General features: G+C 58.9%; 51 protein-coding genes (2 of these 51 running past the window's edge). 34 read left to right on the forward strand and 17 right to left on the reverse strand.

What is annotated here, in order from left to right; genetic code table 11:
- From ACR0FE_RS16140 to ACR0FE_RS16170, 7 genes are all read left to right on the forward strand, one after another.
- Positions 1-84 carry the 3' end of a bile acid:sodium symporter family protein gene (locus ACR0FE_RS16140; protein ID WP_480913878.1) on the forward strand. Its footprint begins 819 nt before the window's first position, so 84 of the gene's 903 nt are visible here — the last part of the coding sequence; its start codon lies beyond the left edge, outside the window; its stop codon occupies positions 82-84.
- On the forward strand, positions 81-1,013 hold the full coding sequence (locus ACR0FE_RS16145) for an SDR family oxidoreductase (protein ID WP_480913880.1): 933 nt from the start codon (positions 81-83) through the stop codon (positions 1,011-1,013). The genes ACR0FE_RS16140 and ACR0FE_RS16145 overlap by 4 nt, the downstream gene beginning before the upstream one ends.
- Positions 1,010-1,768 carry an SDR family NAD(P)-dependent oxidoreductase gene (locus ACR0FE_RS16150; protein WP_480913882.1) on the forward strand — a complete coding sequence of 253 codons (759 nt, stop codon included), beginning with the start codon at positions 1,010-1,012 and terminating at the stop codon, positions 1,766-1,768. The genes ACR0FE_RS16145 and ACR0FE_RS16150 overlap by 4 nt, the downstream gene beginning before the upstream one ends.
- Before the next feature lie 88 nt (positions 1,769-1,856).
- Positions 1,857-4,337, forward strand: a complete 2,481-nt coding sequence (locus ACR0FE_RS16155; protein WP_480913884.1) for a heavy metal translocating P-type ATPase — start codon at positions 1,857-1,859, stop codon at positions 4,335-4,337.
- The gene (cueR, locus tag ACR0FE_RS16160; RefSeq protein ID WP_480913886.1) at positions 4,334-4,723 is read left to right on the forward strand and encodes a Cu(I)-responsive transcriptional regulator; all 390 of its coding nucleotides are present in this window, start codon (positions 4,334-4,336) and stop codon (positions 4,721-4,723) included. The genes ACR0FE_RS16155 and cueR overlap by 4 nt, the downstream gene beginning before the upstream one ends.
- Positions 4,724-4,823: 100 nt before the next feature.
- On the forward strand, positions 4,824-5,696 hold the full coding sequence (locus tag ACR0FE_RS16165) for an NAD(P)-dependent oxidoreductase (RefSeq protein WP_480913888.1): 873 nt from the start codon (positions 4,824-4,826) through the stop codon (positions 5,694-5,696).
- Between the two features lie 99 nt (positions 5,697-5,795).
- On the forward strand, positions 5,796-8,858 hold the full coding sequence (locus ACR0FE_RS16170) for an aminotransferase class III-fold pyridoxal phosphate-dependent enzyme (RefSeq protein WP_480913890.1): 3,063 nt from the start codon (positions 5,796-5,798) through the stop codon (positions 8,856-8,858).
- 53 nt (positions 8,859-8,911) lie between these two features.
- On the opposite strand, the gene ACR0FE_RS16175 is transcribed toward ACR0FE_RS16170, so the two are convergent.
- Both ACR0FE_RS16175 and hemP read right to left on the reverse strand, forming a co-directional pair.
- The gene (locus tag ACR0FE_RS16175; RefSeq protein ID WP_170615876.1) at positions 8,912-9,388 is read right to left on the reverse strand and encodes a hypothetical protein; all 477 of its coding nucleotides are present in this window, start codon (positions 9,386-9,388) and stop codon (positions 8,912-8,914) included.
- Positions 9,385-9,552: a hemin uptake protein HemP gene (gene hemP / locus ACR0FE_RS16180; RefSeq protein ID WP_170615874.1), complete on the reverse strand. Its 168-nt coding sequence runs from the start codon at positions 9,550-9,552 to the stop codon at positions 9,385-9,387. The genes ACR0FE_RS16175 and hemP overlap by 4 nt, the downstream gene beginning before the upstream one ends.
- Positions 9,553-9,775: 223 nt before the next feature.
- Here hemP and ACR0FE_RS16185 point away from each other — a divergent pair, with 223 nt between their 5' ends.
- Together ACR0FE_RS16185 and ACR0FE_RS16190 are read left to right on the forward strand one after the other, a co-directional pair.
- Complete coding sequence (locus tag ACR0FE_RS16185) at positions 9,776-10,450, forward strand: HAD-IA family hydrolase (protein ID WP_480913892.1); 675 nt, start codon at positions 9,776-9,778, stop codon at positions 10,448-10,450.
- 536 nt (positions 10,451-10,986) lie between these two features.
- Positions 10,987-11,847, forward strand: a complete 861-nt coding sequence (locus ACR0FE_RS16190; RefSeq protein ID WP_480913894.1) for a DUF5672 family protein — start codon at positions 10,987-10,989, stop codon at positions 11,845-11,847.
- 58 nt (positions 11,848-11,905) lie between these two features.
- On the opposite strand, the gene rfbA is transcribed toward ACR0FE_RS16190, so the two are convergent.
- Genes rfbA through rfbC form a run of 4 tightly spaced genes read right to left on the reverse strand, consistent with a single transcriptional unit; the run spans position 11,906 to position 15,238 of the window.
- A complete protein-coding gene (gene rfbA, locus ACR0FE_RS16195) occupies positions 11,906-12,778 on the reverse strand; it encodes a glucose-1-phosphate thymidylyltransferase RfbA (RefSeq protein ID WP_170806934.1) in 873 nt (290 codons plus the stop codon).
- Positions 12,775-13,629: a dTDP-4-dehydrorhamnose reductase gene (gene rfbD, locus ACR0FE_RS16200; protein WP_480913896.1), complete on the reverse strand. Its 855-nt coding sequence runs from the start codon at positions 13,627-13,629 to the stop codon at positions 12,775-12,777. Before rfbD ends, rfbA begins: the two co-directional genes overlap by 4 nt.
- Positions 13,626-14,675: a dTDP-glucose 4,6-dehydratase gene (rfbB, locus tag ACR0FE_RS16205; RefSeq protein ID WP_480913898.1), complete on the reverse strand. Its 1,050-nt coding sequence runs from the start codon at positions 14,673-14,675 to the stop codon at positions 13,626-13,628. The genes rfbD and rfbB overlap by 4 nt, the downstream gene beginning before the upstream one ends.
- Positions 14,672-15,238 (reverse strand): dTDP-4-dehydrorhamnose 3,5-epimerase, encoded by a 567-nt coding sequence (rfbC, locus tag ACR0FE_RS16210; RefSeq protein ID WP_170615854.1) that lies wholly within the window; start codon positions 15,236-15,238, stop codon positions 14,672-14,674. Before rfbC ends, rfbB begins: the two co-directional genes overlap by 4 nt.
- 238 nt (positions 15,239-15,476) lie before the next feature.
- Here rfbC and ACR0FE_RS16215 point away from each other — a divergent pair, with 238 nt between their 5' ends.
- The 3 genes from ACR0FE_RS16215 (at position 15,477) to ACR0FE_RS16225 (ending at position 20,270) form a co-directional block, all read left to right on the forward strand.
- Complete coding sequence (locus tag ACR0FE_RS16215; RefSeq protein WP_480913900.1) at positions 15,477-17,012, forward strand: formylglycine-generating enzyme family protein; 1,536 nt, start codon at positions 15,477-15,479, stop codon at positions 17,010-17,012.
- Between the two features lie 305 nt (positions 17,013-17,317).
- Positions 17,318-18,607, forward strand: a complete 1,290-nt coding sequence (locus tag ACR0FE_RS16220; RefSeq protein WP_170615850.1) for a peptidoglycan-binding domain-containing protein — start codon at positions 17,318-17,320, stop codon at positions 18,605-18,607.
- A 214-nt stretch (positions 18,608-18,821) separates the two neighbouring features.
- A complete protein-coding gene (locus tag ACR0FE_RS16225; RefSeq protein ID WP_170682199.1) occupies positions 18,822-20,270 on the forward strand; it encodes a peptidoglycan-binding domain-containing protein in 1,449 nt (482 codons plus the stop codon).
- 74 nt (positions 20,271-20,344) lie between these two features.
- Here ACR0FE_RS16225 and ACR0FE_RS16230 read toward each other — a convergent pair whose 3' ends face one another.
- Genes ACR0FE_RS16230 through ACR0FE_RS16260 form a run of 7 tightly spaced genes read right to left on the reverse strand, consistent with a single transcriptional unit; the run spans position 20,345 to position 30,591 of the window.
- Positions 20,345-23,719 (reverse strand): CHAT domain-containing tetratricopeptide repeat protein, encoded by a 3,375-nt coding sequence (locus ACR0FE_RS16230; RefSeq protein WP_480913903.1) that lies wholly within the window; start codon positions 23,717-23,719, stop codon positions 20,345-20,347.
- Complete coding sequence (locus ACR0FE_RS16235) at positions 23,716-24,354, reverse strand: hypothetical protein (RefSeq protein WP_480913905.1); 639 nt, start codon at positions 24,352-24,354, stop codon at positions 23,716-23,718. Before ACR0FE_RS16235 ends, ACR0FE_RS16230 begins: the two co-directional genes overlap by 4 nt.
- Positions 24,344-26,455, reverse strand: coding sequence for a caspase family protein (locus ACR0FE_RS16240; RefSeq protein ID WP_480913906.1), 2,112 nt, complete (start codon positions 26,453-26,455; stop codon positions 24,344-24,346). Before ACR0FE_RS16240 ends, ACR0FE_RS16235 begins: the two co-directional genes overlap by 11 nt.
- Positions 26,452-27,009: a hypothetical protein gene (locus ACR0FE_RS16245; RefSeq protein WP_480913908.1), complete on the reverse strand. Its 558-nt coding sequence runs from the start codon at positions 27,007-27,009 to the stop codon at positions 26,452-26,454. Before ACR0FE_RS16245 ends, ACR0FE_RS16240 begins: the two co-directional genes overlap by 4 nt.
- 3 nt (positions 27,010-27,012) lie before the next feature.
- Positions 27,013-28,422, reverse strand: a complete 1,410-nt coding sequence (locus tag ACR0FE_RS16250; RefSeq protein WP_480913910.1) for a sensor histidine kinase — start codon at positions 28,420-28,422, stop codon at positions 27,013-27,015.
- Positions 28,419-29,486 carry a response regulator transcription factor gene (locus ACR0FE_RS16255; protein ID WP_170615836.1) on the reverse strand — a complete coding sequence of 356 codons (1,068 nt, stop codon included), beginning with the start codon at positions 29,484-29,486 and terminating at the stop codon, positions 28,419-28,421. The genes ACR0FE_RS16250 and ACR0FE_RS16255 overlap by 4 nt, the downstream gene beginning before the upstream one ends.
- A 55-nt stretch (positions 29,487-29,541) precedes the next feature.
- Positions 29,542-30,591: a patatin-like phospholipase family protein gene (locus ACR0FE_RS16260; RefSeq protein WP_170806943.1), complete on the reverse strand. Its 1,050-nt coding sequence runs from the start codon at positions 30,589-30,591 to the stop codon at positions 29,542-29,544.
- A gap of 204 nt (positions 30,592-30,795) precedes the next feature.
- Here ACR0FE_RS16260 and ACR0FE_RS16265 point away from each other — a divergent pair, with 204 nt between their 5' ends.
- The 9 genes from ACR0FE_RS16265 to ACR0FE_RS16305 are packed head-to-tail and all read left to right on the forward strand — an operon-like array spanning position 30,796 to position 45,508.
- The gene (locus ACR0FE_RS16265) at positions 30,796-31,476 is read left to right on the forward strand and encodes a hypothetical protein (protein WP_480913912.1); all 681 of its coding nucleotides are present in this window, start codon (positions 30,796-30,798) and stop codon (positions 31,474-31,476) included.
- Complete coding sequence (locus ACR0FE_RS16270; protein WP_480913914.1) at positions 31,476-33,341, forward strand: S1C family serine protease; 1,866 nt, start codon at positions 31,476-31,478, stop codon at positions 33,339-33,341. The genes ACR0FE_RS16265 and ACR0FE_RS16270 overlap by 1 nt, the downstream gene beginning before the upstream one ends.
- A gap of 9 nt (positions 33,342-33,350) precedes the next feature.
- A complete protein-coding gene (locus ACR0FE_RS16275) occupies positions 33,351-34,637 on the forward strand; it encodes a hypothetical protein (RefSeq protein ID WP_480913916.1) in 1,287 nt (428 codons plus the stop codon).
- Complete coding sequence (locus ACR0FE_RS16280; RefSeq protein WP_480913919.1) at positions 34,637-37,789, forward strand: virulence factor SrfB; 3,153 nt, start codon at positions 34,637-34,639, stop codon at positions 37,787-37,789. Before ACR0FE_RS16275 ends, ACR0FE_RS16280 begins: the two co-directional genes overlap by 1 nt.
- A 27-nt stretch (positions 37,790-37,816) precedes the next feature.
- A complete protein-coding gene (locus ACR0FE_RS16285; protein ID WP_480913921.1) occupies positions 37,817-40,540 on the forward strand; it encodes a virulence factor SrfC family protein in 2,724 nt (907 codons plus the stop codon).
- On the forward strand, positions 40,537-41,601 hold the full coding sequence (locus tag ACR0FE_RS16290) for a hypothetical protein (protein ID WP_480913923.1): 1,065 nt from the start codon (positions 40,537-40,539) through the stop codon (positions 41,599-41,601). Before ACR0FE_RS16285 ends, ACR0FE_RS16290 begins: the two co-directional genes overlap by 4 nt.
- Complete coding sequence (locus ACR0FE_RS16295; RefSeq protein WP_480913925.1) at positions 41,598-43,553, forward strand: vWA domain-containing protein; 1,956 nt, start codon at positions 41,598-41,600, stop codon at positions 43,551-43,553. Before ACR0FE_RS16290 ends, ACR0FE_RS16295 begins: the two co-directional genes overlap by 4 nt.
- Before the next feature lie 3 nt (positions 43,554-43,556).
- Positions 43,557-44,309 carry an ABC transporter ATP-binding protein gene (locus tag ACR0FE_RS16300; RefSeq protein WP_480813850.1) on the forward strand — a complete coding sequence of 251 codons (753 nt, stop codon included), beginning with the start codon at positions 43,557-43,559 and terminating at the stop codon, positions 44,307-44,309.
- Positions 44,306-45,508 carry an ABC transporter permease family protein gene (locus tag ACR0FE_RS16305; protein WP_480913927.1) on the forward strand — a complete coding sequence of 401 codons (1,203 nt, stop codon included), beginning with the start codon at positions 44,306-44,308 and terminating at the stop codon, positions 45,506-45,508. Before ACR0FE_RS16300 ends, ACR0FE_RS16305 begins: the two co-directional genes overlap by 4 nt.
- Here ACR0FE_RS16305 and ACR0FE_RS16310 read toward each other — a convergent pair whose 3' ends face one another.
- Positions 45,509-46,351, reverse strand: coding sequence for a hypothetical protein (locus tag ACR0FE_RS16310; RefSeq protein ID WP_480913929.1), 843 nt, complete (start codon positions 46,349-46,351; stop codon positions 45,509-45,511).
- Positions 46,352-46,576: 225 nt separating this feature from the next.
- Between ACR0FE_RS16310 and ACR0FE_RS16315 the strand changes: the two genes are divergently transcribed.
- Entirely contained in the window at positions 46,577-47,239 is a 663-nt protein-coding gene (locus ACR0FE_RS16315; RefSeq protein WP_480491339.1) for a hypothetical protein, read from the forward strand.
- Between the two features lie 196 nt (positions 47,240-47,435).
- Here ACR0FE_RS16315 and ACR0FE_RS16320 read toward each other — a convergent pair whose 3' ends face one another.
- Positions 47,436-49,157: an amidohydrolase gene (locus tag ACR0FE_RS16320; protein ID WP_480913932.1), complete on the reverse strand. Its 1,722-nt coding sequence runs from the start codon at positions 49,155-49,157 to the stop codon at positions 47,436-47,438.
- A 277-nt stretch (positions 49,158-49,434) separates the two neighbouring features.
- On the opposite strand from ACR0FE_RS16320, the gene rpsJ reads away from it, so the two are divergent.
- The 5 genes from rpsJ to ACR0FE_RS16345 all read left to right on the forward strand — a co-directional run bounded on the left by rpsJ (position 49,435) and on the right by ACR0FE_RS16345 (position 52,602).
- Positions 49,435-49,749 carry a 30S ribosomal protein S10 gene (gene rpsJ, locus ACR0FE_RS16325; protein ID WP_008756422.1) on the forward strand — a complete coding sequence of 105 codons (315 nt, stop codon included), beginning with the start codon at positions 49,435-49,437 and terminating at the stop codon, positions 49,747-49,749.
- A gap of 15 nt (positions 49,750-49,764) precedes the next feature.
- Positions 49,765-50,490: a 50S ribosomal protein L3 gene (rplC, locus tag ACR0FE_RS16330; protein WP_170682218.1), complete on the forward strand. Its 726-nt coding sequence runs from the start codon at positions 49,765-49,767 to the stop codon at positions 50,488-50,490.
- Complete coding sequence (gene rplD / locus ACR0FE_RS16335) at positions 50,487-51,104, forward strand: 50S ribosomal protein L4 (protein ID WP_155148664.1); 618 nt, start codon at positions 50,487-50,489, stop codon at positions 51,102-51,104. The genes rplC and rplD overlap by 4 nt, the downstream gene beginning before the upstream one ends.
- The gene (locus tag ACR0FE_RS16340; RefSeq protein WP_170806952.1) at positions 51,101-51,397 is read left to right on the forward strand and encodes a 50S ribosomal protein L23; all 297 of its coding nucleotides are present in this window, start codon (positions 51,101-51,103) and stop codon (positions 51,395-51,397) included. Before rplD ends, ACR0FE_RS16340 begins: the two co-directional genes overlap by 4 nt.
- A 170-nt stretch (positions 51,398-51,567) precedes the next feature.
- Positions 51,568-52,602, forward strand: a complete 1,035-nt coding sequence (locus ACR0FE_RS16345) for a fatty acid desaturase (RefSeq protein ID WP_480913934.1) — start codon at positions 51,568-51,570, stop codon at positions 52,600-52,602.
- Positions 52,603-52,854: 252 nt separating this feature from the next.
- Here ACR0FE_RS16345 and ACR0FE_RS16350 read toward each other — a convergent pair whose 3' ends face one another.
- Positions 52,855-53,238 carry a LysR substrate-binding domain-containing protein gene (locus ACR0FE_RS16350; protein ID WP_480913955.1) on the reverse strand — a complete coding sequence of 128 codons (384 nt, stop codon included), beginning with the start codon at positions 53,236-53,238 and terminating at the stop codon, positions 52,855-52,857.
- A gap of 9 nt (positions 53,239-53,247) precedes the next feature.
- Positions 53,248-53,772, reverse strand: a complete 525-nt coding sequence (locus ACR0FE_RS16355) for a LysR family transcriptional regulator (RefSeq protein ID WP_480913937.1) — start codon at positions 53,770-53,772, stop codon at positions 53,248-53,250.
- Between the two features lie 103 nt (positions 53,773-53,875).
- Between ACR0FE_RS16355 and ACR0FE_RS16360 the strand changes: the two genes are divergently transcribed.
- The 7 genes from ACR0FE_RS16360 to ACR0FE_RS16390 form a co-directional block, all read left to right on the forward strand.
- Positions 53,876-54,376, forward strand: a complete 501-nt coding sequence (locus ACR0FE_RS16360) for a DUF6647 family protein (RefSeq protein ID WP_170615804.1) — start codon at positions 53,876-53,878, stop codon at positions 54,374-54,376.
- A gap of 277 nt (positions 54,377-54,653) precedes the next feature.
- Complete coding sequence (gene rplB, locus ACR0FE_RS16365; protein ID WP_008757664.1) at positions 54,654-55,496, forward strand: 50S ribosomal protein L2; 843 nt, start codon at positions 54,654-54,656, stop codon at positions 55,494-55,496.
- A 3-nt stretch (positions 55,497-55,499) separates the two neighbouring features.
- Positions 55,500-55,778, forward strand: coding sequence for a 30S ribosomal protein S19 (rpsS, locus tag ACR0FE_RS16370; RefSeq protein WP_005980699.1), 279 nt, complete (start codon positions 55,500-55,502; stop codon positions 55,776-55,778).
- Between the two features lie 3 nt (positions 55,779-55,781).
- Positions 55,782-56,162 (forward strand): 50S ribosomal protein L22, encoded by a 381-nt coding sequence (gene rplV, locus ACR0FE_RS16375; protein ID WP_039538267.1) that lies wholly within the window; start codon positions 55,782-55,784, stop codon positions 56,160-56,162.
- Positions 56,162-56,872 carry a 30S ribosomal protein S3 gene (gene rpsC, locus ACR0FE_RS16380; RefSeq protein ID WP_008758042.1) on the forward strand — a complete coding sequence of 237 codons (711 nt, stop codon included), beginning with the start codon at positions 56,162-56,164 and terminating at the stop codon, positions 56,870-56,872. The genes rplV and rpsC overlap by 1 nt, the downstream gene beginning before the upstream one ends.
- Before the next feature lie 12 nt (positions 56,873-56,884).
- Positions 56,885-57,298, forward strand: a complete 414-nt coding sequence (gene rplP / locus ACR0FE_RS16385) for a 50S ribosomal protein L16 (RefSeq protein WP_170615802.1) — start codon at positions 56,885-56,887, stop codon at positions 57,296-57,298.
- Positions 57,299-57,457: 159 nt separating this feature from the next.
- Positions 57,458-57,671, forward strand: the start of a protein-coding gene (locus ACR0FE_RS16390) for an amino acid synthesis family protein (RefSeq protein WP_480913940.1). It continues 335 nt past the right edge of the window; only the first 214 of its 549 coding nucleotides appear in the window; its start codon is at positions 57,458-57,460; its stop codon lies off the right edge, out of view.

Here is a 57,671-nt window from a genome sequence, read left to right on the forward strand (position 1 = left end):
GTGGCAGCCTTCTGGGGCATCTGGCACGCGATCTCGGGGATTGCGCTGGCAACTGCCATGGCCCGGACCGAGGCGGCCCGATGACCCGCATCCTGATTACCGGTGCCGCCGGAACAGTCGGGCGCGCCCTTCTGGCCGAAGTCCGAGACCTTGCTGTATTTGCCACAGACCTGAACCGACCGTCCGACCTGCCCGAAGACATCGCGTTTCTGCATCTGGACGTGACCACTGACGAAGCGGCCCGTGTGATCGCAAAGGTGAAGCCGGAAGTCATAGTTCATCTGGCCTCGATTGTGACACCACCGCCCGGAATGGGCCGCCAGAAAGCGTTTGATGTGGATGTCACAGGCACAAAAAACGTGTTGAACGCTGCAATTTCCAATGGCGTTCGGCGGCTGGTCGTCACGTCGTCGGGCGCTGCCTACGGCTATCACCCGGATAACCGCGTCCCGCTGCGCGAAAAGGATCCGCTGCGTGGCAATGCCGAATTTCCCTATGCCGACCACAAACGGCAGGTCGAGGAGATGCTGGCCGAGGCCCGTCAACGTGCGCCGCAGCTTGAGCAGGTTGTCCTGCGCGTGGGCACTGTACTGGGGGAAGGCACGGACAATCAGATTACGGCGCTGTTTCACAAACCTCGCCTGCTGGCGGTGTCCGGCAGTAACAGTCCCTTTGTCTTCATCTGGACCCGCGATCTGGCGCGTATACTGAAACGTGCGGCGACAGATGGACCGGCCGGTATCTTCAACGTGGCCGGCGACGGAGCGCTGGGAATAACAGAACTGGCGCACCTCCTGAACAAACCTGTTTTGCGCCTGCCTGCGTGGGCGATCCGATCAGTCCTGAGCCTTGCCCGCCCCCTTGGCCTGTCGCGATACGGACCGGAACAGGTGCGATTTCTGCAATACCGGCCGGTGCTGGACAACACTGCGCTGAAAACCGATTTCGGATACACCCCGGAAAAGACCAGCGCCGAGGTATTCGCGCTGTGGAAAGGATGGGCGGGGCTATGAAAACGGCGGTGATATCCGGCGGCGCAGGTGGGCTGGGTCGGGCCTTGTCAGCGGAGCTTCAGCGGCGGGGCTGGCGTGTTGTCCTGCTGGATCTGAATGTTTCAGATCTTACGGCGACCCCAACACAGCTTCCGATCGGGTGCGACCTGACGAAACCCGAGCAGTTGCAGGAAGCGGTCCTTGAGACCATCAAATCCAGCGATGGCATCGATCTGGTCATCTACAATGCAGGTGTCACCCAGATTCGCGGGTTTGACGTTTCCGATGATATCAGCCATCGCAAACTGTTCGAGATCAACTATTTCGCCGCCGTCGCAATGGCGCGCGCGTTTCTTTCGGAACTTCGCAAAACGCAGGGCACGCATCTGGCGATCTCGTCGGTCGCGGGCTTCGCGCCGCTTTATCATCGTACGGCCTATGCTGCCTCGAAACATGCGCTTGAAGGGTTTTTCAAATCGCTTCGATCCGAAGAGGGGCCGCACGGCGTCAGAGTGCATATTGCCGCGCCGTCCTTTGTTTCCACCAATCCCGGCAATGCCGAAACGCAGGCAGATGGAATGGCACGTCCCGGCTCGGCATCCGATGAAATGGACGCAATGAGCCCCGAAAAAGCCGCCGAGGTCATCCTGCGGGGGTTGGACAGGTCCAAGCCCATGATCCCGGTCGGGCGTGTTGCGCGCCTTGCGTGGTGGCTCAACAGTTTGTCACCGCGCCTGTATCAGCGACTGATGGAACGGAACATACGCGGATCCTGAATTCGGACAAAAAACCAGTCGAACCCCTTGACCTTCCCGTGACTGGAACCCCCATGTGCAGGGAAGAACTTATGTCGGGACGAGTCGGATGGCTGAACTGAAAACACTGCAACTCACGATCACGGGCATGGGATGCGCTTCCTGTGTCGGACGTGTGGAAGCGGCGCTTCGGGGTGTTTCCGGCGTCACTGACGCTTCTGTCAATTTCGCAACGGAAACGGCACAGGTTTCAGTCGAAGGCCCCTTGGCACCGCTGGTTCAGGCGTTGGACAGCGCTGGATACCCGGCTGCAACCCAGCAAGCGACGCTGAGAATCGAGGGGATGAGTTGCGCTTCATGCGTGTCCCGGATTGAACGGGCCTTACTGGCCAGCCCCGGTGTCATTGATGCGCAGGTCAACCTGGCGACCCAGACAGCACTGGTTTCCTACCTCCTAGGGACGACGACCCCCGAGGCACTGGCGCAGGTGTCGGACGGAATCGGGTATACCGCGCATGTCGACCAGGGGAATGCGCCTGATCCCACGCCCGCCGATAAATCGGACAAGTTGAACGCCCTCCGTCGCTCGACCCTGCTGGCGGCGGTTCTGGCGTTACCGGTTTTTGTGCTTGAGATGGGCGGGCACATGGTCCCTGCCTTCCATCATTGGGTGCAGGCACATATCGGCGCGCAAACCAGCCACATGATCCAGTTTCTTCTGACCGCGGTTCTGCTGGTTGGCCCCGGTCGTGTCTTTTATGCCAAAGGCGTCCCGTCCCTGCTGCGTGGCGCGCCCGATATGAATGCGCTGGTTGCCCTCGGCACAGGCGCGGCTTTTCTTTATTCAGTCATCGCCACCTTTGCGCCCGGAATACTGCCGCAAGGAACGGCGAATGTTTATTTCGAAGCGGCCGCCGTCATCATCGTGCTGATCCTTTTGGGACGCCTGCTGGAAGCGCGCGCCAAGGGTCGAACAGGTGCCGCTATCCGCAGGCTGATTGGGTTGCAGCCCAAAACGGCGCGGGTTGAAAGGAACGGCATGGTTGCAGACACGCCCGTCGCAGACATTGTGGTGGACGACATCCTGCAAATCCGCCCGGGCGAGCGCGTTCCGGTGGACGCCGAAGTGCTGGACGGCACATCGTATCTGGACGAAAGCATGATTACCGGCGAACCGGTGCCGGTCGGGAAATCCGCCGGAGACACAGTGGTCGGCGGCACGGTCAACGGCACCGGTGCGCTGCGCGTCCGCGCCATACGCGTGGGGGCGGACACCGTGCTGGCCCAGGTCATACAGATGGTTGAAAAGGCGCAGGGCGCGAAACTGCCAATTCAGGGTCTTGTCGACCGCATAACCTATTATTTTGTTCCTGTGGTCATTGCGGTGGCAATGCTTACAATCGCGCTGTGGCTTGTTTTCGGCCCCGAACCCGCACTGCCCCTGGCGCTGGTTGCGGGCGTTTCGGTGCTGATCATAGCCTGCCCCTGCGCGATGGGGCTGGCAACGCCGACCTCAATCATGGTCGGCACCGGGCGCGCGGCCGAATTGGGTGTTCTGTTCCGCAAAGGTGATGCCCTGCAGCAATTGCAACAGGCGCAGGTCATCGCTTTTGACAAAACCGGAACGCTGACGTTGGGCCGGCCCGAGCTTGACGGCATTATCCCGGCCAACGGATTTGACCCGAAAAAAATGCTGCGCCTTGCCGCCGCGCTTGAGGCCCGGTCCGAACATCCAATTGCCACCGCGATCACAAGGGCCGGTCCATCGGATGTGCCTGAGCTGTCCGGGTTTGAATCGATGACCGGGCTTGGCGTACGCGCCGAGGTCGAAGGACAGGACGTCATGATCGGTTCAGCGAAGCTGATGATGCAAAACGGAATAGACATTGACGATCTGAGGGCCGAGGCGGACAGGCGCGCGGCATCGGGGGCCACGCCCTTGTATGTTGCCATTGACGGCGCGGCAGCGGCCTTGATTGCCGTATCCGATCCGGTCAAGCCGGGAACAAAAGAAGCGTTGGCGCAGCTTCGCGATATGGGGCTGAACCTTGCAATGATCACTGGCGACAACGCCCGCACCGCGCAGGCGCTGGCCGATGAGTTGGGCATTGACCATGTCGTGGCCGATGTTTTGCCCGATGGAAAACTTGCCGCGGTCACCGAACTGCAGGACAGTCTTGGCGTGTTAGCCTTTGTTGGCGACGGGATCAACGATGCGCCGGCGCTGGCTGCTGCAGATATCGGCCTTGCCATTGGTACGGGAACGGATGTGGCAATCGAGACGGCAGACATCGTTTTGATGTCCGGCGATCTGCGGGGCGTCGTGAACGCCTTGGAAATCAGCCGCCGGACTATGCGCAACATCCGCCAGAACCTCGGCTGGGCCTTTGGCTACAACACGCTGCTGATCCCCGTCGCCGCGGGCGTCTTGTTCCCGTTTGGCGGGCCACTGCTGTCCCCGGCGCTCGCGGCGGGGGCGATGGCCTTGTCCAGCGTCTTTGTTGTGACCAACGCACTGCGTTTGCGGCGGGTGAGCGTCAGCGCGCCCGTACCCTCTGCAATCCCAACAACCCAATCGGTGACACCATGAATATCGGAGACGTTGCCAGCCAGACCGGTCTGCCCGCTAAAACCATCCGGTATTACGAGGATATCGGACTGATCAGGCCCATACGTGATGACAACGGCTATCGCAGGTTTCGCGAACAGGACGTGCACAAGCTGATCTTTCTGGGTCGCGCCCGTGCATTGGGGTTTACCATAGGCGATTGCAGGACACTGCTGGCCCTTTACGAAGATGAAACCCGCGCCAGTGCTGATGTCAAAAAGGTCGCACGCGATCACCTGGCGCAGATCGAAATCAAGATTGCGGATCTCAACGCCATGCGTGACACGCTAAGCCATCTGATTGACGCCTGCGCCGGAGACAATCGGCCCGACTGTCCAATCCTCAGCGATCTGAGCCGCAAAAGCTGACACGGGGTTGCCCTTTGCCCGCAGCTTTGCTTTGTCTCTGCTGAACATTCCGGCCCGCCACAAAACGGAGGCAGGGCCGGTCAACTGGGAGGATCACCTGATGGCAAAACTCGCGTTCCTAGGTCTTGGTGTCATGGGTTATCCCATGGCTGGCCACCTGCAGGCAGCAGGGCATGACGTCACCGTTTGCAACCGCACGGCGAAACGGGCCGAGGCCTGGGTTGATCAGCACGGCGGCGCAATGGCGGGAACCCCGGCTGAGGCCGCGCAAGGCGCGGAACTGGTCTTTGCCTGTGTGGGCAATGATGACGACCTGCGCGCGATCTGCACCGGCGAGAACGGCGCTTTTGACGGCATGTCGCAAGGTGCCGTCTTTGTCGATCACACCACGGTATCCGCCAAAGTGACGCAAGAGCTTGCATCGGTTGCGGATGATGGGGGATTTGCCTTTGTGGACGCACCCATTTCGGGTGGCCAGTCGGGCGCCGAGAACGGCGTTCTGTCCATCATGTGCGGCGGTGCGCAAACCGCCTATGACAAGGCCGAGCCGGTCATGCAGGTCTATTCGAAGATATGCCGCCGCATCGGCGACAGCGGCGCGGGCCAGTTGACGAAGATGAGCAACCAGATCGCCATCGCCGGTGTTGTGCAGGGTCTCAGCGAAGCCCTGCACTTTGCCGAGAAAGCCGGGCTTGACGGCCGTGCCGTGATCGAGGTGATCAGTCAGGGTGCTGCCGGAAGCTGGCAGATGGAAAACCGGCATGAAACGATGCTGGACGATCATTTCGACTACGGGTTCGCGGTGGACTGGATGCGGAAAGATCTGGGTATTTGTCTGGACGAGGCAAACAGGAACGGCGCGTCGCTGCCGCTGACGGCATTGGTTGATCAGTTCTACAAGGACGTTCAGAAACTGGGCGGCGGGCGGTGGGACACCTCTTCCCTGATCAAACGCTTGCGCGCGCTGGACTGAAGGCAAGGCGGCTGCCCCGTTTTGCCGTAAGCGGCAGTTCACCCCCGAGATATTTGGGCACAAAAGAAGAGATCGGCTTTGGGAAAGGACACAAAGCGCATGAATGATCTGACGCAATTCTGGGCGGACGCGCTGCGAGCGACCTGGGGGATCGAAGCGAGGCTGACCCGGCTGGACGGCGAATACGATCTGAACTTCCTGGCCGAAGCCACTAACGGACGGGACTACGTTCTCAAGTTGATGCGGGCCGGGTGTGAGGCCGAGTTTGTGGACCTGCAGGTTCAGGCATTGCGCCATATCTCATCCGAGGCCCCCGGCCTGCCGTTCCCGGCGGTCATCCCGGACCTTACCGGTGGATTGCTGCCCGAAATCCCGGACGATCAGGGTCAGCCGAGACTTGCTTGGTTGCTGGAGCGTCTGCCGGGCCAGTGCTACGCCAAGGCCGCGCCCAAAACCGACGAGCTGATCATGAAGTTGGGCCGTGTTCTTGGAGCAACGGACCGTGCTCTGGAAAGGTTCGACCATTCAGGGCTGAGCAGGGAGCATTTCAAATGGGATCTGACACAGGCCCGGTGGATTTCCGGCAGGCTTGAGGTTGTTTCGGATCCCAACCGACGCGCGTTGCTGACCGAAATCTGTGATGGGTTCCATGAGGTATCCGGCAGGTTGGCCGCAATGCCCAGGCAGGCCATCCACAATGACGCAAACGATTACAACATTCTTGTTGAGGGAGAGCTTGGACAACGCCAGAAGATCTCGGGCCTGATTGATCTGGGCGACATGTGTGCGGCGCCGCGCATCTGTGACCTCGCGATTGCCGGGGCCTATATTGTCCTGGATCATCCCAGGCCCGAACGCGCCCTGACGGCGCTGGTGCGTGGCTATCACGCCGCCAACCCGCTGCGCACCGACGAAGTCGACCTGATCTGGCCGTTGCTGCGGATGCGTCTTGCGGTGTCTGTCGTGAATTCAACTCTGATGGCGGCTGAAAACCCGGATGATCCCTATGTCACCATCTCGCAGGCTCCGGCCTGGCGGTTCCTAGAGAACACATCCGTCAATGGCAGTCTGATGCCCGCCCGCCTGCGCGCGGCCTGCGGGCTGCCGGTCACGGACGGGGCCGAGCGTATCCACGCCTATCTGTCCGACCACCGCGGCCAGTTTGCGCAGATGTTCGGGCAGGATCTGGCGGATGTGCCGATGGGATCGCTTTCGGTCGAAAATTCGACCTGGCCTCAGAACCCGTTCCATATGCCTCTGGAAGAGGCCGCCCGCGTGGGCGCCGAGTTCGGCGATGGCCTGTGGCTGGGGTATTACAACGAGCCGCGCCTGATTTATGCCGAGCCCGGTTTCCGTAAGGGACCTTGGAAGGCCTCGGACCGGCGGACTGTTCATCTGGCCGTTGATGTCTTCGCGCCTGCCGGAACCGTGCTGTACGCCCCGATGAGCGGACGTGTTGAAGTGGTCGAGAACCGCGATGCCCATCTGGATTACGGCGGCGTTGTGATCCTGCATCATGAAACCCCCGAAGGCGATCCGTTCTATACCTTATATGGTCACCTGGACCCCGAGGTCTGTGCGCGGCTGAAGCCGGGCGATCCCGTCGCGCAGGGCGCGGCCTTTGCCCGCCTCGGGGATGCCAGTCAGAATGGAGGCTGGGCCCCTCATGTGCATTTCCAGCTGGCCCTGACCACCACCGGGATGGAGGCGGACTGGCCCGGTGTCGGCGACCCGGACGAGATGTATCTGTGGCACGCAGTATGCCCGAACCCTGCAGCAATACTAAACCTGCCGGACGACAGGGTGTTTTATCGCCCGACCGACAAACAGGCGATCCTGCGCGGGCGCCAGGACCATTTCGGTGGCAACCTGTCGCTGACCTATGACGATCCGGTCATGCTGGTCCGTGGCTGGAGGCATCATCTGTTCGACGAGTGGGGCCGCCCCTATCTGGACGCCTATAACAACGTCCCCCACGTGGGCCATGCACATCCCCGCATTCAGGCGGTCGCAGCGGACCAACTGAAGCGGATGAACTCGAACACGCGCTATCTTCACCCGGCTCAAACGGCATTTGCCGACAAGATTCTGTCGAAACTGCCGGATAACCTCGAGGTCTGCTTCTTCGTGAACTCGGGGACCGAGGCGAACGAACTGGCCTTGCGGCTGGCGCGGGCGCACACGGGGGCAAAAGGGATCGTAACGCCGGATCACGGCTACCACGGCAACACCAATGCGGCTGTGGCGATCTCGGCCTACAAGTTCAACAAGCCCGGCGGTGTGGGGCAGGCGGATTGGGTCGAACTGGTCGAAGTGGCCGACGACTATCGCGGTTCATTCCGACGTGACGATTCCGACCGTGCCGCGAAGTTCGCAGACTTGGTGGACCCCGCGATTGCCGCATTGAAGGCCAAAGGACATGGGGTAGCGGGCTTCATCGCGGAAACCTTCCCATCGGTCGGCGGCCAGATCATTCCACCCAAGGGCTATCTTCCGGCCGTTTACGAAAAAATTCGGGCCGCAGGTGGCGTTTGCATTGCGGACGAAGTGCAGACCGGCCTTGGCCGGCTGGGCGAGTATTATTTCGGCTTTGAACATCAGGGGGCACTGCCCGACATCGTTGTCATGGGCAAACCCATCGGCAATGGCCATCCGTTGGGCGTTCTGGTCACGACCAAGGAAATCGCGAACAGCTTCGACAATGGCATCGAGTTCTTTTCGACTTTCGGCGGTTCGACCCTGTCCTGCCGGATTGGCAAAGAGGTGCTGGACATCGTCGACGACGAGGGATTGCAGGACAATGCCCGGAATATGGGTGTACGCCTGATGGACGGCCTGCGCGGGATTGAGGCCGATTTCGGCTGCGTCGGGGATGTACGCGGGATGGGTCTGTTTCTGGGCGTCGAACTGATCAACCCTGACGGATCGGAAGGAACCGAGATCTGCAAGTTCGTCAAAAACCGGATGCGGGATCATCGCATTCTGATCGGAAGCGAGGGTCCAAAGGACAATATCCTGAAGATTCGCCCGCCGCTGACGATCGAGGCTGAAGACGTGGACATGATCCTTTGGGCCTTGAGAAGCGTTCTGAGCGAAGTGGGTGATTATGCACCCACCCCAGTCTGCGATCACGACCACCATGTTGGTTGCAGTTGCTGCTGAATTCAGAAGAACCCCGCTGCGCAGCGCGGGGTTCTCTCATCATTCGGTCTCTTTCAATGTAAAGTAGCTGCCGGGGTATGATGCCCCGTGTTGGGCAACGGAGCCGAGATGGTCATTCGGCGCAGCGCCAGCCCAAATTCTTCGGACAGACAGACAAGCGCCGGTGCAAAATCCGGCCTGATAATAAGCGAGGCCATCATCATCGCATCCTCTCGCGCCCCTTCGGATGCGGCAGCAATCATCTGCGCAAAGCAGTTTTCGTCCGCACCCAGGCATGCGCAGTTCAAGCCGTGGCGTATCAGAGGTCGGCGCCCATGGTTGGCGCACAGCGAGCACAACCTGTCCAAGGTCAGCATTGCGGCGCGACCGTGATCATTACCCAAAGCGATTTCAAAATCGCTTGCGGCATCAGCGCGACCGTTGGCACCGTTTCCCCACAGCCGCAGATACATGACGGCTCCTGCCTCGACCGGGCTCAGATCCGCCAAATGTCCAACCGTTGCCCCGCCGCGCGAGGACTGCGCGCTCATTTCGTGAGGATCAGCTTGCCGGCACGGGTGATGCGCAGCGTGTACAGCTGGTCCCCCAACTCGATATGAGCCAGATTTCCACCCTTGGTCAGGTCTTCCGCCTTATGAGCTGGCAACATGGAAACGGCATAGGCCTGGCTTGGATTCGGGTTCTGCATGTTCATCGGGCAACTCCGGATAGGTTTTGGCAAATCGCCTTGATCTGATTGCGTTTTTCAACGATCTGGCTGACCCGGAGCCGGGTTGGCTGACTGTCTGCGCCTTAATCTGATTATTTTACTCAGGTTTGTCAAGCATGTGCCTTCACATTTCCGCATAACTGTTTGATTGCGTCGGGCCGGGACACCGGGTAGGTCTTGGAACGCATTGATACCGGTGGACATTTTTGTGACTGCAACCCTTGTATTCGATCTGGATGGAACCCTGCTCGACAGCCTCGCCGACATTGCGGCGGCGGCAAACCGAATGCTGGATGATGTCGGTCATCGACCGTTGGAACAGAACACTATCCGGCAATTCGTTGGAAACGGCCTTCCCAAACTGGTCGAGCGGGTCATCCATCATTGCGGCCTTCCCCTTGAACAGCATTTCGACCTGACACAGAGAACCCTGGCCCACTACAACGCCGCCAGCAGCGTCCACACCGTTGCGTATCCCGGCATGATCCAGGCGCTGCATGCGCTTAGCGAAATGGGCTGTGCGATGGGTGTATGCACCAACAAACCCGAACGGCCCGCCCGGCACATCCTGGAAGCGCAGGGAATGTCAGGTTTCTTTGATGCTGTTTTCGGTGGCGATACATTGAACATACGCAAGCCCAATCCGGCCCATCTTAATGCCTGCTTCGAAGCCCTGCCCGACGCAGGACCGCGGCTGTTTGTCGGAGACAGCGAAGTTGACGCTGAAACGGCGCGCCGCGCGCAGGTGCCTTTTTTGCTTTTCACCAATGGTTACCGGAAATCGGCCATTTCGGACATTCACCATGATGTCGTGTACAACGATGCATTGGAACTGCCCGCGCTTGTCGCGCGGTTGGCGACTGGTCAGGCCGGAGATCTGTAAACTTTCCTAAAAGGGGTAAGGGGCCGGCCGAGGGGGTAAGTAGCCAGCCCCTTCTTGGGGGAAAAGTGGTTTGGTCTGTTTAGACCCGGTATCTGAAATACATAATTAACGATTCGCGGCTGACAGCGATATTGGGGGATTCCCGTAGGACCCAGTTTTCACGCCCATGAACACCGATTTTCCTGACAGAATGCGGCTCGAGGATTGGTGGCCAATGCCGCAGATACTTGAGTGTATCTGGCCTGGATTGCCCCACTGGATTGGCCGGATGCATCCCGGGGGCAAAGATCGGATTGACACTTCAGCCCAAATCATCAATGTGCCACGGGGTTACTAGACAACCTGAGGGTCATGGCGTCAGCATCACCTGTTACGGCAGGACAAGCGCCGAGTATCGTTGGCAATCAATTGCGGTGCTGTTAGATTGAGAGCAGAAATGAAGAAAATTTCGCTCAACCTGACAGTTTGGCTGAATCCTGTATCGGCCAGCTAATATTGCAAGATTACAAATAGTTGGCCTATGAAGGGGCGAATTCATGAAAGTGCCGCACAGTTCAGACGCAGAAAACACTTCTGGCTGCTGCAACGTTGTCGTGCCCGTTCACCGGGAACTGACGGACACGGAAATGGCGGCCCTTCTGCACAATGTCAGGATACTGAAGTCACACGATGTCACCATTCTGGGGCCAGACGCCCTGTGCGATTACCTGGAAAACACGGTCACAAAAAACGTCCTGCGGGAAACGGAAGGAACAGCGCGGTCCCTTTGCCTGTCCGATTCCCATTTTGTCAGCATCGACTCGTACAACCAACTGATGATCAGTCAGGAGTTTTATGACCAATTTGCTGATTTTTCCTACATCCTGATTTGCCAGGTCGATTGTCTGATCATTCAGGATCATCTCGATTCCTGGACCGCGCATGGATATTCCTTTGTCGGAGCGCCGGTTTTTGACGGGTACAGCCAGCCAAACCTGCCGTATGACTTCACCGGTGAACTGAACGGTGGATTGTCCCTTCGCAAGATCAGCGATTGCCGCAGGGTGACGCATGAGGCGCTTTTCCTGACTTGCGCAGGTGCCGTCAGAATAGCCAACAAGGTTGGTGCCGTGGCCCTGGCAAACCAGGTGCTTCGTCTGTTCGGAAAAACAATTATTCCCGTAAAACCCGGCGTGAACGAGGATGTAATCTGGACCAGCCTGGTGCCGCGTTATTTCAGCGGGTTTACAATTCCCACTCCGATGCAGGCGTCGCGGTTCGCGTTTGAGGCGGCCCCGGAATATCTGCTGGAATGCAACGACGGGAAGCTGCCATTTGGCTGCCACGCTTTCCAAAGATACGGCAGCACGTTCTGGCGCAAATATTTTCCGGACGAGTATTTCAGCGCCGACCGGTAATCCGGCCTGCGCAATATTCAGCAGTCTAAAAAAAACCGCGGATCGGAACCCGGTGGGACTAGTCCACCAGGTTGCGCAGGTATTTTCCGTATGCCGTTTTCCGAAATAGTTTCGCGCGTTTCAGAAGCTGCTCCTGCGAAATCCAGCCGTGTTCGAACGCAATCTCTTCCGGGCACCCGACCTGCTGACCTTGCCGGTTCGATAGTGTGTGCACGAAGTTTCCGGCCTCAAGCAATGACGCATGTGTGCCGGTGTCCAGCCAGGCATAACCGCGCCCCATTTGCCTGACGCGCAATGTTCCGTCGTCCAGGTACGTCTCAAGCAGGGAGGTAATTTCAAGTTCTCCGCGTTCCGACGGCTTGACCCGCCGCGCGCGCTCTGGCGCAGTACCGTCCAGAAAATACAGACCCGTCACGGCATAGTTCGACGGTGGCACTTTGGGCTTTTCAATGATGCTCTGCACTGCGCCTGTCGCATCAAAGCCTACCACGCCATAACGTTCCGGGTCGGCCACACGATAGCCAAAAACGGTTCCGCCTGTGCTTTGCGCATCGGCCTTTTGCAGTTGGGTCGGCAGACCATGGCCAAAGAAGATGTTGTCCCCCAGCACCATCGCCGACGGCGCGCCGTTCAGAAATTCTTCGGCCAGCAGATAGGCTTGCGCCAGACCGTCCGGCGACGGCTGGGTGATGTAGGTCAGTTCCAGACCCCACTGGCTGCCATCCCCCAGCGTGCGCTGAAACTGGTCCTGATCCTGGGGCGTGGTGATGATGCAGATCTCGCGGATTCCCGTCAGCATCAGTACCGACAGCGGATAATAGATCATCGGCTTGTCGTAGATCGGCAGAAGCTGTTTGGACACACCCATCGTGATCGGGTACAGACGGGTGCCCGAGCCGCCGGCCAGAATGATACCTTTACGGTTCGTCATGATGAAATCTCTTTGCTGTTCAATACGTCGCGCAGGCCGGCCCGCCAATCGGGGCGTTCCAGACCGCAGGCAGACAGGCTGCCGCAGTCCATTCGCGAATTCAGGGGCCGTTTGGCCGGAGTAGGATAGTCAGAGGTCGGAATACCCGTAACAGTCACGGACCGACCGGCTTGCGAGAAAATCTCGCGCGCAAATCCGGCCCAGCTGACGTCCGGTGAACCGCCAAAATGCAGGGTTGCGCTGTCCATCTCACCAGCCTTCAGGCGGTCGGCCAGATGCAGGCAGGCCCGCGCGATGTCCGCAGCCGGGGTCGGGCCGCCAATCTGATCGTCTACAACGTTCAGCGCATCCCGGGTTTCAGACAGGCGCAGCATGGTTTTGACAAAGTTGTTGCCATGGGCCGAGAACACCCACGAGGTGCGCATTATGGCGTGACGGCAGGTGCTGGCCCCGATCGCCGTTTCACCAGCCAGCTTTGTGCGGCCATAGGTGTTGATCGGGTGCGTGGCATCTTCCGGCCGGTGCGGGGCCTCACCCGAGCCGTCAAATACGTAATCGGTCGAAATATGCACCAACGGAATGCCCAGCGCGGAACAGGTCCGGGCAATGGCCCCAACCGTTGTGCCGTTGACGGCCATTGCTGTCTCGGCCTCATCTTCAGCCCGATCCACGGCGGTATAGGCTGCGGCATTGATCACCGCTTGCGGCCGGTGCGTTTCGATGGCGGCCTGGCACTGTTCCGGGTTGGTCAAATCCGCTGCATCGCGGCCAAGAAACACGATCTCGCGCTGGCCCGCATTCAGGGCGATTTCCTGGGCGACCTGCCCGGTTTTTCCAAAGACAAGGATCATTTTCCCGTCCCCAGTCGCTGACCAACACCGTCGCGGTTTTGCAGCGCGCGCCACCAGTCTTCGTTGTCCAGATACCACTGGACGGTTTTTTCCAGCCCTTCCTCGACGGTTACGGACGGGCTCCAACCCAACTCATTGCGAATGCGGGTCGGGTCTATGGCATACCGTGCGTCATGGCCGGGACGATCGGTTACAAAGGTGATCTGATCTGCGTAAGACCCGCTGTCTTTTGGACGTTTGCGGTCAAGGATTTCGCAAAGGGTTTTGACCAGTTCCAGATTGGTGCGCTCGTTTTCCCCACCGATGTTGTAGGTGCGACCAACCTGCCCCTTTTGCACGACCAGCAGAAGCGCATCCGCGTGATCTTCCACGTACAGCCAGTCACGGATGTTCGAACCATCCCCGTAGATCGGCAGCGGCTTGCCCGCCAGAGCATTGAGGATGATCACGGGGATCAGCTTTTCAGGAAAATGGAACGGTCCGTAATTGTTAGAACAATTGGTCAGCACGACCGGCAGGCCGTATGTTTCGGCCCAGGCGCGAACAAGGTGATCGCTTGCCGCTTTCGAAGCGGAATAGGGCGAACGGGGATCGTAGGACGTCTCTTCGGTGAACTGAACCTGCGGGTCGGCGGGCAGCGAGCCATAAACCTCATCCGTCGAGATGTGGTGAAACCGGAACGCCTCGGGCTGACCCATACGTGTCCAGTATGCTCTTGCAGCTTCGAGCATCTGATAGGTGCCCGTGATGTTGGTTTCGATGAAATCGCCCGGCCCGTCGATCGACCGGTCAACATGGCTTTCCGCCGCCAGATGCATGACCGCGTCCGGCTCATGATCTGCAAACACCTTGTCCAGGGCTGCGCGATCACGAATATCGGCCTGCACAAAACTGTAATTGGGGTGGTTGGTCACACTGGCCACGTTTTCAAGACACGCCGCGTATGTCAGCGCATCCAGGTTGACCACGCTGTGCCCGTCACGAATGGCCTGACGAACAACTGCGGATCCAATGAACCCGGCCCCGCCGGTCACGAGAATTTTCATTTCTGACCTTCATATACAAACGGATTGTCCAAAGCCGCCAGTGTCACGGCCGCTTCATCCTTGGCGCTCAGCACAGGATCAATTTCCAGCTCCCAGTCGATACCGATATCGGCATCGTCGAACCGGACCGAGCGGTCGCAGTCCGGGGCGTAGTAGTCCGAACACTTGTAGACGATCTCGGTGTCCGGCTCACGGGTGACGAAACCATGCAAAAACCCGGCCGGAATCAGCAGTTGCTTGCCGTTCTCGGCACTCAGTTCAACGCCCACCCATTTCCCATAGGTCGGGCTGCCCTTGCGAATATCGACCGCCACATCAAACAACCGTCCGCGCCCACAGCGCACCAGCTTGTCCTGCGCGTGAGGCGGAGTTTGCATATGCAGCCCGCGCAGCGTTCCCACCGTTGCAGACACCGAATGATTGTCCTGAACAAACTCGAAGTTCAGCCCTGCATCCTCCATGCGTTTCCGGTTCCAGCTTTCGGAAAAGAAGCCACGGTTGTCGCCAAAGCGTGCTGGCGTGAGGATTTTCACACCTTCTAATGAAGTATCTTCTATCTGCATCAAAAAACTTCCTGCCGTTTCAATCGCAAATGTTCGGTTTGTCGGTTGCCCACCCTCTAACCCGCCTGATGTGGAATTACCACCACGCGAACGTGATTTCGGCAAGAACCACCAGACTGCCTCAGTTGCAATCTGTTTCATCTGTGCAAAACTGTCTCCTGCCCGATGCAGGGTGGTTACAGAATTTTGGGGAGTTCCGATTTTGCCCGTATCTGCTCGACTGAGCCTGTGTTTTTTCATGGCTTGGCTGTCTTCGGCTTGGGCAAGCGACGCCCCATGGCCCCCCATTCTGATCGATCCTTCCAGCCAGTTGCACGGCCCTGCGGATCTGGTCTTGCCGATGCCTTGTGGCGGTGGCATGGCCTTTCAGAAAGTCAACGTGCCGGTCGATATCGCCCGCCCGTTGTCGGACCGACCCTTTCGTATGGGGCAGTCTGACGCCGATACCGCTTTTTCGGACTACCTCAAGCCCACCTATCTGCGCGGGGCATTCGACGACCCCGAAAACAGTGTCAGCTACTATTATATTGCCCGGTACGAATTGAATGAGGCTCAGTACCGCGCCATCAACATGAATTGCGACAGCGGCTTCAAACCGGTCGAAGCCCGGGCCAAAGGCGGATTAAGTTGGTTCGAAGCCGTTGATCTCTCGCGCGCCTATTCCGAATGGCTGATGCAGAACGCCCGCGACAGCCTGCCCCGGCAAGGTGACCGCACCGGCTTTCTGCGGCTGCCGACCGAACCTGAATGGGAATATGCCGCCCGCGGTGGCGCAAAAGCCGACGCCGCGGTATTTGCCGCCCGCAGGTTCTTCTCCGAAGGGACGTTGTCCGATTACGCCGCCTATCTGGCGCCTGGCAGCGGCAGCACCAAGCTCAGCATCATCGGAGCGCGACGGAAACCCAACCCGCTGGGCCTTCTGGATATCTATGGCAATGTTGAGGAGTTGATGCTTGAACCGTTCCGCCTGAATGCCATCGGGCGCAGTCACGGCCAGTCTGGCGGACTGGTCACGCGTGGCGGTTCGGTCGATCAGGAAGACGCGCAAATCTACACCGCGCGCCGCAATGAATACCCGATGTACAGCAGCCTGAATGGTCAGGCTCTAGCCGGCGAATACTTTGGTGTCAGGCTGGTCATCAGTGCCGCCGTGGTATCCGAAGACCGCTATGACGCGATCCGGGATGGCTGGACGCAAGAGGCTGATCGGTCCTCGGAAGAGCAATCTGACCCACTGGCAACCCTGAACGCGCTGCTGGAAGAGGAAGTGGACCCCCGCCGCAAATCTGCCTTGGGCGATCTTCAGCTGGAATTTCGCATCGCGCGGGAACAGGCTGCGGAATCCCTGTTTCAAGCCGCAAAATCCACGCTCCTGAGCGGGGCAGCTTTCGTAGAGACCTTGATCGAAGGCAGCCGCGAAATTCAGCAACTGGAACGGGACAGCCTGCGCCTGCTGGACACGATCAAGGTCACGGTCGGCAATCAACGCACCCAACTGATGCAGACATTGAACCTGAACCTCGACCGGCTGGATGCCTTGCGGGCAAGCCGGGATACGTACTTGCTGTCTTACCGGGCAACGCTTGAGACCTTGGGTTCCGACGTCGAAACAGAAATCCGTGAACGCGCCTATGAAGGGCTGACGCAGGATCTGGCCCAGGCGGAACAGGCGCAGCTTTTGGCAATGCTCAACCGGTTCTGGACGGATATGGGGCTTTATCTTGAAGAACCGGACATGGAGAAAGATCAACTGCTGCTGATCGCTATTCAGTAGGGTGAACCTGGGCGGTTTGTGGACCCATTCATTTGGCTGAGCGCCCCCCCGCAAATCTGAATGACAAAAAGCTGTTTCGGGCAAAAATCCGGGCACGCTCCGTCCCTTGGCGCCCTAATGCATGTTTGCGCTATGGGTCAGACTTGCGGCCAAAAAAACCGAAGACTAAAACCAACTCTTTAAAAAGAAATCGTAAAAATCGACCATCTCTCCGACCCTGAGCGATAACAATTTTTGTAACGGGCAATTTTGAACGGCGCTGGCTAGCGTTGGTCCCAGATAGTTTTTTGCTTAGGGGGTCGACAATGGCACGCAGTATTTTCAAACACACGCTGGGCGGCGCATTGGCCGCATCCATGTTGATGACAGCATCGGTCGAACGCGCAAACGCGGGCGCGAAGGAAGTGATCGGTACAGCGATGCTGTTATGTCTCGCCAATCCAAACATCTGCCCAAGAAACAAACCAAGACCTCCCGGCAGAAAGCCGGTCCCAACGCCCGTTCTAAGCGAGGAAGAACGTCAACAAAACCGCGACGTGCAAAACGCCTTGAACACATTCGGCTTTCCGGTCGGAAACGCTGACGGAGTATTGGGCCGCCGGAGCCGCGCAGCCATCCGCGATTATCAATACTTCATGGGCGATCCCGCCAACGGACGCCTGTCTCAGTGGGAACGGGATACATTGATCAACGCATGGCGCAAGTATCAGGCTGGCGCGGGCAACGCATATCCCCGTCTAATGGCCGCCGAAGGCCCACGTGGCCTGCTGAAGCTTGAACGCAACCCCGGCTATGCTGGGCATTATGGCGACGGGCAGCAGCCGCAGCCATACCCATCGCCACAACCCTTAGACGGTGGTATTGTCGATCCGAACAAATCGTCCCCGCCACCCATCATCGGCGAACTGCCCAAACGCATAGGCACACCCGTCAAATCTGTGGCCGCGCGTTGCGAACTGGTGGATGCCACCTCGAAAATCCAGGGCGGACTGATCCACGCGGACAATGTGACCGATCACCATCAGGCGCTGAGTGAAAAACTGTGCGAGGCACGCGGGCTTGTCATTACTTTGGGACAGTCCTCGCAGTCCCATTTCGCAGTTTCCGAAACCGAAATGACGGAAATCTGCAATCACATCAAAGCCACATTCTCGGGCACAATCAGTGCTCTTCCCGGAACGCCGGTGCAGTCCACCCTGGACAGCGCGCGGAATGCGAATGCTACGCTTGGGCTGAATATGCCCCAGATTGCCCGGGACTATGGCGAGATCTGCACAGGAATGGGGTATCGCATGGACGACGCAGAGATGGCGCTGGCCGGTGCCCTTTCACTGACCGCATCCGGCCACGCTGCATATGGCGAACTGGTTGGCCACCACCTGCGGGAAGGTTTCGGCACGGCCGAAGCTCCGAAGGCGTCGGTCGAGTGGTATGCGAACGCGATGACGGCACTGGAAAATGGTGCGCCGGCCGTTTTCATGGCCAGCGCCACACAGGATCGCATCAGCGTAATCCGCAAGGCAATGCAAATCGCGGAAACGCAGGCTGCACTTCACGGTGTTCCCGTAAATGCCCAATGGTCGGCAGGTAATTGACGATTTATCGAGATACTGTTTCGACATTAAGGGTCATTACGCCTGAATTGTCGAAGTTTTAGGGCGCCATCCCCACCCTCGGCGTCCTAAAATTATTTGTTTTCAATGCTCAATTGCATGGGTGCAAACAGGTGACATTTTTTGTAACATGCACTGAATCACATGTTTAAGTAAGAATAGCGATATAGATTTTGGGTAAGGAGGTGACTTAAAGATGCCACGTCATATTTTAAATAAATCCGTCGGCGGCGCATTGCTGGTCTCCCTGATGATTACCACGGGCGTCAGCCGCGCAAGTGCAGATTTGGCAGATGTGATTATCGGCGGCGGTGCCGCTGTGATCCTTGGGTGCGCTACAGGCGCAATCAACTGCAACAAAAACAAAAAACGCAGCCAAACGACGACAACGCGCCGCTCGACGGTGAATTCTGCCCAGCGGCAGCAAAACCGTGAGGTTCAGAGCGCGCTGAACGGCTTCGGCTGGAATGCGGGAACGGTCGACGGCGTGATGGGAAACCGCAGCCGCGCTGCGATCCGTGATTATCAGGGTTACATGGGATACCCCCAGACCGGCCAGCTTTCGGATTGGGAACGTCAGAACCTGGTCAACGGATGGCGGCAGTATCAGTCAGGTGCCGGTGGCGCCTATCCCCGTACGATGGCTGCTGAAGGCCCGCGCGGATTGCTGAACATCGGTCGTGACCCCAACTATGCCGCACGTTATGGCGACAATGCCGGGCCAAACTACGGTGCAAATACTCCCAATTATGGCACCAACAACAACGGCATTGTTGACCCGTGGGCCAACAACGGCACTCAGGCCGCGGCGGCGCAGCCCCTGAACCAGGTACCACGCCAGCAGGTCCCGCAGGCTGTCATTCCCGACCAGCCCCAGCAGGGTGGCGGTCAGGTTATCGGCAATGGCGGCACGGTGCCAAAGCTCAAGCCCCTGAAGCCGGTTGGTCAGCCCACTGTATCCGCTGCCGCACGGTGCGAACTGGTTGACCAGACAACGCGCATTCAGGGCGGTGTGGTTCAGGCGTCGAACATGACAGATCCGAACCAGGCACTAAGCGAAAAGTTCTGCGAAGCACGTGGATTTGCCATCACGCAAGGTGGATCGCTCGCGTCGCAATACGCGGTGTCCGAAAACGAGATGACGGAGCTGTGCAGCCAGATTGCAGGCGGGTACTCCGACGTCATGTCCGGCCTGCCCACAACGGATCAGGCACAGGTCATGCCGGCGGTGCAATCGACCGCCACCCAGTTGGGTCTGAGCGACGCCGCAACAATGGGCGTCTATGGCCAGATCTGCCTGGGCATCGGTTATCGTCTGGATGATGCCGAAATGGCTCTGGCTGGCGCATTGACAATGATGGCTGCGGGTCAGGCTCCTTACGGAGAGCTGATTGGGCACCACCTGCGTGAAGGGTTCGGTGTGCCGGCGACCCCTGCGGCAGCGGTTCCGTGGTATGTGAACGCGATGGATTCACTGGAAAGCGGTGCAACGCCTGTTTTCGTCCCCAGCACGACAACCGAACGGGTTCAGGTCATCCGTTCTGCACTGCAGGTACAGAATCAGCGTGCAGGAAACAACGGGCAAAGCTTGCCCAGGGTGGTTCCGGTTGCAAATACGCTGCCGCTACTGACGCCCAAGGACTAAGCTACAACTGCCAGAAAAAGCAAACGGGCCGCCTGATCAGGTGGCCCGTTTGCTTTTGTGGCGCAGGTCACCCGTCAGCCTGCGCCAATCATCAGGAACGGGGCCCAGATCGACGGGTGGGAATTCGGCAGTTGGGTCTGATCGCGGCTCGGGTCGTCAAAAAGAGATTTCATCGCCTGCCTCAGCGACTCGGCCTTGCTGGTCTGATTTTGCGAGGCGGTCACGGTGCGGGTAATCAGCGCCTCGGCGGCGCGATCATCTACGCGCCAATGCGAAACAAGCATATTGCGCGCGCCAGCCGAGAAAAAGCCCTGAACCAACCCCCCCAGACCTTCGCCGCCGATCGAATCTTCCCCTGCCGTGTCGCAGGCCGACAGAATGACCCAGTCGGCACCAATATCGAGCTGCGCGGCCTCGGAGGCGGTCAACAGGCCATCGCCAGTGAAACTTCCTTGCGCCGGGGCAGTCGCGTCTGGCGTCAGCGCCAATGCGGGTTCGGCCAACCCTTCGAACGCGCCCGACAACAACCCATGCGTCGCAAAATGCAGAATTTGCGCCTGCGCCAGTTTGCCTTGGCTGTTGAGCGCAACGATTTCCGCTTCGCTTGCTGAGGAACCCAACCGAATGTCGCTGCGGGTCTCTCCGAACAACCCTGCCAGCGTTTCAACTTCGCGCCGGGTGCCCGGCAAACGCGGAAGCGCGCGTACTGCGGTTGCTCGTTGCGAGATCGATCCGCGCATAACGATGTCTGTCTGAGGCAAGGCCGCCAGTTCCGCCCCCTGAAACGCAGGGTCGCCAAATCCGACATATGCCAGCCTGGAGGCTGGTTGCTCGGGGACCCGGGGACGTTTTCGCAGGTTTTCAAGGGCCGCGACGGACGGCACAACCCGCAGCGCGCGCTCATGCCCCAACCAGCGTATTTCGCGCAGGTCCCTTGCGGTGCGACGGTCCTGCAAATGTCGGCCCGGGTCATCCACGATCAGGGCCGCGAAAGGTATGCTCAGCGTTTCACCGTAGGGGACCAACGTCCAGGTCGACTTGGAACCAATCAGATCAGCTATTTCCGGCGATCCGAAAAACGTCTTGTGCAGTCGTTCTGCGGCATCGAAAGCAAACGGGGCGGCATACCGCGTCGCTGCGGCGCCCGACGCGCCCTGCACGTTGGCAAGCGGCGCCCGCAATTGGGCCATATGCTCTGGCGACTTCGGGTCAAGCGTACGCTGGAGATCAAGTATGTCCTGCACCAGAACGTTCCACTTCTGAGGCAATTCAACCATCGCCGCGCCGTCCCGGGTCACGGCAAGAACCAGCCCTTTGATCCCTTTCTTATGCGCGCTCTGGGTTGTGGCTGTCAGGATCATGATCACAGCCTCATCCGGCGCGATTACCTCGCGCTGGATATGGCCCATCGTCAGCGGCGCAGGGATTTGCCATTCGAAGTACTCGGAAAACTGTACCGACATCCGGGACCGCAGACGGTCCAGATCCGAATTCTGAACATCGTTCCCGACCCGCTGGGCCAAAGTCGCTTTCTGCCATTGCGCCGCAAGTTGAACCAGATCGGGGTTTTGCGCCTTGTCCCGGATCGCCGCACGGGCCACAGCGACAGAGGCGGGGCCGTAACCCGCCAGTTGCATGGCCTCAAAGGCCATCTGAACATAGAGGTTCTTCTCCTGCTCACTGCCGGTTTCGGCAGCCTTGAGCGCTGATGAGGCGAACAACTCACCATACACCTGGCCAATCAGGTATACTTTTGCCCCGCCCGCTATCCCTTCCAGCCATTGAAACCCGCGCAGATAGTTCAACAGGTCGACTGTTCCATTCTGGAAGACGGCTGCCGCAGCAGAGAATTGCCCGCCTTTGAGCAGTGCCGACCCATGCGCGTCCACCAATCGGTAGTTGATGTCCAGATCGGGTATCGAACCCGTCCGCTGTTCTCCTTCCCGCTTTTCGATCTGGTTTCTTATGACTGCCAGCGCGGTTTCAATTTGTCCGGCTTCTTGCAGGAAAAAGGCATAGTTGAGTTGTGATGCATAAGCCTCAAGCCGCGTGCCTTGCGCCTCCTCTGCGGCGGCCAGTCGGCGCAGCATTTCCAGATCCGAGGCCGTGGGTTTCTTTCCCGCCTCTGTTCCATCCCAGAACGCAAGCTCCTCCTTGGGCCGGCCCAAGGCGACATTGGCCTGAATTTCCTTGTCCTTGGCCTGCAACCTGCGGGCCTGGACTTGCAGGGTTTCACGGTGATCCGGTCCCAGTTCACGCGTCAGGATATCGATGGATCGGGCATATAGCGGCTTGGCCCCTTTGAAGTTCTGGCGGAAATTCACCAGGTGATCGGCCACTGCGAAATAGACTTGGGCCTGCTGCCGTTCAGGGACCGCACCCGGATCCGAGACGATCAGTTCAAGCGCCGCCATCATTTTGGCCTCATAACTCTCGAACTCGAGATTCGCCAAATCATGTCCGGCCAGCGCCAGCAGCGCAGCAAGACGCTGAGCAGGATCCTCGCTGGACAAGGCATCATCCGCAATTTGCCGGTTCAACTCGCGGGCTGCGAACTTCCGCCCCTCCGCGCGTTCGATATCCTCCAGCGTTCGGCGCGCCCATTGAATAATCTCGTGCCCCTGAGGCAGTTTGCCCTGCGCCGAGGCAAGAACGTCCTCAGTAACGGATCGCGCCTCATCCAGTCTGCCAACACGCTCCAGCGCAATTCCGTATCGCAGCCGCGCGTAAAGGTGGGACTCGCTGTCAACCGCGTTTAATCTTTTGCCCAGTTCAGACGCTTCACGTGTAGGTTCAAGCGCTGCTTCATAGGCTTCCATCGCGTTCAGGGTATTGGCCAAACCGTTCAATGCCACTTGCAGCTTGCGGCCTTCCGTGTCGTGTTCCCGCGCGATCCCGACCATGTTTTCAAACATTTGCCGGGCGCCATCCAGCTGGTTTGTATCCAGAAGAATTGCGCCAACCAGAATACCGGTATCCAAACCTGCAGCGCTGTTTAACAAACCCAGTTGTTCAAGATCCCGCAGCAGCTCTGAGCTGACACTCAGCGCTTTTTCGTGGTGTCCGAGCAGTTGCAGAAGACTTCCGTATTCATATCGGACATACAGCCCGTCTCGCTGAAGCCACAGACCCTCAATCCGGGCTGCGTCGACCGATTTGGTGTAGGCGCGCAATGCGTCTTCCCTGTCGCCGATGCCGAACAGGATTTCTCCTAGTATCCCATATTGCGCGACCCCGTTCCGTCCTTCGGTGCGCAGGCCCCGGTCGATCATGGGTTCCATCTGCCTGACAAGTTCGCGGACCGTGGCATGATCCTGTGCAACGAAGGCCTGACCGGCTCGGTTTTGCAGCGCTTCCAATTCGGCAGAGTTCTGGTTCTGGGCGACGACCGGCAGGGCCAGAGCCAGCAATAGCGCGAAAACAGCGCCGGGCAGGCGGATGCCGGTCAACCCGGCGCCTCGCAATCCTGATGGGGCGACTGTGGAACAAACAACGCGACGCGCCCCTGACTGCCGCCGGCATTCGTGATCCGCAACGTCGCGTTGACGCAACTGTCGATCCAGACATCCACCAGCGCTGCAATCCCTTCAATGCCGGTCTGCGGGCTGATGTCTGCGGCGATGCTGGTTCCGTCCGAGCCCACGAGTTCAACGTCGATATCAGCCCCACCAGACCCGCGCCACAAGCGAGCCTCGATCCACGTTACTTCCGAGCCGACAAGAAAAACGTCCGTTTCATGAGTTTGTCCGGGCGCAAGCAACAGGTCCAGACGGGCGGCGCCACCAAGCTGACCCCGGGATCCGGTTTCGAGAACAGTGTCCAGCAAATCCGCTCCTCCGGGCATGTCACGCAGCGCGTCGGCTAAAGGCAAGACCGAGAACGGATCGTCCTGGTCCAGAGTGCCGCCTTCCTCAAGCAACACAGCCAGACTGCTGGCAAGGGCCTGCGGTTCGTTTGCCTCAACGGCCCATTCTGCCACAACCAGGGCGCTTTTGCGCAGGTCGGCCGCCTCGGCCGATCCACCCTGACCAAGGAACATCAGGCTCAGAACAGTCAGAACCACAATGTTAATTTTACTGCGCACCGCGTTCGGCCCCCACCTCTGCAACGGTTTTCAGCGGAATAATAACGGCACCGCTTTGCTTGATCACAGTTTCACCGACGGAACGGGTTTTGGCCAGCCCGAATCCGGCATCGGTCAAAAGCGAGGATAGCGAGTTGGCAGGCGCAGATCGGGTTGCGGGCGGTGCGCGTTCGTCCTGTAAATAACGAAAGTCAACCGGGTCCGACCCGGGCATGCCGCGTTCGGCCAGGATCAAAACATGCATCTGACCAGTAGCCAGCACTGCCCCATCCGGCCCACGCGTGGCTTCGGTATAGCGCAGGGTATCGGCCTCTCCGGACCCTATGCGCCAACCGCCTTTTTCGGCATCCCTGTATCCCGACAGGAAATACACCTGATTGTCCGGCGCGACATAAAGGGGCGTCAGATCAACCGGCCAGGGATTGCGATTGTGAACGGAGACCAACACTGTGTCACAGTGGCCAACCTGCAGGATGCCCTGAGGTGCGAACTTCGGCTCAACCTGAACCGCCAAAGCCTCCTGACATACAAATTCTTCGTCTGCTTCACCGGGGATGCGACGGGCACTGGCGGTGATCCCGTGCGACAAGGGGCTGGTCTGCAATATCGCCGCAACCGAGATCAACGCGCGCGACTTTGCGGCCTGCTGCAACATCTGCTCCAGCAGAGGCAATTGGGTCGCATCAAACGGAACAGACAGCGCATCGCGCGCACCGTCGGGAACGGGGTGCAGCACCAGCCGGTCCTTATCGGCGACGATTTGAATGTCCGGATCGTTCTGATCAAGGCGCAACCGTGGCTGCAGGTCCGAGATCATCTGAGCAATCTGCTCCTCAAATTGCGAGCCAGCAGATAGCAGCGACAGCCCTACTGCCAGCGAAAGATCTGTCGGGCGCGAAGAAACCTTTGCGGCCAGGCGGGGCGCGCGGTGCTGAAGCCAGCGCATTCGGAACTGTTCGGGGTCCAGACCCTCGGCTTTGATCTTCTCATCCAGTGTGGCGCGGGTGGTTTCCGGAAGCGGTGCGGTGGCTTGGGTCAGCGTCACTTCGGTTGGCGACACATCGAACAGCAAGGCGCCATCGCTGTCCTCGACTGAAAACACCGTATCTGTCGTAACGCCATCGATGACACCAGCCTCGACAACAACGAGGTCCGAGATGAAAACGGCAAACCGGTTCGGCTCTCCGGCACCCTCAGAAAGCATGGGCTTTGTACCCAAAGCCCCCTCAAACCGCGGATCTGCACGCCCCCAGCCAATATCCCAGAGCGTCGCGGAAACCTGTCTGGCCAGTTCTGAATATGTGGGGGCTTCGGCACTTCGCAACGCACTGGCCAGCGCCCATGTCATCAGGCCATGAACCGTTGGCGAACCCGGCGGTTTCAACTCGTAGGCCAATGATCCAGCCTCGGCGGCATAGAAGCCGGTAAAGTGACCGGGTGCGAGAGTACTGGCTTTCGACAGGTCCACGAGTGGTTCGGCAACCGGGCTGACTGTCTTGACGGGCCTCAGATCGACAAAGCGCGCAACGGCTGTCTCACCCCGCCGAAAGCTGCCGGAATGACAGGTATCCGCAATCAGCCACACATTCGCCCCGGCGGCGATCATCCGGTCTATTCTGGCCCCGATCTCATCGTCCCGGACAACATTGACCGGCGCGTCATCGGCATCAAATGCAAAATCCGAGGGCAAGAAAACCTCATCCAGCCCGTCCACCTCGGATGTGTCCGAACCGGACGCAATCTGCGCACCGTGGCCCGCCATGTAGATCGCTATCTTGTCGCCCGCCTGCGCCTCTGCCGCCAACCGATCCAGCGCGGCCAGAATATTGGCGCGCGTTGGAGTTTCGATAGAAACACCCTCAGTTTCAGTCAGTTCCGGAGAATCCGACAGCACTGAAATCTTTTCTATTGGAACACCTTTGCCAGCAAAAACCTGCGTCATCAGCGCCACGTCCGGGCCCGGTCCGGTCAGGGCTCCACCCAGACGGGCCAGATCAGCAGTGTAATTCATCACGCCAATCAACAGCGCTTTGCGGTCGGGATTAGCGACGGCCGCACCGGCCGACAGAATACATCCCGCTAACAGAAAAACGCGGATCATGGGTCTACAGGCCGGGTTTCAATGACGACCCAGTCAGGGCCACCCGGCACTTGATTGATGTGTATCTCACCTTGCAGGCCTGCAGGCACACAGTTCCAGTTCTGCGCCTCACGTCGGCAGGACGCCCCCGACAGACCAAACACCTGCCGCGCTGAGACGCCTGTTGCGGAAGCAAAGGACGCAACACCCTGCCCCTGTGGGGGGGCGAACCGACTGCCGCCTGGGACAATCCAAACCGTGTTTCGCAAAGACTCAGGCGAGGTATTGCTAATCAAACGATCAAACCGCTCACCCAGCAGTTTGTCCCCTCGCATCAAAAACCGCGCCTCGGCCTGATAGCGGTTTTGCAGTTGCGTTGCGGTTTCGCCTTTGGGGGCGTGTGCGGAAACAATCTCGAGCGCGGTTAGCAACAGGGGCGCGTTTTCAGTTGATACGGCCCAGTCGGCAAGAACCAGACCGGCAGAGACCCGGGCCGCCGCACTGTCTGGTTGTGCCTGCATTCCCGTTGGCAGGACGATCACAAGAAAGGCTGAAAACACTTTTGCCTTCATCATGGCCTACCCTCCCCCGCCCGATGCCGCGCCGGATACCGATGCAACGACCCGCCCGCCGCCTGCATCTTCCGCCAGGCTGGCCGAAAAACGATGTTTCTGCACAATCGCTTTCACCAACCCCAGACCCAACCCATACCCGGTTATACCGGAATGCTCGGCACCTTGCGCGAAACGCTCGAACGCATGCTCGGTAAAGCCTTGCGACAAGGCCCCGGCATTGGAAATCTTGAGGTCGAATCGTGTCGCATCCCCGGTCAATTCGACCCGGATTTCGCTGTTTGCGGCAGCGTATTTTACGGCGTTGGACAAGAGGTTCGACAGCATGAGTTCCAGAAGATGCGAGTTGCCGGTGACACGTAGCGACTTGTCTATGTGCTGAACCAGACTTCGCCCGTTTGCCTGCAGGTCTTCTTCGAAATCGTAAACAAGGTCTTCCAGCAAATCCCCCAGCGGGACGTCTGGTTCCAGCCGGATATCTGCATCGGACTGAAGCCGGAACAATTGCATGATGGATTGCAGGCGGGCGTCAGCGGCATCTATTCCCATGTCGATACGCTGTGCGTGAATCTGCCTGTCCTGCGCGTTTTGTGCATTCAGCAGCTTCCGCATGCCGCTGCGAATATTCTGAAGCGGTGTCCGCAACTCATGCGCCAGATGGGCGGACAGGGCACGCAAATCTGCGAACAGCCCGTCAATCTTGGGCAGCGCTTCGTTCAACTGGCGACCCAGCTCGCGCAATTCCGGCGCGGGCGTTTCATCTTCAAACCGAATGCCGGTCTCGCCCGAAGAATACCGCTCAAGCAGCCGGTTCACCCGTTGCAGGCTGCGTCGGTACCGTTGCCAATGCGCGATCTGTAACAGGATCATCAAACCGCATACGACAAGTGAGACACCGGCAATGGCAAGCGCCAGCCAACGTGCGCGTTGGGTTTCGAAACTGGGCGATTCAATTCCAAAGACAAGCGCAACATCCCCAACGGGCAGCGCCCAGTCCTGTGAGGCCGCAGCAACATCAACCGATCTGGTTTCAAAGTCGGCCCCATCCAGCGACGCATGTCCCTGCCCGTGCTCAAGGGCGCTGGCTGCGCCCGGTGTTGTTTCCAGCAGAACGCGCCTGCGATCTCCGCTGATCTGCCAGATCGCCAGTTCCAGCCGGTCGGTGCCCGGCAGAACTATGTTGCGTGACCGATCGAACGCGGTGGCCAGCCCACTGACGCCACTGTCTTCGAGAATACGCAGCATCTGCGCTTCGACGCTTTTTAGGGTCTGCCGGTCCGCCCTGTCTGCCGCCGAGAATACGGACAGACAGAATATTGCCGCCAATGTCAGGAAAACACCAAGCGCCGCATAAAACAGCCCTTGTCCCGTTACCATGCGGGACAGTTTCGGGTTTTCTCCGATCAGGTGGATCACTGATCCGGGCTTTCATCAGCGGGAATGCGCAGCAATGCCTCGGACCGGAAAACATAGGCATCCCCATCGGTTTCCAGGAATTCCGGGTACGTCTCGCCGCGCGAATCCAGAGCGGACTTGAAATCGCGCACCAGCCGGTGCCGGGCCGCCGTCACCGGGTTCGAGCCGACATCCATGAACGTCTTTTGCCAAACGTCCAGATAGATCATCCGCTTGGGGATCGGCAGGCCGTCGCGCTCGGCCAGGTAGATCAGCATTTCGCATTCTTTCGGCCGCAGTTCGACACGCGCGCCGCGCCACCGGACGATCCTGTCCTTACGGCTGATCTCAAGCGGGCCAAACACCATCGTTTCTTCCGAAACCAAGGGACGCAATAGCACCTGAACGCGCGCGCGCAACTCGCCCTCGTGAACCGGCTTGCAGATGTAGTCATCTGCCCGCGCGGTCTCGAGCCCGCGGATACGTTCCTCGATGGAATCCAGTGCGGTGAACAACAGGGCCGGAATTCGGATGCCGAGGTCGCGCAGACGCGAGATAAAAGTCAGGCCGTCCCCATCCGGCAGGCCGCGGTCCACGACCAGCGCGTCAACCGGCCCGGCTTCGAACCTGTTCTGCGCATCCTTCAGGGTGCGTACACGCATGGCGTCCATACCGGCCTCGCGCAGGACATCCACCGCCCAGTCTCCGATTTCCTCTTCATCTTCCACAATCAGTACGCGCGGAGGCTGCGCCTGATGCCGAAGCGCCTGCACCCGTGTCAGGAACTCATCATCCGCCCCGGTGGCCGACATGACGTCGTCCGCGCCAAGCGCAATCAGCTCGTCCCGGCGATTGCGAAAACTGACCCCGTGGGACAGAGAAAAAAGAACCAGAACCCGTGCCGCGTTCTGTGCAACCTGTGTCAGACGCTCATTCGCCTGGTCATCCGTCAGGGTTTCAACGTCCAGAACAGTGACTGTCGCACCCTCGTCGCCGATGATCAGCTTTTGCGCATCCAGAATGGCAATGCGTGAAGCTTTCTTTTCCGGAACACCGTCCAAATATGAAACATCTACAGTATTCATGATGTACTATCCGTTTTCTCCGATTGGGGACGATATGATTTGAACTGTCAATTCCCTAGGCTGCCTGCAGGTTTCCAACCAACGGCAGAGGCTCAACAATCGTTGCTTCGGCCAACAGTTGCGCTGCTTCAAATAGCCTTTCCTTCCCTGAAAAATCCGCGATTTTTCGCATGTTGCGCAGTTCACCGGGCTCAAGTTCAAAACCAAGCGCATCGAAGGTGTCGCGGGTCAGGCTCATGTCGTAATGGGTGTGCTGCAATCCCGAACCTAACATGTCTGCCATATCGCGCATCAGCTCCCGAGACAGCGCCTCGCCATCCTTGATCAGGCCGAAGAGGCCACGGAAGGCCCTGAAGACTGACACTTTGTCTGTCAGGGAATTGCCCGAATAAACAGGGCGCGAACTGCCCGTACCCAATGAGGTCAATGCAATGCGCTGCACACCACGAGCCCGGGTCAGGCGGGTCAGCAGGTAAGACGGATCATTGAACAGGCTAAAGCCGCCATCCACCAGACGGGTCTCGCCCACGCCGCGCAATGTCATGGACACCGGCGAGAACAGACCGGGGGCTGCAGTGCTGGCGCGCAAGAGGTCGGACAGAGGCAGTTTTTCGCATCGGATTTCGGCGGACAATACGCGGTCCACACCGTAGTCAATCGTTGTAAACGCGATCGAATTCCCGCGCTGCAGGTCTTTGGCCAGCAATGTCAGGTCGCATTCCAGATCGTTGCGGTCCAGCAGCCGCCCCTGCGTGCGCTGTTCGAAGAAGCTGTGCAGCAGATCGCCGTCGAAGATGTCCTGCAAGAGCGGTACAGCCCGCTTGCGCCGTTTGAAACCGCGCGGCACATCCTGCAAATAAAAATCCGCAATATCCCGAGCGGAAAGGCCCAGCGCGACGCCGGCGGCAATCACTGCCCCAGTCGAGGATCCGGACACGGAATCGAAGCTGTCGGACAGGCGATAATGGGGGCCATATTTCTCTTTCCCCAGGGCCTCGATACGCAGCAACATGGCGGCCGGGATAACGCCCAGCAAACCGCCTCCGGAAACGGACAACAGTGAACTTTCGGTAACTGGTCCTGCGGTGTTTTCAAAGTCAAACATCTCGAACTCTCCGGACGATTTTGCCATTGCCTAAAATGGTAGGCTCTGCGGTTAGAAGTTTGAAATGACAGCTTTTGTAAGCGCGGCTGTGTGACAAGTTCTGTAACTGGCCAAATTCTGAGATTTGCGTTGACCATGAGTTATGAGTCACGTTTACTTATCTTCAATTTGTAGGGGGCTATTTTTCTTTTGTTTCGGGCTGTGTTGGCATTTTTGACGACTGGTGTGTTGATCGCGATCGTTGCCTGGTCTGCCGCCGCGCTTGTTCCTGCATGCGGCGCAAATGATCGGATCGCAGGAACCTGGCTGGATTGGTGCCCTGTCAACAAGGCCGAGCAGGCTGAACAGAGGCTGGCGGCACTCGAACGACAAAACCAGGAACTGGTCGATCGCATTTTGCGGCACGAACGCGAGCTTGCATTGTTGCAGTGTGAGCCCAAGGCACCGCAACAGGCCGCGCTGCCCGATTTGGCCCCCGTACCCGACAAGATCGACCCTCAGGACTGGGACAATCAGCGTATCGGATTGCTGGAAGGGTGCTGGGAACTGGATTCCCGGTTTGTGACCACCAACAGACGGACCGGCGTGAAGACTGATTACAACCAGTGGACCATGTGTTTCGACGCCAGTGGCAATGGGCGCGAAGAAATGCGTGCCGATAACGGCAACAGCTGCGCCGGACCGGTGACCGGCGCGTTCGCAGCTGATGGATCGCTGATTATCGACGAACCCGGCAACCTGCAATGCAGCGACGGCGGATACATCTACCGCCTGAGCAGCAGCTGTAAACTGAATGAATCCGGCACGGCCAGCTGTGTCGTGACGCAACCAGAAGTCGGCAGTTCGACAACCGTCGAATTCCGCCGACCCGCAAGGGGCAACTGATGGCTGAACACTTTCTGACTAAGACGCAAATCGAACTGGGCCAGTGCCTTGAGGCTGGAGACGAGCTTGCGATTGAGGCCTATCCGGCTCTGCTGGACGCGCTCACCGCGCATGGGGGTGAGGAAACGGCGCACCTATTTGCCGAACCGCTGCTCAGCCGGGGAAACGATCAGGTGGCTCCGTCGGTGTCGTGGTATACCGACATCAAGGGAAATGCGACGCCGTTCAATCGTCTGGATGACGCCGCGCAGAACGCGCTGGGGCAGGAGCTGACCCGCAGGCTGGCGCCACTTCAGGCCGCCTTGGGCAACGAGCAGACCGGAAGCCTGATTGGCAGCGCCCTTCATATCCCTGACATGAACGATGTCTGGTCCGTGGACGGAACACCGGTCATCATCAACTGGGGCATGTTGCCCGCCGGAGCCAGCCGCGAAACCGAAACACGCGCGAAACACTATGCACAAACTCTGGGGCGTTTTCTTCCCCTGCCTTCTGCACCGCCTTTGTCGTCAGGCGAAGCGCAGGAAATGGCCGCGCAGAAACAGGCTGTTGCCCCGGCAACTCCTGCGCCAGACGCGGCGGCAGCGACAGCAGCGGCAGCCACGGCGGCTCCGGTCGCAGCAGCAGCCGCAACGGCCGATCCAACACCGCCGCCTCCGCCTTCTCAGGCACCGGCAACACCGCAGCGGGTGCCGCTTTGGGCCTGGCTGCCGTTGCTGTTGCTGCTTCTGCTGGCCGGCGGCGTCCTGATCTGGCTGCTGATCCCCGGAAATCGCATTTTCCCGGACCTTGCCAAAGACCGCGCGGTCACTGACGAGGCGGCACTTGCGGCGGTTCTTAGCACCAACAAATCGCTGGAACAGCGTCTGGCAGACCTGCAGTTTGCGCTGGATGGCGCGGTTTGCGAAGCGGATGGCACCTTGCTGATGCCCAACGGTCGCACGATCGAAGGGTTGCTGCCGCCCGATCCGAATGACCGCGCCGACATACCCGGCGCAGTGCGCCCCGCTGACAGAACCTCTATTCTGCCCCCCAATCCGGAGCGCGTGAAAATTCAGGATTCCGATAACCCCAAGGACACCAAATCGCTGCTTGCCTATATCGAGGAGCGGACTGCCATGGTCCTCGCCCCGTCGCCCGAAGGGTTGGGCAGCGGGACAGGTTTCTTTGTGGGTCCGGACCTTCTGGTCACCAATCACCACGTTATCGCATCTCCTGGTGCGACGATTTATGTAACCAACAATGCGCTCGGTTCATTGAGAGAAGCGCAGGTTCTCAAGACATTTGGCCCGTTCCAGTCCACGGGTGGCGATTTTGCGCTGCTGCGTGTTCAAGGCGCACAACAGCCTTCGTTCAACGTGCTGGATTCCGCGGAATCGCTGCGCCTGCAATCCGTTATCGCCGCGGGCTACCCGGGTGATCTGCTGCAAAGTGACGCGAATTTCCAACAACTCCGGTCCGGTGACAGAACCGCCGTTCCGGAATTGGCGGTCACAGACGGCACTGTATCGGCCGAACAGACACTGCCACCGCAAACCAAAGTGGTTGTGCATTCAGCGCCGATTTCCAAGGGTAATTCGGGCGGTCCGCTGGTTGATATGTGCGGCCGGTTGGTTGGCGTGAATACCTTTGTCAAAGTCGGCCCGATGCGCAGCCTGAATTTCGCGCTGTCTACCGGCGACCTGATGCGTTTTCTTGCCGACACAGGCGCGCTTCCCGCCGTTGTGACACAAACCTGCGCCCCGCAGGTTCAGCGCCCGCTGCCGCCGGAAACCGCACAGGCGTCGGGGGCAGCACCTGAAAGCCCTGCCCCGGAAACCAACGCACTTCCGAAACTGCCGGCGCTGACGCCCAAATCCGAGTGAGCCGCAACGATGTTTGAAGCTTTCCTCGCAAATACGTCGACGCAAGGGCTTTCCCCGCTGGGAACGGCACCGCAGCGGTCATTCGAACTGATCTCGGGCACAGTTCGGGACAAATTGGGCGAACGTCACGCCGCCCTGTTTGCCGAACCAGTGGCGACCCAGTACGGGGATCGGTTCGACTGGTATGCCGTGACGGGCGGCAAACCCCACAGGCTGGACACATTCGAAGAGGAGGAGCGCGCCGCCATCGACGCGGACCTTCAGGGCCTGTTGTCGGACATCCGCGAATTGGGCCAATCCCTGCTGGACAGCAACGACCCGGACCAGCAGCGGCTTGGCGAAGCCCTGTCCAACGCAACACGTTATCCCGATGATGGTTGCATCTACGTACTGACGGATGGCGAAACACGTCAGCCCGTGCTGTTGAACTGGGCCTGGGTCTCGGACAATCAGGCCGCGGTTGCAGGCGACCTGAGTGGCAAGGAGGGGGCTGCAAGAGCACAGAAGAAAGCCACGGAAAAGGCGGCAGCGGTTGCTGCGGCCACTGCTGCAGCGGCACCGGCATCCGCCGGAGAAGCGCAGGCCACGGCGGCTGATCGTGGTCCGTTAAACCTCTGGTGGCTGATGTGGTTTGGCTGGCTGCTGCTGATGCTGATGATCGCAGCCATCCTGTATCTGATGGTCGAAGCCTGCGCCCTGCGCATTCCGGGTTTGCCCAGTTACTGCCCGCCGCCGGGTGTGGAGGCATCCGAAGAAGAACGCAGAACACTTTGGCTGCGCGACCGGATCGCCAGCCTCGAGAAAGACATCGGCATTGCCGACCGCGCCTGTCAGCCTGACAAGGCAACAGCGCCGATCCCCGACCCGAAAGACCGGGCGCAACTGGTTCCGGATATCGACAGCGAAAGACTGGCTGAACGCGGTGCACGCGAGGGAAAACTGACGATTTCGTTGCTGTGGGACTCGGTTGCGGACTTACATATGGATGTGCGGTGCCCGGGCAATCAGATCATCAATTACGACAACCGCGCGGCTTGCGGTGGCAACCTGGATATCGGCGGTAATCACGACATTCGTACGGCCGTGCCCAACGCAATCGAAAGCATGTATTTCGACGCCCCGGCCAATGGACCGTACAATATCGCAGTCTCGTTGTTTGACCCCCACGGCCAAAGCACCACGCAATCCTTCCGATTGCGTATCAAGGACGGGGTCGAGACCAAAATATTCAATGGTTCCGTCACAAGCGGCCAACCCGCATGGACCAAACAATACGAAGTTGGAAAGGGAAACTGATGCTCAGGGATCGGAAACCACAAATTCGCAAACTCGCGAATTTGCGCGAAGAAATCACTCTGATTCCGTTTTCGGGAATTCAAATGCTGGATTTCGGCTTTGACATTTCCAAGCTCGAAATGCGCCCTCTGCGATATATTGAAAGGGTCACGGGCGAGCAGGATGGTGAGAACATTCTGACCCTGTTCCCGCTGTCCGGCGATGACACGCGCGACGCCGAAATCCTGGACGCGCGGCGAGACGATGACGACGAATATTCGGTTCGGCCAACTGCGGCGCTGGACCCGTTTCTGGACAAATGGGTGCCGGTGCCTTTCCTGCGCCAGAAAAGCCAGCGCGGCCATGCCGGTGAATTGCAGTTCGACCCCGGCCCGTCCAGCTGGGCGCGTATGCGAACCGTCGAACTGGCCGAACCGGACGCCGAAACCGGGCATACCCACAGGATCCAGATCGCGCTGGACACCACGTTGGTGGATCATCAGCAGGACATGAATTACGTCGCGCCTGAGAAATCGGATGCCGAAAAGGCCCGCGATTTCAAACTGGTGACCGAACCCAACGACATGAGATGGTTCCTGCGCCGTCCCGAAACGGACGAAGACGGCAACATGCTGGATCATCAGCGCTGGGTGTCGGAGTGGCTGAAGGAGCTGTTCATCAACTTCAAGCGCGCTGAACGGCCCGGACGCCGTTTTGCGGAAGAGGACCTGCCGCACCGGTTCGAACATTGGGCACGATACCTGGCTTATCTGCAGGTCGTACAGAATACCGCGAACCCGCCGACCGTCCGTTTTGCCAATACCGTCAGCGAGCGGGACGCTGTTACACCGGTGAATGTCGATCTGGTTCTGGACGTCGGCAACAGCCGGACCTGCGGCATTCTGATCGAGCAGTTTCCGGGTGAAACACGTGTCGATCTGGCGCGGTCCTTCCCGCTGGAAATCCGCGATCTCAGCAAGCCGGAATTCTACTACAGCGGTCTGTTCCCCAGCCGGGTCGAGTTTTCCGATGTCCGGTTCGGCGATGATCGCTATGCCAGTCGTTCGGGACGGCGCAACGCGTTCCTGTGGCCCAGCTTCGTGCGCATCGGCCCCGAAGCGGTGCGGCTGGTTCAGGGCGAGGAAGGGACGGAAACCCTGTCCGGTCTCTCGTCACCGAAACGATACCTATGGGACAGCGCCGCCGTTCAGCAGGACTGGCGGTTCCACAATCACATGGACCCAAACAACCTGCCCAAGGCGGTGCGATCTGCCATGCGCCACCTCAATGAGGCGGGCGACGTGATGAAGCAGGTCCGGTATGAGGAAGAACAACGCCTGCGCCGCCGGGGCGAAACACCCAGCACTCCGGCCATCCGGCCGCGCTTTTCGCGCAGTTCGCTGTTCGGGTTCATGATGGGCGAGATCATTGCGCACGCGCTGATCCAGATCAACGATCCCGCCGGGCGATCCCGCCGGGCGCAATCGGATCTGCCACGCCGTCTGAACCGCATCATCCTGAGCCTGCCAACCGCCACACCGATCAAGGAACAGGCCATCATCCGTTCGCGCACGCAAGGTGCGCTTGGCCTGATCTGGCAGCAATTGGGTTTGGACAGCGCTCAGAAGCCCTATTCGACCAAGCCCGAGGTGATGGTGGACTGGGACGAAGCGTCGTGTACCCAGCTTGTTTACCTTTACAGCGAGCTGACACAGAAATTCGACGGGCGCATCGATACGTTCATCAACCTCAAGGGCAAGCCCCGCATGTCCCCGTCGGGGGCCGAGGAGCCGTCGTTGAGACTGGCCAGCATTGATGTGGGTGGTGGCACAACCGACCTGATGATCACCACCTACCGGAATGAAGCCAACCGGGTTCTGCACCCCGAACAGACGTTCCGCGAGGGGTTCCGCATCGCGGGTGATGACCTGGTTCACCGAGTGGTCAGCGCCATCATCATTCCGCGCATTCAGGAATCCATCGAAGCTGCAGGCGGCGTCTACGTGGCCGAGAAGCTGCGCGAGCTGTTCGGCGGCGACATCGGCGGACAGGATCAGCAGGCCGTTCAGCGACGCCGGCAATTCTCGCTGCGCGTGCTTGTGCCACTGGCCGAGGCAACTCTGGCCCACTGCGAAACCTCGGAAGAGTTCGACCGGTTCGACCTGCCCGTGGCCCGCATTCTGGGTATGCCAGAGCCGGTTGATCCCGAAGATCGGCCTGAAGGTGAAGAAGAGGTAGCAGAAGCACCAACAACCGAGCCGACACCCGATGCGAATGGTGGCCGCGAAGTCGGCTCTGACATCCTGTCATATGTCGAAGAAGCGGCGGCTGCCCTTGGTGCACGCGACTGGAGGCTGGCCGATCTGGTCCTGACCAGCTCGCGCGAAGATGTCGATGCGATCAGCCGCGAGGTGTTCCAGCGCGTTCTGGGCAACATGTGCGAGGTGATCGACCATCTGGGCGTTGATGTCGTGCTGCTGACCGGACGGCCCTCGCGCCTGCCGGCCATCCGCTCGATCGTCGAGGAAATGCTGGTTGTGTCGCCACACCGGCTGATCTCGATGCACCAGTACAAAACCGGGCGCTGGTACCCGTTCCGGGATCCGGTTTCGCAAAAGATCGGCGATCCGAAATCGACCGTTGCGGTCGGCGGTATGCTGATCGCGCTGTCGGAAAACCGTATCCCGAATTTCAAGGTCACGACCGGCGCGTTCCAGATGCGCTCGACCGCGCGGTTTGTCGGTGAGATGGACATCAACGGCCAGATTCCGGACGAACGCATCCTGTTCTCGGATGTCGATCTGGACACGGATGGGTCCAGCAATGACACCGCGACCGTGAACCTCTATTCGCCAGTCTATATCGGATCGCGGCAGTTGCCGCTGGACCGCTGGACAACCACGCCGCTGTTCCGGCTGGATTTTGCGGATACCGGCAACCAGTCACGCCCGCTGCCGATCCGGGTCGAACTGCGCAAGACCGACTTTGACGACAGCGATGGGGAAACCAGCGAAGACAAGCTGCGCCGCGAATCCATGCGCGAGGCGTTCGAGATCGATCAGGTCGAAGACGGCGAAGGCGGCGCGATGAAATCAAGTGATGTCATTTTGCGCCTGCACACCCTTGGGTTCGAAGATGAATACTGGATCGACACTGGCGTGTTCCAGGTCTGATCCGGTTTGAAGATGTGAGACGATGATATGAGCCAACAAGACGCCCTTACCAACCGCTGCACCGATGTCGCCCGCCTGTCCCGCGCCGCGCTGGAATGGATCAATGATCCCGAGAACGCGCAGACCGTCGAGGGCCGCGTCGCCCATCTGCCCAAGGTTCTGCGCAAAGCTGCAAGGCGGGCCGAACGACTGGGGCGCGCTTCGCAAACCAAGATGAGCGTCAGTGTCTTCGGTCCCTCGCAGGCCGGTAAGTCCTTTCTGGTCTCGGTTCTGGCCCGCCCGAACGAGGGGCGTCTGGTGGCCGATTTCAACGGCCCGGGCGGCAAGCTTGACTATATCAGCCAGGTGAATCCGGCAGGCGACGGCGAGTCCACCGGGCTGGTGACGCGGTTCACCATGACCAAGGCCCCGACGCCGGACGGGTATCCGATCCAGCTCAACCTGCTGACCGAGGCCGACATCGCGCGCACGCTGATCAACAGCTTCTACGAGGACGGCGACCTGTCCGAAGAGCCGCCGACACCGGAATCGCTGGGGGCTCATTTTTCGGCCCATTCAGGCAAGGCGCAGCCAGCACCCACCGGCGGGATCGACTATGAAGAAGTCTACGAGATTGCCGATTACGTCCAGAAATGGGTCAGCAAATCGTCATACGCCTTCAATCTGGGCGGGTTCTGGGACGAAGCGGCCGAACTGGCACCGCGCCTGACACCCGAAGACCGGGGTCAGTTCCTGTCAATTCTGTGGGGCGGGTACGAGCCGCTGACCAACCTGTACATCAAACTGTCTAAAGCGCTGGCGACGATCAACCATGCCGAGGTGATCTACGCCTCGCTGGATTCGCTGCAGCCGCGCGAGACCTCAATCATCGACGTCAACACCCTGTCGGGTCTGTTTGGACCGGAGGGCGAGGACATGCTGAATATCCAGACCGCCGCCGGGCAAAACGGTCAGCTGAACCGGGCGGTGACAACCGCGCTGGCGGCGGAACTGGTCTTTCCGATGGAAGAACAGCCATCACCCCTGTTTGCCGAAACCGATCTGCTGGACTTTCCCGGTGCCCGCAACCGGTTTGAGGCACCGCTGTCAGTCACCCTTCGCACTCCCGAAGAAGCCGTGACCAACATGCTGTTGCGCGGCAAGGTGGCCTATCTGTTCGACCGCTACGTTTCGAACCAGGAAATCACCTCGATGCTGCTGTGTGTGCCTGACAGCAACATGGAAACGCTCAGCTTGCCGGGACTGGTCGAGCAGTGGATCGAGCTGACCCACGGCGCGACCCCGGATGAACGGGCAAAGAACGACTGTATTCTGTTCTTCGTGATGACCAAGTTCGACAAACACCTGATCGACAGCGCCTCGGGCGCCGAGGATTACGAGCGGTTCGAGCGGCGCATGGATGCGTCCTTGCTGAAAGGGTTCGGCAAGGTGCCAACGTCTTGGGTTCACAAATGGGCCGGGACCGAACCGTTCACCAACTGCTACTGGTTGCGAAACCCCTATTATCCGATCGAAGCGCTGATCAAATACGAGGATGAGCGCGAGGTCGAGATCATCCCCGACAAGGTCAACCGTCTTGCCGAACTCAAGGCGGGCTGTCTTCAGGCGGAACCGGTGCAAAAGCACTTCAAGGATCCCGAACGGGCATGGGAAGCGGCCTTGGGCCTGAACGATGGTGGCGTCAGCTATCTGATCGAAGAACTGACGAAAGTCTGCAAACCCGAAAGCAAACTGCGCCAGATCAGCAATCAGATCGAAGCGGTCGCCGCCAATCTGTATCAGGAACTGGCCCAGTTCTACATTTCCGATGACGTCGAAAAACGGATCGAGGAAAAGAGGCTGGCCGCCGCCGGTATCATCGACAGTCTTGAACTGACCTTGTCCAACCACCGGTTCGGTGCCTTCCTGAATGCGTTGTCGGTGGATCAGGATGCTGTGCAGGACCGGATTTCGCGGGTGCCTTCGTCAATCCGCATCACGAACGCGGTTGCGAACGAAGCGCACAAACCTGCCGCGGTAACGCCTGCCGCCGCGACCAGCGCACCAAGCCCGGTTCGCCCCGGCGCACCGTTACGTCCCGGCGCACCGGCCAGACCATCGGCCCCGACCTCGCAGGCCAATGCAGCACCGCCTGAAACGGCCGAGGCCGAGGATGACAGGCCAAAGACAAAATCAATCCGCACCATGACGCCCGAAACCTTTCAGGCAGATACCGCGATTTCCGTCTGGGTCGAGGGCCTGAACCGGTTCCGTGAGGATGAAGAACGGCTGGCCATCTTCCAACTGACGCCGGAAAAAGCCGGCGATCTGGTGAATGAAATGGTGCACGGTTTCTCGCGCACCAATGTCCAGAGCGGCATTATGGAACTGCTGCGAAGCATTTCTTACAGCCTGACCGTCGACAAGCAGGCGCCGTCTGCCGCCATTGTCTGCTCGGAACGAATTAATAATTTTGTCACTACGCTTGGCGCCCGCGACATGTTTAATGGACAGGGTCTGGACATTGATCTTGGCGAAGGAGCAAGCAGGAAAGCGTTCGAAAAACACAAGGGCGCAGATACTGCCGAAAGCCTGCCGGAAGTGCCGCGCGCAGCCGCGACAGATACCTGGACGGATTGGGTATTCGCATTGGACGCGCTGTTTGTAGAAAACGCCAAGGACGGTGATGCCGGCACGGTAAATATTGAACAGAACATCAAACTGGGCGGCGTCCTCAACGAGCTGACAGTCAACGCGGAGCAACCCTCGTGATCGAGATCAAACCAGATCCCAAACATCCTCGCGGTGGCTTTGCCGAAATCACCATATCCGGTGCGACCGCCGATGATGATCCGGTCAGCGTTGCGGTGTTCAACAGCTATCAGCAGAAATGGCTGGGCGCGGATGGCTGGCAGCCGAACCGAGCGAGTATCCCGGCGCGCACCGCCGAACAGGGCGGCGACACGCTGCGACTGGTCGTCGGACCCGAGGTTGTAAACCACATCGAAGAAGATACACCCGTTCGGATCGAAGTGGGCGGCGGCAGTTGGGACACCTATTGGCCTGACGATATCAATGCTGGCCCGGACGAGGCCGTCATTGGTGGCATCGGCGGCACCGGCACGGCACCCGAAGTCAAAGCACCAACCGTAATGGTGGCGCAACCGCAGACAGACGATGCCGAAAGTGGTGTCGACGTGGGCGATGATGGGGACGCAAAGTCACCTGAAAGCAATCTGGAAGGCAAGGGCAGCGTCGCCCCGTCAGGTACGTCAGAGGAAGAATCCGAAGGAAAATCCAGCAAGTCCGGATTGATTATCGGCGGGGTCGTGGTGGCAGCGGTCCTTGCCGCGCTTGCCTATCTGTTCCTGATGCCGGGCACCACGCCGGAAGATGACCCGGTCGAAGTGACTGAGCCGGAACCCGCGCCCGACCCTGAACCGGCCCCGGTACAGAATGCCTGCGCTATGTCTCAGTTTGCCGAACTTTCGTCGCAAGGTTTCGACGCGGTGGCAGGCAAAATGCGCGAATGCGGTGGCAGTTTGTCGGCCGATGACGCACTGGGTCTTGTCGAAAAAGCGGCCCTTGCCGGAGATGCCGAAGCGCTTGCCATGTTCGGCTCAATTTACGACAGTGGCGTCACGGATGACGTCATCGAAGGTCAGATCGGCCTGACATTCCCTGATAAGCCGTCCCTGGCGGCCGAGTATTACGACAGGGCCGTCAAGGCCGGGTCCCAGGAGGCAGCAGATCGCCTGGCAGCGGTCTGTACACGTCTGCGGATCAAGTCCGATTCCCTGTCGAAAAGCGCGTTTGAAGATTATTGCCAGTGACCCAGAGGATCCTGAAAACCATGCACCCTGCCCTGATACTCCGGTTCGTTGCCGTCTTTGCATTGCTCTGGGCGTTTGGGGCGGCTGGTGCGGAGGCACAGCAACGCAAACCCCTGCTGCTTGAAGGAACCCAAACAATCTATGAACGGGTCCTGACCCGCCCCGGCACCACACTTCACCCGTCGGCAAACGGCCCTGCGCAATCGACCTATCCGGCCTTTCAGCCGCTTTATGTCTTTGCACGGCAAGACGGTTGGCTTGAAGTTGGCCCAAGCCCGAATATCGCGCCCGAAGGCTGGGTGCAGGAGCCCGGCACCGTACCCTGGAAGCAGAACATTGTCGGTGCCTTTACCAACTCCGCCGGTCGCAGCCGTCAACTGCTGTTCGATACGCAGCAAAACTTGGATTGGCTGATGAACCACGAAGCGCTGCGCGATGTGCAGGAGCGTCTGGTCGCCGAAGCCTCGGCCGGTGTTGTTGACGGTCAGAATGGTGTCGTCTCGGTCGAACCACAGGAATTCGTCAATATCCGCGACGAACTGTATCTGATGCCGATCCTCGATTTCACCGAAGCGTTGCATCCGCTGACCTATGACGAGGTCCTGCTGATGCAGGTGGCCTCGGTCCCGAAACAAGAGGATACGGCTGGCGCACAGGAACTGCAGGGCGATCCGGCGGCCTTTGATGTGGGCATCGTCTTTGTTCTGGACACGACACAGTCGATGGAACCTTACATCGCGGCCACACAGCGCGTTCTGCAGAACACAGTGCGTCAGATTGAGGGCACAGAAATCGGCAAGCTGGTCAATTTCGGAGTGATCGGATTTCGCGACAACACCGAAGCTGTGCCAGAGCTGGAATACCGCACCAAAACTCTGATGGATGTGGAACGGCGTCAGGATCAAAGCCCGGTTTTGTCTGCGATTGGCGAGGCAACCTATGTGGCCCGCGCCAATTCGCCCGGTTTCAACGAAGACAGCCTTGCGGGCGTTGAGGATGCGATTGATACGATTGATTGGGAATTGTCCAAGGGCGACGGCGACAAGATCGATGCGCGCTATGTCATTCTTGTGACCGACGCCGGGCCGAAGGACCCGCGGGATCCGAACGCTCGGTCCGAGATCGGAACCGTCGAACTGCAGAAAGACGCCGAAGGCCGCAATATCGTCGTCATGACGCTGCACCTCAAAACCCCCAACGGGCAGGGCAATCACGCTTATGCCGCCGCCAAATACCGTGAGCTTTCGCGCTTTGCCGGACGGGAGTACTATTTCCCTATCGAAGGCGGCTCGGAACAGGCATTCGAAGGCGTCGTCACCCGGCTGGTGACCGCACTGACCGACCATGTCCGTATCGTCCGGGGCGAAAAAACGGTGCTCAACCCGGAAGAGGCCGGCGAGGGCCTGGTCGAACTGGGCCGCGCCATGCAACTGGCCTGGCTGGGCGAGCAGAAAGGCACGCAAGCCCCTGACGTGATCAAGGGCTGGCTGTCCAATCGCGCTGTCGAAGCACCCGACCGGCTTGCCATCGAACCGCGCCTGCTGGTGACCAAGAACGAGATGGCCAGCATGGCCGAGTTTCTGGACAACCTAGTGCGCTTTGGCGAAACCGCGCAAAGCTCGGAACAGTCGCTTGATTTCTTCTCGCAGGTTCGGGGCCTGATCGCGGATATGGCGCAGAACCCGGACCTGCTGGTCAACGCAAACGCCGACACGCTGGGCGGCGCGATGGAGTTTCTGGACCGTCTGCCCTATCAAAGCCAGGTTCTGGGCATGAGCGAGCAACGCTGGGCCGAAAGCGCCATGTTCCGCCGCAGCGTGATCGATGGCATGCGCCAGAAACTGACCCAATATCGGAAGTGGCTGTTTGACAGCACCGTCTGGACTGCACTTTACGAGGGCGCGCCTGACGGCGAGCATGTCTTTGCCATGCCCTTTGACGTGTTGCCCTGACCGGTGTCGGCTCAACTGCTTCTTGAAGGTGTCTCGGTCAGCCTGAGCGATCAGGAACGTCGGTTTACGCTGGATGTTCCGGGCCTAAGCCTGACTTCAGGAGAAGCGATAGGCCTGACCGGCCCCAGTGGCACGGGCAAGACCCTGTTGCTTGAGACACTCGGGTTGCTGCGGCGTCCATCAACGGCGAAGAAATTTCTGATCGGGGTTGGTGAGGACGGTCTGGATTTTGGTGGCATCTGGAACAATCCCAGCATGTCGCCTGCGGAAATTCGCGGGACGATGTTTGGGTTCGTTCCACAAAGCGGCGGCCTTTTGCCTTTTCTGACCGTGGCCGACAATGTTGCGCTGTCGCAAAAGATTGTCGGTATGGATGATCCGGGATGGTGCAGCGAGTTGCTGCAGCGATTGGGGATCTCGGAAATTTCCGCGCTCTATCCCGGCGCGTTGTCCATCGGTCAGCGTCAGCGTGTTGCCATCTGCCGTGCGCTGGCGCATCGCCCTGCCTTTGTGATCGCGGACGAACCCACCGCAGCGCTGGACCCCGGGGCGGCCTCGACCGCGATGGGGTTGCTGATCGATATGGCCATTTCGGGCGGGGCCGGTGTAATCATCTCGTCCCATGATCTGGACCTTCTGGACCAGTTTTCGCTCCGCCGGATCGCCCTTGGACTGGTGGATCCGGCGAGCCAGTCCAACGTCGTCAGCCAACTACACGGCCAGACCGGAGTGGCGACAGCGGGGGACGCGGCATGAGATTGATGATCGAGCTGGCCCTGCGCGACCTGTTGCGCCAACGCGTACATTTGATCTGCAATGTCGCAATTCTTGCCGGGGTCCTGGTGCCGCTCATGGTGGTCTTCGGCGTCAAGAACGGGGTTTATGACGCGCTGATCGGGCGGCTGTTGAACGACCCGGCGACCTTGCGGATCGAAACCACCGGAAACAGCGCGTTTGTTGAAAGCGACGTAGCCGAGGTGGCGGGCTGGGAACAGACGGCCTTTGCCACGGCAAAAACCCGGTCGATCTTTGATTTCGTCAATGTCCGAAAGGAAGGGGCCGTCGCCAAGCGAGACGCTGTTCTGGTTCCGTCGGGCACAGGCGACCCGACCTTGCCAAAGGACCTTGAACTGGGCGCAGACCAGGTAGTCCTCAGCGCCAGTCTGGCACGTCAGCTCGAGTTCTCCGTTGGCGACACCGTGCAAATTTTCACGCAGGCTACAGAACGAAAACGGCAACTGATGCTGCCGCTGGAACTTGTTGTGATCCTTCCGGATTCCGCGCTGTCCGGCCGGTCCGTTCTGGCCAATATCGAGGTGCTGGATCTGGTCGAAGCCTTTTATGACGAATACGCCCTGCCCGAACATGGAATAACCGAAGGGCGCGACATCGCTGCACGCAAGCCCGAATTCGAAGGAATGCGCGTCTTTGCCCGCGACATCACCGAACTGGCGGCCTTGCAATCAAGGCTGGAACAGCGGTTTGGCGTGCAGACCGAAGCCCGCACGGCCGAGGTCAGCGGCGTCCTCAGCCTGGGACGCAATCTGAATCTGGCACTGCTGCTGACAGCCGGGGTTGCCAGTCTGGGTCTGGCCGCCGCGCTGGTCTTCGGGTTCTGGGGTGAGGTCGCGCGCAAGCGTCAGACCCTCGCCTCGTTGGCCTTGTTGGGGATCGGCCCGCGCAGGCTGTGGATGTTTCCCGTCGTTCAGGCATTTGTCAGCGGATTGATCGGCTTGCTGGTCAGTTTCGCACTGTTCTGGATCGCGGGCAATCTGGCCGAGCGCTTGTTTGACAGCGGCCTGACCGAAGAAAACGGCCTTGTCGTTCTGGGGTTACTTCAAAGCCTGGTCATCATCGTTCTGACACTGGTGTTTGTGATGGCCGCCGCCTTTTTTGCGGCTCGCAGTGCTGCGCGTGTGGACCCCGCTGAAGTGCTGCGCGAAGGGGCGACCTGATCAACTGCCGCTTTTGTGTGTAGGCAGGTTGTCGAAAATCTCTTCGTCGCTGTCGATCGGGATACGGTTGGCGCCGGGGTAATAGCTGGCAGAGATATAAGGCCGCTTGCGCCCGCCACCGGGTTTGTCAGCTGTTTCGACAAGCGAATACAGCACGACCTGCTGCCCGCTGAAGTCCTGAAACGTGCCGACCGGGGCCTCACCCTGATTGGGCACGGATTCCCAATGCCGCAGCAAATCCAGTGCCTTCACGGACTCGCGCCCACCGATCAGCGTTGTGCCGATGAAATCGCCGTCCGTTGACGGGTTGGTGGTTCCCTTGAAGCGCGCGCCCGGCACCAGTGCGCCCAGCGCCGCGTTGGCGTTGACCTGCCAGATATTATGGTCCGTCCCGATCAGAACGCCGCCGCCCCGCTCGGCCAGCGCCGACAGCTGATTGATCAGAATGGCCCCGCTTGATCCGTTCCGGCCCGGAAACTTCGTGGTCGGGTTATGATTGATGTTCCGGATCGCGAAAGATCCGTCCAGCATCAGCGTTCGGCGCCCTGCCCCGTAAAACTGCTGCAGGGCCTGCACGTCTTCAGCATTCATCCGCTTGCGTTGATTGGCTGTGTCCAGGATCAGAATATCGTATAGCCCGCCCCGCAAAGCCGCCGCCAGGCCACCACCCTGCAGGTTCCGTTCGTATGTGACATTGAAAACCTTGCCTTCGCGATACTGATCGAGGAACTGGGCCATTTGCTGACGGTGCCGCGATACAACCTCGGGGCTGTAATCGGGCATCGCGTTGAACCACAATACGCTGCGGGTTGTGTTGTGCCCCTGATGCTGGGCGTGGGCCATAGTGCCGACAAAAAGAAACAAGACAAACCAAATTCGAAATAGACGGCTCAAAACAGTCACGACCGAACTCCACCAATACAGGTTTCAGTTTATCCGACTTCCCCGCCCCGCAAAATAACGAAAACTGTCATTCTGCTCAGGCAGGGGGCGGATTGACCAACGGCCTAATATCCGCAACTCTGCCAGTGGAGTTTTTGAGATAATTATTAGGTATCGCTAAGGAATATGCCGGTCAGATCAACCCTGCCAGTCATGATTGCCAGTGTCGGCATCGTCGGCCTCGCCGGTGTTTCTGCGGCACTGATCCTGCAGGCATGTGCGTTGCAGATCCCGATACTGCGGGACCTGACAGGCTGTAAGCCGCAAACGCAACTGGTCGCGCAGGAGCAACTGAGTGTGTCGAAAGCAGCCGGTCTGGAGCTGGAACGCCGTATCTTTCAGTTGGAGAGAGAACTGGCCGCGCTGCAATGCGTCAAGGCCCCACCCGATGCCACCGGACCGCTGCACGATGAGGGGTGGAACGAGGCGGATCTGGGAATGCTCTACGGCTGCTGGTCGCTGGACACCACCTATCGCACCCGTGACGTCGATTCCGGTGAAATTCGCACCTATCGGGACTGGCAGATGTGTTTCGACACCAATGGCAACGGCAAGCAGGTCATGCGGTCGAACGATGGGATCACATGCGAAGGCCCGGTTCAGGCGCAATTCGCGCAAGGTCAGCTGAACCTGATCGAGCCTGGAAATCTTGCCTGCCAGGACAACGGCTACATCCATCAGCGCCAGATCAGTTGCGCCCTGGCGGAAAACGGCAAGGCGAGTTGCGAGACCTTGCAGCCCGAAACCGGAGGCGAGGCCACGGTCGGGTTCGAACGTGCGCCGGCTTGAAGTTTGAGGATAGTTTTCGTGCGTCGCCAAGCGCGATGATGGTCACGCTGTCGGCACCCGCGTTTGGCAGAATTTCTCCGAAGACCAAAGACAGTCCGGGCTTGAACTCGGCACATCGTCAAGCTGAAGCATCCGCCCCAAATGGGGCGGCCCGCTACGTGTCGTCGAAATTCAGGCAGTTCAGGAAGTCTCCGGTTCAATCCGATTTCTGGTGCGTCAGTGCGCCACCCATGATCGTGTAGACAACTTCGACATTCGAGATGGCTGATGGTTCGACTTCGAACAGGTTTTCCCCAAGCACTACAATATCGGCCTTCTTTCCGACTTCGAGGCTTCCGATCTCGCCGTCCATTGCCATACCTTTTGCGGCGTTGATCGTATGTGCTTCCAATGCCAGTTGCAGTGGTATTTTGGCCTCTTCTCCGCCCAGCGGCGGAACATCCGCGCGACCGCGCAATTGGCGTGTTACCCCTGCCTCAATGGCTGCAAGCGGACGATACTCGGATACGTACCCGGACACAGGCCAGTCCGAACCGAATGAGAATATGCCACCCTCGTCCGCGACCCTGTTCACCGGAAACATCGCCTGCACGCGCTCTTCACCCAGTCTGGACGTTGAAATGGACTGCATGAGCGGGTCAAAGGTCATCCACGCGCCGGTCGTGTCATATATGACGCCCAGCTCTCCGAACCGGGCGTAATCCTCGGGATGAACCAGGGTGCCATGCGTTATCTTGTGTGCACGTTCACGGTCAGGGTTCACTTCGATTGCGGCTTCAATGGCGTCCAGAAGAGTTCGTACCGCCAGATCTCCAAAGCAGTGACACGTGACGTTGAAGCCTGCGGCGTCGGCGCGGATCACCGCGTCTTTGACCAATCTGATCGGAATAATCGGGTCGACCTCAAGTTCGGGTTTGTCGGCATATGGATCCACATAGAGCGCATTCCATTTGTCGTCCCCACCATCAATATTGATCTTCAGATAGCGAGCCTTGACCAACTCGGAGTCGAACTTGTCGCTGAGCTCCTGTGTGCCGGGAAGGGGGTCAATCGTCCCGTCGTTCCAGTAGAATGAGCCGATGAAGCGTATTGGCAGATCTCCGTTTTTCTCGAAATCGGCCATCATCTGAAAGCCTTCTTCCTGGCTCATCCCCTGAATGCCGTGGTCATGAACTGCGGTGATCCCGGCAGCAGCGAAGCGCTGTAGCCAGTTCGAAACACCGTCCGCCAAGAACTCGGGGTTGATGTCTATCAGCGATGTCAGAACCTGCATCTGGGCTGGCACCTCGACGATCCACCCGGTTGGGTTGCCGTCGGTGTCACGTTCAAAAAACGAAAAACCCGGCGCTGTGTCAGGCGTGTCCTTGTCGACACCGGCCATTTCCAACGCCTTGGAATTCACCCAAGCCGCGTGGCCGTCGATTGCCCACAAAAACACAGGTCGGTCAGGTTCAATTTCATCGAGCATGGCGGCCGTCGGATTTCCGTCTGTCCATGGGTTGAAACGGACCCCGTAGCCCAGAATTATGTCGTTGTCGTTGGTTTCGGCTTCCTGGCGAATACGGGAAAACAGCTCGTCCTTGTCATCTGTCTGCAGATCCACGCCAAGCATGATCAACCCGCCTGCGGCCGCATGTATATGCCCATCAACGAAACCCGGAAGGGCCATTCTACCCTTGAGGTCGATGACTTCGGTACCGATGCCGATGACGTCCTTCAATCCAGCCGCATCGCCCACATAGACGATTTCATCGCCTTCTATTCCCACGGCGGTTGCAACGCTTCTGCTTGCATCCATCGTATGGATCTCTCCGTTGATCAGAGCGTAATCGGCAGTTGGGTTACTTCGATTGGACTGTGCGAATGCGGGGGATGTACTGGCAAAAATGGCGATAGCCGAAACAAGTAGTTTAGTCATTGCAACCTCTCCAAACGAACAATTCGAAAATGATCATAGTGTACCAATCCCAAAAAACGACCTTTTCGGCTGACTGCTGTCATGCAACGGAGTGGGTAAGGCCATAGCCAAGCCGATATCAATTCCCCCTTGCCAAACTCCTCACACCCCTGTAGATCGCGCGAGTTCTCGACAAGAACATCAAGGCGGGGTGATTCCCGCCTTTTGGGTTCGATGAGGGTTGGCGATGCGCGTCTGTCCTCCTCTCAACCTCAACGCCTGATAAAAGGCTGTTAATATGCAAAGCCAAAACATCCGTATTCGGCTGAAGGCATTTGACTATCGCGTTCTGGATGCCAGCACGCAAGAGATCGTCAACACTGCCAAGCGGACCGGCGCGAACGTGCGCGGCCCGATCCCGCTGCCGAACAAGATCGAGAAGTTCACGGTTCTCCGTGGCCCTCACGTTGACAAGAAATCCCGCGACCAGTTCGAGATCCGCACGCACAAGCGTCTGCTCGACATCGTTGATCCGACCCCCCAGACCGTGGACGCGCTGATGAAGCTCGACCTGGCTGCTGGTGTGGACGTCGAGATCAAGCTGCAGTCGTAATCGGAGGGTATGAGAATGCGCTCTGGTATTATCGCAAAAAAAGTTGGCATGACCCGCCTGTTCATGGAAGACGGCAAGCAGATCCCTGTGACCGTTCTTCACCTGGACAACCTGCAGGTCGTTGCACAGCGTACCGCTGACAAAGACGGCTACACCGCCGTTCAGCTGGGCGCAGGTGCTGCCAAGGCAAAACGCACCTCGAAAGCCATGCGCGGTCACTATGCCGCTGCCAAGGTCGAGCCCAAGCGCAAGCTGGCCGAGTTCCGCGTCTCTGAAGATGGCCTGATCGAAGTGGGCGCCGAAATTTCGGCAGAACACTTCCTGGCAGGTCAGAAGGTTGACGTTTCGGGTACCTCGATCGGTAAAGGCTTTGCCGGTGCGATGAAGCGCCACAACTTCGGTGGTCTGCGCGCCTCGCACGGTGTTTCGATCAGCCACCGTTCGCACGGTTCGACCGGTCAGTGTCAGGACCCGGGCAAGGTGTTCAAAGGCAAGAAGATGGCCGGTCACATGGGTGCTGCCCGTGTAACCACCCAGAACCTGGAAGTCGTCAAAACCGACGCCGACCGTGGTCTGGTCTTCATCAAAGGCGCCGTTCCCGGACCGAAATCGGGCTGGGTCACCGTCAAGGACGCCGTCAAGAAGAAAGCACCGGAAGGCCTGCCTTTCCCGGCTGCTGTGAAATCGGCTGCAACCGAAGCACCTGCGGAAGAAGCTCCCGCGGAAGGTGGTGAAGCATGAAACTTGATGTAATCAAACTGGACGGCGGCAAAGCCGGCGACATCGAGCTGAACGCCGATCTGTTCGGTCTCGAGCCGCGCGCGGACATCCTGCACCGTGTGGTCCGTTGGCAGCGCAACAACGCGCAGGCCGGCACCCACAAGGTGAAGACCCGCTCGGAAACCAGCTACTCGACCAAGAAGATCTATCGCCAGAAGGGCACCGGTGGCGCACGCCATGGTGACCGTAACGCGCCGATCTTCCGCAAGGGTGGTATCTACAAGGGCCCGACCCCTCGTTCGCACGGCCACGACCTGCCGAAGAAGTTCCGCAAGCTTGGCCTGCGCCACGCTCTGTCGGCCAAAGCCAAGGCAGGTGAACTGGTTGTGATCGAGAACGCCGAAGCCGAAGGCAAGACCGCCGCTCTGGCCAAACAGGTTGCAAACCTGGGCTGGAAACGCGCTCTGGTCATCGACGGCGCGACCGTGAACGAAGGTTTCCTGAAGGCGTCGCGCAACATCGAAGGTCTGGATATCCTGCCGTCGATGGGTGCAAACGTTTATGACATCCTCAAGCGTGACACCCTGGTGCTCACCAAAGCGGCTGTCGAAGCACTGGAGGCTCGTCTGAAATGAGCGCGAAGGCAGAACACTACGACGTGATCCGCAAGCCGATCATTACCGAAAAGTCGACCATGGCGTCCGAAAACGGCGCGGTTGTCTTTGAAGTGGCGATCGACAGCAACAAGCCGCAGATCAAAGAGGCCGTCGAGGCGCTGTTTGGTGTGAAGGTCAAGGCGGTGAACACCACCGTGACCAAAGGCAAGGTCAAGCGGTTCCGCGGCCAGTTGGGCCGTCGGAAAGACGTCAAAAAAGCATATGTGACCCTGGAAGAGGGCAACACCATCGACATCTCAACCGGTCTCTGATCGGAACTGTCTTTGGAAAAACCAATAAGACCCCCGCGAAAGCGGGGGTTTTTCTTTAGGTGGCGACACCAAAAATTGAGCGCCAAACCCAGCGTCTCGACAAGAAATGGATTGCTATGCCGGTAGGGTCGTCTATCTGGGATGCAACAAACAAAAGATACGGCAGGCGCATGACCCAATCCTCTTTCTCGACCCGGGACAACCCGGATATGACCGTTGCGCGGGATTGGGTGTCGACGCTGGCAAAATATCGGGAACCGAGCCAGCCGCGCAGTTGGTTCGAGCTTGGAGCCACCATAATCCCTTTCTTCGCGCTTTGGGCGTTGGCGTGGGCGTCTTTGTCGGTCAGCTATTGGCTGGCCTTTGCAATCTCGGTTATGAATGCGGCGTTCCTGCTACGCCTGTTTGCCATACAGCATGATTGTGGGCACGGGGCGTTTTTCACGAACCGGACGGTCAGTGACTGGGTTGGGCGGGGGATCGGTGTGCTGACCCTGACGCCCTATGACGTCTGGCGTCGTACGCATTCCACGCATCACAACTCTTCCGGAAATTTGGACAAGCGCGGGATGGGCGACGTCCATACTCTGACCGTGGCCGAGTATCAGGCGCTGACCCCGATAAACCGATTTTGGTACCGCGTGTATCGTCATCCGGTCACTTTGTTCGGCTTTGGCCCCGGCTACCTGTTCCTGTTCCAGAACCGCCTGCCGCTAGGCCTGACAGGAATTCCGAAATTCTGGGTCAGCGCGATGGTGACAAACCTTGCCATTCTGACCGTGCTGGGAGCGATGTATTTTTTTGGTGGCCTGATGCCGATGGTGCTGATCTTTCTGCCGTCAACGCTGGTTGCCGCTGCGGCCGGCGTTTGGCTTTTTTACGTTCAGCACCAGTTTGAAGAGACGCAATGGGATCCCGACAAGGACTGGCAATTGCACGAGGCCGCCCTGCACGGAAGTTCGCATTACATCCTGCCATCCATATTGCAGTGGTTCACGGCCAATATTGGCATCCACCACGTCCACCACCTGTACAGCCGCATCCCGTTCTACCGCCTGACCGAAGTGCTGCGCGACCATGATGAACTGGCAAATAGCAACCGGATGACCATCCGTGAGAGCCTCGCCAACGCGCGTTTGCATTTGTGGGATGAAAAGAGCCGTCGCCTGTTGTCCTTTGCGGAGGCGCGGGCGCTGTATGGGTGAGCGGTAGTTACCGCGGGCAGTTGGGCAAGCGGAAAGACTTAAGATAGCCTGTGTGACCCTGGAAATAGGTAACACCATCGTCGTGCCCTCCGGTCTCTGATCGAACCGGTTTTTGGAGAGAGATGAGAGCCCCCGCCAAAGCGGGGGTATTGTTTTCTGGTTTACGGGAAGTTTGCAGAGCTGCAGTCATTTTGTGAATTTGCACAATGGGGCAAAACGCTGAATAAATGAAAAAGTCTTGAGCTCGGATTCTTACTCAGCAGCTTCGATCGGTTGTGATCTTGCGACGTTTTCCCTGGCCTCAGAGAGCAGCCATTCGCGGAAACTGTTGACGAGTGGGTCGTCGCGCTTTTCCTGTTGCGTTGCGATTGCATAGATGGTGAATGGAATCGTTGTGGCCTCGAACAATCGTACGAGGCGACCATCGTTGACCGAACTGCCTATGACGGCTTCATAGGCAAGCGATACACCCAGACCAGCCTCTGCCGCAGTGGAAGCATATTCGCAGTTTGGATAAATCGGGTCACCATGCGGAAGCTCGGCAACAACGCCTGCGGCACGGAACCATTCAGCCCACTGGTCGTCAACTTCGTCACGAAACAGCGTCAAGCGCAACAGGTCCCTTGGATGAGAGATGTTTTCGCGTTACAACAGCGATGGTGAAGCGACCGGGTAGCGCGCCGAGTTCAGGAATGGCACGACATCGACACCTACCTCGGGGTCATCGCGCCACTTGATTACGACATCGGCATCGTTGGTTGCAAAATCTGTGGAGGGCGCGCCCTCGGCAATGCGCAGCCTGACCGCTTTCGCGTGCTCAAATCGCCCCATCCGTGGCACAAGCCATCGGGCGGCAAATCCCGGAGTGGACAAGACCCGCAATGTTTGACCATGTGCGTCAGCCTTCGCCGCGCTGGTGCCGTCTTCGAGGTTGTCCAGCAATGGCGTCAGCCGGCCTGCGTAGTCTCGACCGGTGCCGGTCAAACTGATCCTGTTACCTTCCCGGCGAAAAAGAGCAGTTGCGAGATAATCCTCCAATGCGCGGATTTGGTGCGAAATTGCTGAAGGGCTTAAGCAAAGTTCGTCCGCAGCATCTTTGAAGCTCAGATGCCGGGCTGCGGCCTCAAATGCTTTCACGGCCGAAAACGGGGGTAATTGCCGTTTCTTCACGCGTGAATTTCCCTCATCAAGCAATGAAAAACGATCTTTTGCGGTCGATAATACCTGTCGGCTAGGCTCGGGGCAATTCCTCATCTGTCGGAAGGAGGGAACAATGCTGTTCCTCAGACGTGTCACGCTCGCCGTGGCCGCACAGTTTCTTTTTGCCTTTTCCTACGCGGTTGCGGCAGAGACCCCGACGGTTCCAGACGATTTGACGGAAGAGCTTCACCGCTGGATAGATACTGCCACGGACCTCCCAAGGACGCCTTCACCAGCAAGCATCTTTTTTGCTGATACCAAGGATTTGGCTGAACCGAGTGAGATGGCTTCGATGATTGGCGGCACGCCCCGCGGGATCTATGATCCTGAAACGAGGAGGATAACGCTGGTCCTTCCTTGGAGCGCAGAAGACCCGCAGGACATTTCTGTCCTGCTGCACGAACTTATTCATCATCGTCAGGAGGGTGAGCATTATTACTGTGAGGCCGCCAAGGAACAGGTCGCCTATGGTTTGCAGCAGGCCTGGCTGGCCGAGCGCGACCTTTCGCTGGACGTCAATTGGATCGCGGTTGTCCTAGCTTCAAGTTGTACGGCACGCGACATTCATCCATAACGAGAGATTGTTGGTCTCGCGAAACAACCGCGTCGTTTTTACTGTGCCCCCTGACTGCTGAGTTGGTTCCGAATTCGAGTGCCAGAAAATCAGCAGGGCCCTATAGACACCTACCCCCAACACTGCTACATGCACCCAATCTTACGGCCTCGGATTCGTTCCGGGGCCTCTGATATTTGTAACCGGGGACCTTCGGGGCCCTATACCCTTGGCACCTACGGGGGCCTATCACATAGCAGGGAAATCCCCTGCACTTGCTAAACGGAAGACAGAAAGCATGGCACTTAAGTCGTACAAGCCGACGACGCCGGGCCAGCGCGGGCTGGTGCTGATCGACCGTTCGGAGCTTTGGAAAGGACGTCCGGTCAAGTCTCTCACAGAGGGTTTGACCAAATCGGGCGGCCGGAACAACACCGGACGGATCACTTCACGCCGCCGCGGCGGTGGCGCAAAGCGTCTCTACCGGATCGTTGACTTCAAACGGAACAAATTTGATGTCGCGGCAACCGTCGAGCGGATCGAATATGACCCGAACCGGACCGCATTCATCGCACTGGTAAAATACGAAGACGGCGAGCAGGCATATATCCTGGCTCCGCAGCGTCTGGCTGTTGGTGACAAAGTCGTGGCATCCGCCAAGGCTGACATCAAGCCGGGCAACGCAATGCCGTTCTCGGGCATGCCCATTGGTACCATCGTCCACAACATCGAGATGAAGCCTGGCAAAGGCGGTCAGATCGCACGTGCGGCCGGTACATACGCTCAGTTCGTTGGTCGCGATGGCGGCTACGCTCAGATCCGTCTGAGCTCGGGCGAGCTGCGCATGGTCCGTCAGGAATGCATGGCCACCGTTGGTGCGGTGTCCAACCCCGACAACTCGAACCAGAACCTCGGTAAAGCCGGTCGTATGCGCCACAAGGGCGTTCGTCCGTCGGTTCGTGGTGTTGCAATGAACCCGATCGATCACCCGCACGGTGGTGGTGAAGGTCGTACCTCGGGTGGCCGTACGCCGGTTACTCCGTGGGGTAAGGACACCAAGGGTAAGCGTACCCGCAACAAGAACAAAGCGTCCCAGAAGCTGATCATCCGCTCGCGGCACGCCAAGAAGAAGGGACGTTAATCCATGTCTCGCTCTGTTTGGAAGGGTCCTTTCGTCGATGCTTACGTGCTGAAAAAAGCCGAAGCAGCGCGCGAGTCGGGCCGCAACGAAGTCATCAAGATCTGGTCGCGTCGTTCCACCATTCTGCCCCAGTTCGTGGGTCTGACCTTTGGTGTGTACAACGGCCAGAAGCATATCCCGGTAAACGTCTCGGAAGACATGATCGGTCAGAAGTTCGGTGAATACTCGCCGACTCGTACCTATTATGGCCACGCCGCAGACAAAAAAGCGAAGCGGAAGTAAGTCATGGGCAAGGAAAAGAACCCCCGCCGCGTGGCTGAAAACGAAGCAATGGCGAAAACGCGCATGCTTCGCACCAGCCCGCAGAAACTGAACCTGGTTGCGCAAATGATCCGCGGCAAGAAAGTTGAGAAGGCTCTGACCGACCTGACTTTCTCGAACAAGCGCGTCGCGCAGGACGTCAAGAAGTGCCTGCAGTCCGCAATCGCGAATGCCGAAAACAACCACAACCTGGACGTTGACGAGCTGATCGTCGCCGAAGCATGGGTTGGCAAGAACCTGGTCATGAAGCGCGGACGTCCGCGTGCCCGTGGCCGTTTCGGCAAGATCATGAAGCCGTTCTCGGAGATCACCATCAAGGTGCGTCAAGTTGAGGAGCAAGCCTAATGGGTCATAAAGTAAATCCGATCGGCATGCGCCTGCAGGTCAACCGCACCTGGGACAGCCGCTGGTACGCCGACACCAAGGACTACGGTGATCTTCTGCTGGAAGACCTCAAGATCCGTGAGTTCATCAACAAAGAGTGCAAGCAGGCCGGTGTTGCCCGTGTGATCATCGAACGTCCGCACAAGAAGTGCCGCGTCACGATCCACACTGCACGCCCCGGTGTCATCATCGGCAAGAAAGGTGCAGACATCGAAGTTCTGCGCAAAAAGCTTGCTCGTATGACCGACAGCGAACTGCACCTGAACATCGTCGAAGTGCGCAAGCCCGAGCTTGACGCGCAGCTGGTTGCCGAGTCCATCGCTCAGCAGCTGGAGCGCCGCGTCTCGTTCCGTCGCGCGATGAAGCGGTCGGTTCAGAACGCCATGCGCATGGGCGCCCTGGGTATCCGGGTGAACGTCGCTGGTCGTCTGGGCGGCGCCGAAATCGCACGAACCGAGTGGTACCGCGAAGGCCGCGTGCCTCTGCACACCCTGCGTGCCGACATCGATTACGCACATGCCGAAGCGATGACCCCCTACGGGATCATCGGGATCAAGGTCTGGATCTTCAAAGGTGAGATCATGGAGCACGATCCGCAGGCACGTGACCGTAAAGCACAGGAACTCCAGGACGGCCCTGCACCTCGTGGTGCTGGTGGCGGTCGTCGCTAAGGAGGGAAAGATATGCTTCAACCAAAGCGTACAAAATTCCGCAAGATGCACAAAGGCCGGATCAAGGGCGAAGCCAAGGGCGGCTCTGATCTGAACTTTGGCACCTACGGCCTGAAAGCCATCGAGCCTGAGCGTGTGACTGCACGTCAGATCGAAGCTGCGCGTCGTGCCATGACCCGTCACATGAAGCGTCAGGGTCGTGTCTGGATCCGCATTTTCCCCGACACTCCGGTCACTGCAAAGCCGATCGAAGTTCGTATGGGTAAAGGTAAAGGTTCCGTGGACCGTTGGGTTTGCAAGGTCAAGCCCGGTCGCGTGATGTTCGAGATCGACGGCGTCAATGACGACATCGCCCGCGAGGCCCTGCGCCTGGCCGCGATGAAGCTGCCGATCAAGACCCGCGTCGTGGTTCGCGAAGACTGGTAAGCGATTGGGGGCAACCCCGTTCGTGACTGAAAAGACCCCCGCCGGGACACCGGCGGGGGTTTTCTGTTTCAACGATGCACTGAATTCGCGGTCGCGTGATTGGATTCGACGAAATACGAAGGCACCCCTAGGCTGTCAATCAGGTAGTCGGAGGTTCCCATGGTTCAGTTGCGCAAGAAAGTGCTTATCAAAGAAGTGATCACCACTGATCAACTGGGCCAGCCATGCCCACCCATCGTTCGCGTGGCAGCTATGGCCGTCTTTCAAAACCCTCTGGCAGGCAAGTTTACAGAAGACTTATCGGACTTGTTCGAGATCGGCGGAGCGCTTGGTGCCGATCTGGCTGCCGAAGCAATTGGGCAGCTGGACGGAG

It is taken from the genome of Ruegeria sp. K7, assembly GCF_056531785.1.

Excerpts from the sequence above, each read along its gene's own strand:
- cueR (WP_480913886.1), top strand. The coding sequence starts at position 4,334 with ATGAATATCGGAGACGTTGCCAGCCAGACCGGTCTGCCCGCTAAAACC.
- ACR0FE_RS16275 (WP_480913916.1), top strand. The coding sequence starts at position 33,351 with ATGTTTGAAGCTTTCCTCGCAAATACGTCGACGCAAGGGCTTTCCCCG.
- rplC (WP_170682218.1), top strand. The coding sequence starts at position 49,765 with ATGCGCTCTGGTATTATCGCAAAAAAAGTTGGCATGACCCGCCTGTTC.
- rfbC (WP_170615854.1), bottom strand. The coding sequence starts at position 15,238 with ATGCAGATAGAAGATACTTCATTAGAAGGTGTGAAAATCCTCACGCCA.
- ACR0FE_RS16310 (WP_480913929.1), bottom strand. The coding sequence starts at position 46,351 with ATGGCCCACGCCCAGCATCAGGGGCACAACACAACCCGCAGCGTATTG.
- rfbB (WP_480913898.1), bottom strand. The coding sequence starts at position 14,675 with ATGAAAATTCTCGTGACCGGCGGGGCCGGGTTCATTGGATCCGCAGTT.
- ACR0FE_RS16345 (WP_480913934.1), top strand. The coding sequence starts at position 51,568 with ATGACCCAATCCTCTTTCTCGACCCGGGACAACCCGGATATGACCGTT.
- rpsJ (WP_008756422.1), top strand. The coding sequence starts at position 49,435 with ATGCAAAGCCAAAACATCCGTATTCGGCTGAAGGCATTTGACTATCGC.
- ACR0FE_RS16150 (WP_480913882.1), top strand. The coding sequence starts at position 1,010 with ATGAAAACGGCGGTGATATCCGGCGGCGCAGGTGGGCTGGGTCGGGCC.
- rplB (WP_008757664.1), top strand. The coding sequence starts at position 54,654 with ATGGCACTTAAGTCGTACAAGCCGACGACGCCGGGCCAGCGCGGGCTG.
- ACR0FE_RS16225 (WP_170682199.1), top strand. The coding sequence starts at position 18,822 with ATGCCACGTCATATTTTAAATAAATCCGTCGGCGGCGCATTGCTGGTC.
- ACR0FE_RS16145 (WP_480913880.1), top strand. The coding sequence starts at position 81 with ATGACCCGCATCCTGATTACCGGTGCCGCCGGAACAGTCGGGCGCGCC.
- rfbA (WP_170806934.1), bottom strand. The coding sequence starts at position 12,778 with ATGACGAACCGTAAAGGTATCATTCTGGCCGGCGGCTCGGGCACCCGT.
- ACR0FE_RS16245 (WP_480913908.1), bottom strand. The coding sequence starts at position 27,009 with ATGATGAAGGCAAAAGTGTTTTCAGCCTTTCTTGTGATCGTCCTGCCA.
- ACR0FE_RS16215 (WP_480913900.1), top strand. The coding sequence starts at position 15,477 with ATGGCTTGGCTGTCTTCGGCTTGGGCAAGCGACGCCCCATGGCCCCCC.
- ACR0FE_RS16165 (WP_480913888.1), top strand. The coding sequence starts at position 4,824 with ATGGCAAAACTCGCGTTCCTAGGTCTTGGTGTCATGGGTTATCCCATG.
- ACR0FE_RS16260 (WP_170806943.1), bottom strand. The coding sequence starts at position 30,591 with ATGTTTGACTTTGAAAACACCGCAGGACCAGTTACCGAAAGTTCACTG.
- ACR0FE_RS16315 (WP_480491339.1), top strand. The coding sequence starts at position 46,577 with ATGCCGGTCAGATCAACCCTGCCAGTCATGATTGCCAGTGTCGGCATC.
- ACR0FE_RS16170 (WP_480913890.1), top strand. The coding sequence starts at position 5,796 with ATGAATGATCTGACGCAATTCTGGGCGGACGCGCTGCGAGCGACCTGG.
- rplP (WP_170615802.1), top strand. The coding sequence starts at position 56,885 with ATGCTTCAACCAAAGCGTACAAAATTCCGCAAGATGCACAAAGGCCGG.
- ACR0FE_RS16190 (WP_480913894.1), top strand. The coding sequence starts at position 10,987 with ATGAAAGTGCCGCACAGTTCAGACGCAGAAAACACTTCTGGCTGCTGC.
- ACR0FE_RS16155 (WP_480913884.1), top strand. The coding sequence starts at position 1,857 with ATGGCTGAACTGAAAACACTGCAACTCACGATCACGGGCATGGGATGC.
- ACR0FE_RS16270 (WP_480913914.1), top strand. The coding sequence starts at position 31,476 with ATGGCTGAACACTTTCTGACTAAGACGCAAATCGAACTGGGCCAGTGC.
- ACR0FE_RS16240 (WP_480913906.1), bottom strand. The coding sequence starts at position 26,455 with ATGATCCGCGTTTTTCTGTTAGCGGGATGTATTCTGTCGGCCGGTGCG.
- ACR0FE_RS16280 (WP_480913919.1), top strand. The coding sequence starts at position 34,637 with ATGCTCAGGGATCGGAAACCACAAATTCGCAAACTCGCGAATTTGCGC.
- rplD (WP_155148664.1), top strand. The coding sequence starts at position 50,487 with ATGAAACTTGATGTAATCAAACTGGACGGCGGCAAAGCCGGCGACATC.
- rplV (WP_039538267.1), top strand. The coding sequence starts at position 55,782 with ATGGGCAAGGAAAAGAACCCCCGCCGCGTGGCTGAAAACGAAGCAATG.
- rpsC (WP_008758042.1), top strand. The coding sequence starts at position 56,162 with ATGGGTCATAAAGTAAATCCGATCGGCATGCGCCTGCAGGTCAACCGC.
- rfbD (WP_480913896.1), bottom strand. The coding sequence starts at position 13,629 with ATGATCCTTGTCTTTGGAAAAACCGGGCAGGTCGCCCAGGAAATCGCC.
- ACR0FE_RS16360 (WP_170615804.1), top strand. The coding sequence starts at position 53,876 with ATGCTGTTCCTCAGACGTGTCACGCTCGCCGTGGCCGCACAGTTTCTT.
- ACR0FE_RS16340 (WP_170806952.1), top strand. The coding sequence starts at position 51,101 with ATGAGCGCGAAGGCAGAACACTACGACGTGATCCGCAAGCCGATCATT.
- ACR0FE_RS16320 (WP_480913932.1), bottom strand. The coding sequence starts at position 49,157 with ATGACTAAACTACTTGTTTCGGCTATCGCCATTTTTGCCAGTACATCC.
- ACR0FE_RS16175 (WP_170615876.1), bottom strand. The coding sequence starts at position 9,388 with ATGAGCGCGCAGTCCTCGCGCGGCGGGGCAACGGTTGGACATTTGGCG.
- ACR0FE_RS16305 (WP_480913927.1), top strand. The coding sequence starts at position 44,306 with ATGAGATTGATGATCGAGCTGGCCCTGCGCGACCTGTTGCGCCAACGC.
- ACR0FE_RS16220 (WP_170615850.1), top strand. The coding sequence starts at position 17,318 with ATGGCACGCAGTATTTTCAAACACACGCTGGGCGGCGCATTGGCCGCA.
- hemP (WP_170615874.1), bottom strand. The coding sequence starts at position 9,552 with ATGAACATGCAGAACCCGAATCCAAGCCAGGCCTATGCCGTTTCCATG.
- ACR0FE_RS16255 (WP_170615836.1), bottom strand. The coding sequence starts at position 29,486 with ATGAATACTGTAGATGTTTCATATTTGGACGGTGTTCCGGAAAAGAAA.
- ACR0FE_RS16285 (WP_480913921.1), top strand. The coding sequence starts at position 37,817 with ATGAGCCAACAAGACGCCCTTACCAACCGCTGCACCGATGTCGCCCGC.
- rpsS (WP_005980699.1), top strand. The coding sequence starts at position 55,500 with ATGTCTCGCTCTGTTTGGAAGGGTCCTTTCGTCGATGCTTACGTGCTG.